Source organism: Burkholderia sp. BCC1999 (assembly GCF_905339975.1).
In the GTDB taxonomy this organism is placed as follows: Bacteria; Pseudomonadota; Gammaproteobacteria; order Burkholderiales; family Burkholderiaceae; genus Burkholderia.
Genome location: NZ_CAJPHP010000005.1, coordinates 281,964 through 339,275, shown reverse-complemented (window position 1 = coordinate 339,275; position 57,312 = coordinate 281,964). Strand labels below are relative to the sequence as shown.

Below are 57,312 nucleotides of genomic sequence, written 5' to 3'. Positions count from 1 at the left end.
AAGCCGGCATTCAAGTTGTTGACGTGAACGACCAGATTGCAAGGCGGCTGTATGCTGAGCGAATCAGGTCGGATTTTCTGTCGACGCTCGGCGGCACGCCTGCGTTTCAGCAACAACTGGGGGTGGGCGACACGATCGAAGTATCGATCTGGGAGGCGCCGCCTGCCACGTTGTTTGGCGCTACCGCTCCGTCGGACGGGCGCAGCGCCGGACCGACCAATGCGCGCGTGACAGTCTTGCCGGATCAAACGATCGACGGCAGTGGCATGATTAACGTGCCGTTCGCGGGGGCGGTCCGGGCGGCGAATCGTACAACCACGCAGTTGCAGCAGGATATCGCCGCGCGGCTCAAGAATATTGCTCACGATCCGCAGGTGCTGGTCAAGTTGTCGCGGAACGCGACATCATATGTGACGATCGTCGGGGATGTCGCAAGCAGCAATCGGATGCAGCTTTCTGCCCGCGGCGAACGGCTTCTCGATGCGCTTGCAAGTGCGGGCGGTGTCCGTCAGGCCGTGGATAAAGTCACCATTCAAATAACACGTGGCGGCGCGGTTGTTCAGATGCCTCTCGAGACGGTTATTCGCGATCCGCGCCAGAATGTCCCGTTGCGGGCAGGAGATGTCGTCACCGCGCTGTATCAGCCGTATAGCTTCACTGCTCTGGGCGCTACGGGCAAGAACGAAGAGATCAACTTCGAGGCTCAGGGTATCACGCTGGCCCAAGCGCTTGCGCGTGCTGGAGGGCTTCAGGACTCTCGATCCGATGCTCAGGGAGTTTTCATTTTCCGCTTGGAAGATGCAAAAACGCTTCAGTGGCCGACTCAGCCCGTCCGAACGACCGTCGATGGCAAGGTTCCCGTTATCTACCGTATCAATCTGCGCGATCCGAACTCGTTCTTCGTAGCGCAAAGCTTCATGATGGATAACAAAGACCTGCTGTACGTATCGAACGCGCCCATCACGGAGCTCCAGAAGTTTCTGAATGTCGTGTTCTCGGTGGCGTACCCAGTCGTAACCGGCGTTCAAACATTCAGATAAAGCAGCGGGCACACGCCAGCATCGTTCGGTCTTCGGCGACCGATGCTGGCGTAGCGAGGGCAAGCGTAGTATCGACGGTCGAGACGGTGATTGCAGATGCGATACCCAGCAGTGGCGCGATTACTTTGTCGATCATACGCTAAATATCCAAAAAGATAATAGTCAATCATGGGCAAGCGCACGCAATTCGATCGTAATAGGAAAATATTCGGTACCGATGCCATAAGAGAGAAGGCGTCGATTTCGAAGGGGAATCAGACGGTCGATAACTCAACCATTAACGAATCGACTCCACTAATGGTGTCAAATGAGCCGCGCGCGAAGGGCGAGCTTCGCGAACGGGCGTCGCGTCCTGAAATCGATGTTGCGTCATCGATGGAAATGCTGAGGCTGGTGATCTGCAAGCGACAGCCAAGAGATGGCGCGACCGGAGATATGGGTGCGCTCATCGGCCATGCTTCGAGTCGTCACCTTGACGACTTTCTCGACGTTGCGAACGATGAGTTCATCGAGGCTGCGTTTGCCGCTGTTTTGCGGCGAGACGTTGATAATCGAGCCTTTTACTACTACATGCGCCAACTGGATGGCGGGCGATCACGTCTCGATGTGCTGAGCGAATTGCTGTCGTCTGGGGAGGCCGCGGAGAAGGCGTCCGACAACAATGCGCGGGCCGTCGAGCGGCAGCACGACTCGCTTCGCATCCAGATCGAAGAGCGACGGGCAATGCCGCGGCGGTCGGTCGAAGTGATAGGGGGGGGGGGGGCGTGATACGTCCTCGCCGCAGGTTTCCACGCGCGGCGCCGGAGATGGGGCGTCACCGAGTGTGCCGGCCAGCGAATATCAAGGGCCGTCTTCCGTTCACGCGGAAATCGATATCGTAGGAGCACTGATGTCGATCCGGGAGCGGCTGTCTACCTATCCCGCAACACCGGCACTTCCTGGATTGAGCCGTCGAGCGCCTCAGATCGAGGTTGCTGGCAGGGCGTTGAGGCCGGCTGAGATGCCCCAAGTGCACTTTCCTGGCGGCGGGAGAGCGCTAGACGCACAGCCGGTGTACAGGGTTGAAGAGTTGCTGTGTGGCTCCGAAAAGGAGTTTCTCGAGCGTACTTACACGGTATTGCTGGGCCGTAAGCCGGACCAAGGCGGCGAAGAATATTATCTTCGCATGCTGTCGAGCGGCACTGCCAGAATCGAAGTGATCGCCTCGATTCTGGCCTCGGACGAAGCCATGCACAGGCGTGTCAAAGTGATGGGCATAACATGGCGCCGATGGGTCGGGCGTCTAGGCAAGTGGCCAGTGATCGGTCACGCTTGCAGGCGGTTCGCGGACAGGTCGCCGGCGGACTTCGTTCATGTTCAGTCGCTGCAGTCGTTTCACGACGAAGATTTCGTCAATCGTGCCTACCGCTCGATTCTTGGTCGCGCGCCCGACCCGAGTGGTGCCGAACGTTATCTGCGCGCACTTCGCAAAGGCGAAAGCAAGATTCGCTTGATCCGGGATATTCGACGGTCCAAAGAAGGCCAGCGGCGAGGTGTTCGCGTTGGTGGCTTGGGAATGGCCCATTTGTGGGAGGCGGCCGTCGACACGCCGGTGCTGGGAGGGTTGCTCGTCTTCGGCGCGGCGCTTGTCAAGACGCCGGACTGGAGGCGTGAAGCGCGTCACCGTGAGGCACGAACCGAGCATATCTTTGCTGCACTAAATCGCAATACGGTTGTGATGCAACAAACCGTCAATAGCGGCTTTGATGTGCTGAAGAGCGTGATTGACGATATTGCTGATCAAGTGGATCTGTTGTCAGAGGCGCATCGTGCCGACGATCTGCGGACCGAACTCGATATTCTGAGTCAGAAGATTGCTACGATCGAAGCTCAGTCGAACATCTTGCGAGACAGTCTGATCGATCTCGCGAAGCACGCCGAAGTCGATCGCGAATGAGGTTCGTGTTGTGCCGCGTCGGTGGCCGGCACGACAGCGAGTGAACAATGTGGTCAGTGAGTTGATATGAAATCCGAAATATATCTCGTTACGCCATGGTTTGGTACGTTTGCTGGTGGTGGGGAGGCGACGTTCCGGGCATTGTCGAAGAAATTTAAAGCGTGTGGTATCGACGTAACCGTCCTGACTACAACTAGCAAGTCGCCATATTTGGATTGGCACAAGGACGCGCATCCTGCTGGTGAAAGCGTTGTCGACGGAACTCGCACGATTCGGTTCGAGGTTGATCAGCGCAACCAGGACGATTTTCATTTGGCGGTGAGAAAGCGCCTTGATGGTCTGCCCGTCGAGCGCCACCTGCAGGATGCATTCTTTACGCTAGGGATGAATTCCCAGAAGCTGATCGATTTCGCTTCGAAGTTGCCCAAACACGTTCCGATTCTGGCAGGGCACTACTATCAAGCCCTCGCGCCGTCACTGATCAATGCGTTACCCGGTCGCATTTCGTTCATGCCGGCTTTCCACGATGAACCCGAATTTTATTGGTCGCCGATCGAGGCGAGTGTTAAGCGGGCTCGTCACTTGCTTTATCTGTCGCAAGAAGAGAAACGGTTGACGATCGCCGCACATGGGCGTGCCGGTGGCCGGAAAGTAGTGGAAGCTCCGGTAGTCGGGCTTGGAGTCGAGTTACCGGTATCGCTTGAGAGCCGCGAGAAAATAAAGGCAATGCGATTGTCGGTCGCCGAGAAATTTAAGCTGCCGGGTCGCTATTTCACCTACGTTGGCCGCATTGAGGAGGGCAAGGGGTTGTCGTATCTGCTGCCTTGGTATGAGGAGTGGAGCGCGCAGCGTGAGGCAGCCGGATTGCCGACGATCCCGTTGGTCCTCGTCGGCGCCGGGAATATGGAAATCGTTCCCAAGTCGAAGCATTTCATTTCCACGGGCTATGTCTCGCTCGAGGAGAAGTTTGCGATTGTGTCCGGTGCCGTCGCGCTGATCAATCCTTCTGTAATGGAAAGCTTCTCTTATGTCGTAATGGAGTCCTGGCTTGTGGGGCGTCCGGTGGTCGTGCCACGACAATGTTCAGTGACGAGTGGACATTGCGATCGCTCGGGTGGCGGGGAGGTGTTTGCCGATCAGGCGCAGTTCGAGGCCGTGTTGAATAAGTTCACGCAATCAGATGTCGCTGATGGCCTTGGCGAAGCAGGCCGTAAATTCGTCAATCAAGAATATGGTTGGCCGGTTGTGATGAACCGTCTGCTGCACGCAATGGAGTTGGCATGAAAGTATTGATTGACGGGCAAACCCTTGGAACTCCCGAGATGTCGCGCGGTATCGGCCAAGTGTTTCTGCGCATTGTGGAAGGTATGGTGACGCATGAGATCGGCATCAAATGGTTCATTGCGATTCGCGATATTAGTTGGCTGAATCATTTCTCGCCGCAAGTTCGCGATGCACTTCGTCCGATCGTTTTGCCTCCGCTCGAGGCGAGCGGGCCTCAGGTTGAATGGTGCCGCGCCTACGGCGGCCAGCTTCAGAGTTTGCATGCGCAGCACAATTTTGACGTCTACTGGAACGTTAATCCGTTGATGATCAATGTGCACTATCCGTTTGGTCTTCGGGGTGTTCGTATCGTCTGCACGTTGCATGACTTGATTCCGGCGGTATTTCCCGAGAAATACTACGGCGAGTGGCGTGACGAGCTCGTCGACGACTACAAACTGCGCTTGGAGGAAATCGCGGCGCACGCGCACACGGTCATGTGTGTTTCGTCGCACAGCGCAAAAGATTTTCGACGGCTTTTGCCCGCGGCGAAAGCGAGGGCAGTGGTCGGAACGCTGGCGAGCGATTTCACTCGGATGTGGCCATCGACCGTGGGGCCGAGGATGTCAAATCCGCCGTATGTTTTGTACGTGGGCGGATTCGATCCTCGCAAGAACATGGCCGGTGCCGTACGCACGTTTGCAAAATTCTATGCGGGCCTGCCGCGAGACTCGCAGCGTCCGATCTTGCGTCTGGTGTGTGCACACACCGACGAGCAACGTGCGCAGATCATTGCAGAGGCGCGTGAGCTTGGGGTCGCGGACGCCATTGATCTGACCGGGTACGTCAGCGACGATTATCTTGGGCAGCTGTTTCGCGGAGCCAGCCTGTTCTTCTTTCCGACACTGTACGAAGGATTTGGCCTTCCGGTGCTCGATGCGCTTGCCTGTGGTATCCCGGTGGTGGCTAGCAATAACTCGTCGATTCCCGAGGTCTGCTCGGGCTACGGCTATCTCTTTGACGTCGACGATGACGACGATGTGGTCGACAAGCTGTCGACCGCCTGGCGCGATCGCGTCTCCCGTCCCGGGCCATGGATGGAGAACGCCGAGCACGCACGTGAATTCCATTGGACGAAAACGTGTAATGCTTATCTCGCGTTGTTTCACAGCATGCGAGAGGAGGTGATATCGTCGGGCACGGCGCATCGAATCAAAATTGCGTATTTGTCGCCTTGGCCGCCGCAGAAGAATGGCATTGCCGACTACAGTTTTGCGCTGGTCCAGGAACTGGCGAAGCTCGCCGATGTGACCGTCTTTACGCCGGCAGAAAATCCACTGCCGCTTGCCGGCGTATCAGTTCAGCCGATCGATACATACCGTAATCGCTCGGGTGAGTACGACCGCGCGATTTACCATATCGGCAATGGTCTCGACCATTGTGAAATTTATCGTTGCGCGTGGGATATTCCAGGCGTTGTCGTCATTCACGACTACAACGTGCATCCGTTTACGCAGCACGGATATTTGTTCAAGGGGGAGCGTGCGTTCTACCGAACGATCCTCACTTGGTATGGAGAGCGCGGGGAGGCGGCTTGGGCGGAAGTCGAAGGTGGCGGATATGCGGACATCTGGGAGTTCCCGATGACGGAGCCCCTAGTTGCGCGGAGTACGGCGGCGGTCGTGCATTCGCGATGGGTCGCCGATCGCCTCGCGAATGAGGCAACACCGGTGCTGGCGTCGCATCACGGTACGCATCCGAAGCCGATGGTAGTGGAGGAAGACAGGGCGGCGGCATTGAAGCAGCTGAAGCTCGCGCAGTCGGAGTTTTACGTCGGTGTATTTGGCTTTGTCAACAAGAACAAGCGAGTCGACGTAACGATGCGAGCAGTCGCACAGTTGCGCAGTGAAGGATACCCGGTATCGATGTTGCTCGTCGGCGAGGCGAACGATTCGGAGATCGATTTGCGCGGGTGGGCTCGAGAGTTCGAGTTGCCGGATGCTGCTTGGCACCACACTTCGTTCGTGTCGCAAGAAGACTTCTTGAGGTACATGTGTGCGTCCGATGTCATCGTGAATCTCCGCTATCCGACGATGGGCGAGTCGTCCGGATCGCTATTCAACTCGTTCGCGCTTGGCAAAGCATGTATCGTCTCGAATCTTGCGCAGTTCGCGGAACTGCCGCATTCGGTCGCTTGGAAGTGCGATCTGGACGAGTTTGAGGTGCCGCAGTTGGTGGAATACCTGCGGTTCATGTTCGAAAATCCCGATGCACGCAACCAACTGGCCCTCAATGCGTATCGCTTCGCGAGAGACTTCGCCAGCTTCGAGGAATCTGCACGAAGGTACGTCGAAGCGGCCTCGCTGAGGTAGTATCCCGTCGTAGCAATACGAACGATGCTACGTGGCCGATGGAACAAGCGCGAGGTGGGTACGAACATCGTATGCCAGCCTGGACTGGCACGACATAGGCGTGCCACATACTGAAATCAAGATACGGATGTATGAATTCTGTCAATCAAGATAGCGATCTTATAAAAATTCTGTATCGACAGTTGGTTGGCCGTGAGGCGGATCCGGCGGGATTGATTTATCACGAGGAGCTTCTTCGCGGCCAACCCGACATTAGGGTTCGTGAAGAACTTGTTCGCGGCATGATGCAGAGTGACGAGGCGTCGAATCATTTGGTTCGACACCTTTATCTCCGTGCGTCCCCGGATCCGTTTTTGAAATCTCAGGAGATCGTCAGCCTTGGCACACACTGTTTCACAAGCTATTTGTTGAAAAGCTTTGGGCTGAAAGCATATTCAGGGCCGTTCGATTGGCTTTTTTCGTCGCCCGCAATGATTGAACATTGCTTGATCGACAACTTTGGAATGTTTCTCGATCAATCATATTATGAGCCTGTTCCATTGGAGCGTCGCCGCGATGGCGCTAATGTGAATAAGGTGGATCATCGTTTCTACCGTAACGAGTTTGGTGTCAATTACGTGTTTAATCATCATGATGTGCACATGGCGGCGGATTACGGATATGTGACTCGGTGCGTCAACCGGTTTCGCGCGTCGGCGGCAAGTGATCGACAGAAAATTTACCTTCTTGTTCGAAAGGAATCGGTCGAAACGAGCGACCATTTCGATCAGGTTGCCGCGGCAGTAGATCGAACGATACGCAATGGCGTGCTTGTGTACGTCAGCGTTGGCGATCGAAAGGCGGATCTTCCGGAAGTAACGGTTCGTGGTAGCAGAGGGCGTCATCGCCTGTTGTCGCTAAAACCGATATCGAAATGGAATGCGCTTACGTTTGAAGACGTTTTGGACGAAGTGACAATCCTGAAATCCATTGGGTCTGTTCTGAAAGAATCCCGCTGATGTGGTTTGTGTTGATGAATATTTGAGTGACGGGGAAACGTTTGCCAACTGCGATTATTACTGGAATTACCGGGCAGGACGGCGCTTATTTGGCGCAATGGCTTCTTGAGCAAGGATATACCGTTTACGGTACTTATCGTCGTTCGAGTTCGCCAAATTTTTGGCGAATGTCGGAACTGTTCTCAATCGATGTTCCCGAGCTGAAGCTGGTCGAATTCGATTTGACGGATCTCGGAACCGCAATTCGCCTTCTGGAGCGTACAGGCGCAACAGAAGTCTACAACTTGGCTGCGCAAAGCTTCGTTGGGGTTTCGTTCGAGCAGCCACTTACGACCACGCAGATTACCGGTGTCGGCCCGTTGCATCTGCTGGAAGCTATCCGCATGGTAAATCCGACTGTCCGGTTTTATCAGGCGAGTACTTCCGAAATGTTCGGGAAGGTTCAGGAGATTCCGCAAACGGAGTTCACGCCATTTTATCCTCGTAATCCGTACGGCGTGGCAAAGTTGTTTGCACACTGGATGACGATCAACTATCGCGAAAGCTACGATTTATTCGCATGTAGTGGAATTCTCTTCAATCACGAGTCACCGTTGCGAGGACGGGAGTTTGTTACCAGAAAAATCACGGACGGTATCGCGAAGATCAAACTCGGAAAACTGGACGTGCTTGAGCTCGGTAATCTAGATGCCAAGCGAGATTGGGGGTATGCGCGAGAATATGTGCAAGGCATGTGGAGGATGTTAAAGGCGGATTCACCGGGGACCTATGTGCTTGCGACAGGCCGGACCGAAACCGTTCGCACGTTTGCGACGATTGCGGCACAGGTGGCCGGGATCGACTTGCTGTGGCAGGGTAGTGGTATTGATGAAGTAGGTGTCGACCGTCACAGCGGCCGAACGATAATTCGCGTTAATCCGACGTTCCATCGTCCGGCCGAAGTAGACCTGCTCGTGGGAGATGCGTCGCGCGCGCGGGCGGAGCTTCAGTGGGAGCCTACAGTGACGCTCGAATCCCTTTGCCAGATGATGGTCGAGAGCGATATTCGACGCTGCGAGAAAGATTTTCCGTTCTGACCTTTGAGTAAAATATTCATCAGCGGGATCGGTGGGTTTACCGGCACATATCTAGCGCGCAAGCTGCATAACGCGGGTTACGATGTGTGTGGCCTGTCCAGGGGGCATACGTCCGTGCCGTGGAAGGTTCACGTCGGAACAATGCTGGATCGTGAGGGACTCGGCCGAGTGTTGGCGGCGGAGCGACCAGATGTGATCATCCATCTTGCCGCCATTTCTTCCGTGGGCCATTCGAATCCCGCCGACACGTATGCGGCGAATGTAATCGGTACACGCCATTTGCTCGAAGCGACCGCAGGTCTCGGATCAACAGTCCGTTCGGTGTTGCTCGCTAGTAGTGCATCGGTATATGGCGGTGCCATCGAGGGCGCCGTTCTCGAGTCTACGCCGTTTTTTCCGCAGAGTGACTATGCTGTAAGCAAGGTATCGATGGAGTACCTTGCGTCCCTTTGGCGTGCGCATCTACCTATCACCATTGTGAGGCCGTTCAACTACACGGGAATTGGGCAGCAAATAACCTTTGTATTGGCCAAGATCGTCGATCATTTTCGTAACCACACGCCGCAGATCGAGCTTGGCAATCTCGATGTTGTGCGAGACTTTTCCGATGTTCGAGACGTGGTTCACATCTATAGCTTACTCGCGGATGGAAGGCAGGCAGGGCAGGTGCTAAATATTTGCTCGGGCGTCGGTTATAAGCTACGCGATATCGTAGGAACCATGTGCGAACTGTCGGGCTTTGAGCCGAAAGTGATGCATGTTGATGCGCTGATACGTAAAGGTGAGGCGGCACGATTGATTGGTGACCGCGCGAGATTAAATGAAGCGGTTGGCGATATTCCTCGCATTCCACTGCGCGAGACGCTTCGCTGGATGTTGGCGGGCGACGCGTGAGGCTGATACTTTCTGTCGATGCTATCGCTCCGCCGTTGACAGGTATTGGACGATATACATGGGAGCTTGCGCATCGGTATGCGGAAATGGCCGCGGAATTCGAATCGCTGCGTTTCTACTGCGGTAAGCGGTGGATCGTCGATCTACCCGGGTTATTGACGGACCCGGCGAGCGTACGACGCGGGCTAGACTGGCCGCGGCTGGCTCCCAGGGCTGCGCGCAACTGGGCGCTTCGGCGAAAGATGCGTACCCACGTGTTCCATTCGCCCAACTATTTTCTTCCGGATTTGGCCGAGAGCGGGGTTGTGACCATTCACGACCTCTCTGTGTTTCGCTATGCCGAGACGCACCCGCTCGAGCGAGTGCGTCAGTTCGAGCGATCGTTTGCGTCGACGCTTGCGCGTGCGTCCCATCTCATTACCGACTCCGACGCGATCCGCGATGAAGTGTGCCAATACTTCGGATGGAGCGACCGGCGCATCTCGACCGTTGGATTGGGGGTCTCTCGCGAGTACCGCCCCCGCGACGCCGTTGACCTCATTGAGCCACTGCGGTCCTGGGGAATCGTTCCGGGCGGGTACGCGCTTTGCGTTTCGACGCTGGAGCCCAGAAAGCGCGTTGATCATTTGATTGACGCGTATGGAGCCTTGCCTGAACGGTTGCGCGAACTCTATCCACTCGTGCTCGCGGGAGGGCGTGGGTGGTTGAGTGACACGCTCCGGGAACAGATTGCGGTTGCGGAGCGGGCCGGCTGGTTGAAATACGTCGGATTCGTGAGCGAAAGCGAGTTGCCGTTGTTATATGCGGGCGCCCGGGCGTTTTTCTTCCCATCGCTGTATGAAGGCTTTGGCTTGCCAGTACTCGAGGCCATGAGTTCCGGCGTGCCGGTGCTTACGTCGAACTGCTCGTCATTGCCCGAGGTGACCGATGGCGCGGCGAGGCTTGTCGAGGTTTCGGACCGCGTGCACTTTATTGACGCGATTCAGCAAACGCTGCTGGACGACGGATGGCGTACCGAGGCAGTCAAGCGGGGATTGATCGTTGCTTCCCGCTATGATTGGCGCACTTGTGCGAACCGGACACTCGAGGTTTGCCGGCAGCATGGTTGAAACCCGGGGCTTGGGTCCGAAGCAGAATTGCCGCACTATTAGCGAACGTTCCCGCCTCGGTCGTGCATCATGTACCGGGGCAAGGCTCAAGTAAAAAGGACACGGTGCCGATATTCATTCGATGAACCAAATGACGATTTGGACGCAGGCGAGGCTGCAGACATGCCCGCCGAGGCAGTTTTTGGGCCGCGGAGGCACGCCTGATCGCGGTGCTCTCGTTGTAGTGAGCCCGACTTGCAGGCCCGTGGCTGCGGACCGGCTGTACGCGGCTGCGCCGAGTGAATCTTGGGTGGTATCGACGAGGTACCTGATCGTGAAAATTGGCTGGTAATCAAAGAATTTGACATCTATTGTATATATTCACCTATGAATGTAAATCAAGATCAATCCAGCGTTGTCGATACAGTCACATTTGTGCACGCTGTGTTCAATGCTTTTCTCGGTCGTCCTCCCTCGCAGGCGGATGTTGAATGGCATATCGCTGAGATCGACAAATTCAATAATGTCGAGGCGATACTGAAGATGTTCCTGAACATGCCCGAATTCAAGGGCAAGTATCGTGAGCGTCTCAATTCAGAGTCGATACCGTCTCTGCCGAGCCTGCTGGGCAAGGCTGACGAAAGATTGAATTTGCTGGTTCTCGGAACATGCCAGATTGCGCCTATCGTCGATGCGGCTACCCGGCTCGGGCATAGGGCTAACCACATGCTCTTCGAGTCGTTTCAGCGCTCGGAAATCCCGCAAATCGAAATCAGCCCGGCGGACGCGGCAGTTATTGGTTTTACTTTGCGACACGTGCTGACCGACGCGGCCAGTGAACCTTCGCTATGGTCGACGGATATGCAGTTTGCGCGAATGGTGAGTGATGCTGAAGCGCAGTTATTATTGGATCGGTGCGAGGGGCTTCTCCGCGAAAAACTCGCGGCACTGCATGAAAAATTCAAAGGTATTCCTACATTCTTTGTTGCATTTCTCGAGCCAAGCTTCAATTATCTCGGAAATCTGGTCGGTCGATTTCAATTGTCTTCGCCGAAGATATTCGTTCGAAGGTTGAATGAAATTTATGTAAAAATAATCGCAGAATTTTCCAATTTTCACTTTCTCGATTCAAATGAATTTGCAGATTATGTGGGGAGGATGTATTTGCAGGACGACGTGATGTTCAGCGGGACTCATGCGTCGTTCATCGGCTCTTTTGATGTTGATCAGGATCGCAATCGTCTGATTGCACCCGCTCCGATCATTGCGCGCGACGATGCGGTTCGGGCTGTTTCGATGTACGGCGAGATTGCTCTAAAGACAGTCGTCGACAATCTCAAGGTGTTGCGCCAACAAGATGCGGTCAAACTCGTTATCGTGGATCTCGACGACACCCTTTGGCGGGGCGTAGCGGCAGAGGAAAGTATTGTAGGCCCGGAGCGCGTGGAGGGCTGGCCGCTCGGCCTGGTCGAAGCGCTGTTGTTCTTCAAGAGGCGAGGCGGCTTGCTTGCGATATGCAGCAAGAACGACTACGAACCAACCGTGAAACGATTAGGAGAGATCTTTCAAGGTGCGGTTAATGTTGCTGATTTTGCATCTGTCAAGATTAACTGGCAACCGAAAAGTCAAAATATCACGGAAATTCTTGCCGAGACGAATCTGCTCGCACAAAATGCGGTCTTTATTGACGACAACCCGCGTGAAATTGACGAGGTTAAGGCTCACCATCCAACTATTCGTTGTCTAGGCGGCAATCATTATGACTGGCGTCGCCTCATTCTGCGCGCTCCCCAGACCCAGGTGCCATCCATCACTGCGGAATCCGCGAAACGAACGGAACTCGTCCGGGCGCGCGTCGAACGCGAGGTGTTGTCCCAATCGATACCGCGTGAGGAGTGGCTGAAATCTCTAAATATTGAGCAGCGATTTTATATTGTCGACAGCGATTTGAATGAGCGATTTGCGCGAGCGTTTGAGTTGATTAACAAAACAAATCAATTCAATACGACTGGAAAACGATGGCAGCTCGCAGAAATGCAGGAGTTCTTCAATGAGGGTGGTGTTTGTTTGTTAACATCCTTGAAAGACAAGACCGTTGACAATGGCATTATCGGCGCGATATTGATCCGTGCGGGTGAAATTGTGCAGGCGGTGTTGTCGTGTCGCGTATTCAGCCTCGGCGCTGAAACCGGCATGGGCAGCGTTGCAACTACTATTGCGCTCAAGCAGGCTGCAAAGGCGACTGGAAGAATCGTAGATACCGGGAAAAATTTTTCCTGCCATGCCTACTTCACGAATCTTGGATTTGAGAAGGTCGACGACCACTTCGAAGCCGTGGCCGCCTGTGAGATGCCATCGTGGATCACAGTGACGGAGTCGATCCAGGCGGTCGATGGCTGAAGTCCGTTCAGCCTGACAGGCGAAGATTGTCACTCGGGCGGGCGTGCGATCGAAGGCCGGAGGAGGCCGCATTGAGCAGCGGCGGCCTCTGGCCGCCGTTTGCATGTATAAACGTTACTCTGCGCCTTCGACTCGATTTCCGGTGTCTCGCACCAGCAGGAGTCCGAGCAGTAGCATGATCGAATCGGCAGCTATCATATACGTCACGTCGTATTTGGCTGTGACCAGCGAGCCGAAGTAGCCTGCACGAAGCATTTCGGTGCCGTGTACCATTGGCAGCCACAAGATCAGCTCCTGGGCCTTGGGCGGCAGCCAAGAAACCATGAAGCCGGCACCAGACAGGGGAAACAGCAAGTAGGCGAATGTGTGCCATAGGCGTTCAATCATTTCACTTCGCTCGCTGATCGATCCGACGATCAAACCAATCGACGCTCCGAGGACGCACATGTAAATCCATGCCGCGATCATCAGGCTGACATCTTCCGGCATCCGCATCAGTCCCACAAATATGAACAGAGCGGAAATACAGACCATCGAGACTGTCGCACCAGCGATTTCGAGAACGATGCGCGCCCAGAACAGGTCAAGTACTCTCACGTTGCGGTGAAAAAGCAGCGACTTGTTTGGCGTGATCGCTAGCGCGCACCGCGATCCGCAGTTGCGCCACACGAGGACTGTCGAGTAGCCAGTTACTGCAAACTCGGTAATCGGAAGATTCGACCCGTGTGACAGGTGGGCTGCATTCCAAAGGGCAGTGACACCCAACGTAAACATCATGGGTTCAAAGAATACCCACAGGAAGCCTACATTGTGGCGCCCATATCGAGTCAAAATCTCGCGCATCAGCAAAGCGCCAATCACTCGAAATTGGATTCGAAAGGATTGAATCAGAGTGGTATCTTGCATCGATATTCGTAACGCAGAATCCGGGTGCGGAGGGAGGCACCTCCGTCCGGACGGAATTGTTGTACGTGACGACATGTCCGTTTCGCGAGACTGCTGGAGAGTGTGTGCGAAATGCTGGGGGACATACCGTCAGATGTCGTGCCGGTTTCGGATACAGCGTCAACCAAGCGTAAAGGCGCTGGCATTGTATAACGACCGGCCGGGATGATCATCAGCTTGTTCGAGATGGCCGAAACAGTGTGGTGTGAATCGGAGGCCGCGAGTTGTTGGGGCTGGATCATACTCGTGACAGCAACGTCTTCAAGCGTTCGGTGGCGGCATGCCAGCTCATGACCGGAAGTTGTCTGCTGTCGGGCGCCGTTCCGCTTTTTATCGCGACAAGCCATGTGGCAAGCTGGGATGCAATATCTGAACTTTCGCGATCGTCGAAGTAACTGGCATGTGTACCGGCGATTTCACGAAATACCGGCAGATCGCGTGCAAGTATCGGCATTCCGTACTGAGCGGCTTCGATAAGTGGCAGACCGAAGCCCTCTGCCTCGGACGCTTGGAGTAGTCCGCTCATGTTCCGATACAGCCAGGCGAGATGTCCGTCGTGTGCATTTTCGAGCCATATCAATCGTCGTCCGCTTTCCGGGTGGGATCTCAGGCGCGCGATTAATTCACTCATATGCCAGCCCGCGCGACCTGCAACAACCAATACTGCATCATGCCCGTGTTGCCAGAGGCGTTCGAAAGCGTTCAGAACTTGGGCATGCCCTTTCCTTGGCTCGATGGTTCCGACCATTAACACGGTGCTTCGCGTGCTCTGTATGTATTGTTCGAGGAGCGGTGTCGGGCAGACGACTTCATGGCATGGGGACGGGGCGTCGGCGCCCAAATGGAACCACTCAAATGATGGTTTGGGTGCCGAGAGTCCATACTGCTTTTCGAGCCATGCTTTCGTATCGTTTGCGACAGCATTCGAAATGCAAAGCAACGAATCGGCCTGAATAGAGATCAGCCGCAGCCATCGTTCGAAATCACGCTGCGCCCGACGGGTGAACCAGTGGGGGGTGCTGGCCGGAAGCAGATCGTAGACGACGAAGGCGAGGCGTACGCCTGCCGCCCGCCACGTGAGGAACTCGCGCTGGCGGCTGGGTGCGACGCGGCTGCTGAGATCGAGGCCGAGAAACACGTCGCCTTCCCTAGCGTCAACGAATTTGTCCAGTTCCGGAGAAGGGGCGGCGCCGAGCGTAGACGCATACGCATGGGCATACCGGTACGGTTTCGCGCGAGTGGCCATGACCGGGCGCACCACAAATCCTGATGGCGGGGCATGGATGAGCTCTGCGAGTATGGACCGTACGACTCGTTGAATACCGGTGCCGCCGTCGTGTGTCGCGATAATCGAGACGTCGACGAGCAGTTGGCGGGGCGTTGTGTTATCGAGGCCTGCGTCGTTCGAGCGGACCTGACCAACGGCTCTTCGGGCCTGCGCAACCCAGCGCGACGAGCCAGAGATTGCGGCCGCCTGCAGCAACGCCGCAATCACGTGTGGGATTTTCACGCGACGCTTTCGTGATAGAAGGAGTAAGCGTCATCGACGTGCTCGAAAGTGTGCAATTTGCCTTGGACGAGGACGGCAGCGCGGTCGCAGTGCTCGCGGACAAAACCGGCGTCATGGCTGACGACAATCAGTGATCGATCGCGACGTCGCTCGAACAGTTCATGGTGACATTTCGCGTGAAAGCGATCGTCACCCACGGCAATGATTTCATCGATGAGAAAACAGTCGAATTCGACTGCCATCGAGATGGCAAACGCCAGGCGTGCCCGCATCCCCGCAGAGTATGTTTTAACGGGCTCGCGCAAGTAGTACCCGAGTTCGGAAAACTCTTGGACAAACGGCTCGGCAGCAGCTGCATCTGCTCCGTACACGCGACAGATGAAGCGCAGATTATCCATCCCCGTCAGGCTTCCCTGAAATGCACCGCCAAAGGCGAGTGGCCAGGAAACACTCATGGCGCGGCGAATGTTTCCTGACGTGGGGAGCTCGGCGCCGCTGATGATCCGGATCATCGTCGATTTGCCGGCGCCATTTCGCCCAAGTATGCCGATCTTTTCGCCGGGCCGCACTTGCAGGTTGATTTGACTAAGTACGCGACGGCGGCCTTGCCGCGTATGGTAGTCCTTGCAGACGTCCTTGAGATCGATCATTGCGTTGTTGGGCAAACGGAAGTTGCCGAGCTTGTTGCGGGAGGAGGATCTCAGTCGTGATGCTCACGTACACCGGCGAGCAGGAGACTGAGGATACCCCACATGATCAACCCGAGGCCGAAGACCTCGAAAATGCACTTCAACCGCTTCGGCTCGATGGCGACGTCAGGTGTGTTCGGCTCAACCAGGCGCTCGAGATACAGCTGCTTTCGCTGTGCTTCTGCGCGAGCGGTTTCCAGGGCAGCCATCGCTGACGCTAACTGACGATCTGCGAATTGCGAATCGAGTTGTAGTCGCGCATAGCCGGTGGCCTTGTCGGACAGCGAGTTCTTGCCTCCGGTGACGCCCCCGGTGGCTTCCTTGATTTGCTTCTCGATCGCCGAGATGCTGTTTTTGAGCACTGGGATTTGCGGGTTCTGCGGTGAAATTGCCTGCAGTTGAACCAGTTGGGTCTGCGACGAGAACAGCTGTGACTGCAAGGTCGCGACTTGTTGCAGTTGAAGTGCGGACTGCTTGTCGGGATCGAACACGGTGTGAGCATTGCGGAATGCCGCCAGAGCTGCAGCTGCGTCCTTCGCTTTGGTTGCTGCCAGTTCTACCTGCTTCTGTGCGAATGATTGCGTGTCAGCTGCGGCGCGTGCATTCATCCGATTAATGAGGCGCTCGCTGATTTCCAGCAGTGTCTCGTTGATTCTACTGGCGTCCTGTGCCGTGTACGCGTTTATCTTGAGCGTCGTAATAGCGGAGGTCGTGTCGTAATCTACGGTGACGATCTTTTTAGTGTAGTAGCGCCACAACGCTTCGAAGCTGCCGTCGAGCCATGCATGAAAACGGCTGACAAAGTCACCGTGCTGAGAAAAGGCATCGAAGATGTAGTGGCCGCGGTTCAGCTCGTTCAGTGCGTCTCGGGACTGAATGTAGTCGATGACCGGATATGCGTCGTCCTGAGCATGTCCGATGCCGGTGCTTTGAAGCAACGCACCGACAACGCCTGGTTGACTCTGTTGTTGCGCACTGCGAACGACAAACCGGGATTCCGAAACGTAGACGTCCGACGCAACCAGTCCAAAGTAGACCGTCGCGATCGCCGTTGGTACGAGTACGGTCCAAGCAAAGATCCGGTTGACGCCCTTTACCCGCTCGAGCAAACCCTTCTTCGATTTCTGCGGTGTCACCGCTGTGTTGCCAGATACGTTTTCCAACTTCTTTTCATCCAGGCTGATTGGCTCGGCCGACCGTTGCAAAATTTACCGATGCGACCATTGGCGAGCGATTGCCGATCACGTGCTGCTACGGCGCTTGCCGTGGCAGCATCGTTCGAGAGTGGGACTCTATCCCTGCGGCGTTGTTTCTCGCGCTCGTTACTTCGATGGCGGCAAATTATATCTGTCGCATGGGATTCGCGCCATCTTGGTCAAACGGAGCCATACAGGTGTCATACTGGACGAGATTTTTGGGCTGCTCTGTGCACTTTTTCATCCGGATGCTATATTCGCCGCGTTCCAGGAGCAGTGCAGGTATCGGCTGCCTGCTCAATTTCAACTCATATACTGGTACTCATCCGGCGCGGTAGCGGCAACGGCGCTCGGTGGGGGGTGCTCGTCCGTTGGTACGTTGGTATCTTGATGCCTCGCTCATTTCTTGTGCTGCAAGGCACTGCGTCGTCGTTCTTTAGCCAATTGGGTCAGGCTCTGACACGAAATGGACATGCAGTTCTGCGTGTCAATTTTTGCGGTGGCGATCTGCTATATGGTAGGACGGGTGTAACAGTCAGTTATCGAGGCGCACTGGGAGACCTGCCAGATTGGTATCGGCAGATCGTCCAGAAACAGGGGGTCACTGATGTCCTCATGTTTGGTGACTGTCGAGAAGTGCATCGGCATATGCATCCGGTTGCGCAGGCGTTCGGGTTGCGTACCTATGTTTTTGAAGAAGGGTATATCCGGCCACATTGGTTGACGCTCGAGCCGCATGGTGTCAATGGGAGGTCGTTGTTGCCTAGGGATCCCGCATGGTATCTCCGGCAGCGATCCGTCGTCCCACGGAGCATGCCAGGTGTTCCGACCGGATATAACCTGTATGAACGGGCCTTTCACGATATCTCGTATCGATGTGCCAATGCATTGTTTGCGGTACGCTTCCCCAATTACCGAAGTCATCGTCCGAGAAACGGTCTGGCCGAATATACCGGGCTTGCGGCTATGGCTCTTCGGCAGGGGGGGCGGGAGCGTGAAGCAAAAGAGGTTACGAATGTACTGCTTGCGGAGCAGAAAAAATACTTTCTTTTCCCTCTGCAATTGAATTCGGATGCACAGATCGTTGTCCATTCTCCCTTTGATGGAATTCGCGAAGCTTTATCGCATGTCCTGCTTTCGTTCGCCAGCGCAGCACCTGAAGATGCCGTGCTAGTCGTAAAGAATCATCCTCTCGATACGGGTCTGATCGATTATCGACGTTATGCGTTTCGCCTTGCTAACGAGCTTGGGATTCAGCATAGGCTGCTGTTCATTGATTCCGGTCATTTGCCGACCTTGCTTGAACACGCGCGAGGAGTCGTGGTTGTCAACAGTACCGTGGGGTTGTCGGCGTTGCATCACAAGCGCCCGTTGGCCGCTTTAGGGGCAGCTGTGTACGACATGGAGGGGTTGACGTGGCAAGGGTCGCTGGACGATTTTTGGAAAAATTCAGAGTCACCTGATATGGATCTCTATCACGCGTTCCTTGACTACGTGATGCACCATACGCAGATCAACGGTGACTTCTACACGCGAACGGGGATCGCAATGGCTGTTGCCGGCTCCGTCGAGCGTCTTGAGGCGGCCATATGAAGCGCATCGCACCGCGTAATATCGTCATAACCGGGGCGAGCGCGGGACTGGGGCACGCACTCGCACGTGCATATGCGGGGCCTGACGTAGTGCTTGGCATTGTCGGGCGAGATTCCGCGCGGCTCGAACGATGTGCTGCTCAGTGTAAATCTGCCGGCGCCAGGCAAGTGATCGCCGGAGCAATAGACGTCCGGAATGCGGCTCACATGCGTTCTTGGCTTTCGGAATTCGATAATGCACATCCAATTGATTTGCTGATTGCCAATGCCGGAATTGCAAGCACAATCGCCAATGCTTCCGACTGGGAGGACCTAGAGCGAACTGCAGCGGTTGTCGACACGAACTTCTATGGAGCGATGCACGCTGTATTGCCTGTCATTGAGCAAATGCGTGCACGACGAAAAGGGCATATAGCGATGGTTAGCTCAATTGCTGCATTACGCGGCATGGCGATTTCGCCGGCATATTGTGCGAGCAAGGCTGCGGTCAAGGCATATGGGGATTCAGTTCGGCCGCTCCTCAAGCGAGATGGCGTGACGTTATCGGTAATTTTGCCTGGGTTCGTGAAAACGGAAATGAGCGAGGCCTTTCCTGGCGATAAGCCTTCGATGTGGTCTGCGGAAAAGGCGGCCGATCATATCCGCCGGAGATTGCTGGCTGGGCAGGCGGAGATCGCTTTTCCGGGACACCTCGCGCTTGGGACCCGCATTCTCGCATTGATGCCGGCGACCCTCGCAGACGCCATTCTTGAGCGATTGTCGTATTTGCCTGGGGAGGGGCGTTAGCGTGGTGGCGTTGCAATTTTCGACTCTGCTTGCATGCGCGATCGCATTGTCGGTCGTGCTGGATGTATTTGCACTGCCAAGGACATCGTTGCGTCGATATGGTGTGGCGGTCGTGTTGCACGGTACGACGGTGTTGTTCTTGATCTGTATAGCATTTCTCGCAACGAGACGCCCTTTTTTTTCTACGGTTGTTGCCGTGGGCATTGTCGGGCTGATCGTTGCGGTCAGCAATGCCAAATATGAATCTCTGAGAGAGCCATTTGTATTTTCTGATTTGAGCCTGTTCAGTCAGCTTTTCTCGCATCCCAGGCTTTATCTGCCATTTCTTAGTATCGGTAAGGCTCTATTGATTGCGGTCGGCGTGTCGTTGCTCGTTGCGGGTTACTGGATCGAGGAGCCGTTGGCGTCGGCGTATGGATTGGCAACAGGTTTCATGGCAGTGGCATGCGTGATTCTTTGTCGATGGTTGGCCGGAAGAATGGTGTTAACGTTGGTGCCGGAGGTTGACCAGCGGAAATATGGTTTTTTCTCCGTGTTTGTAGCATATTTACTCAATGGTATGCGATTGCAAACGCTGCGCTCTTTTGAGGGGGCGGTAGCGGCCGGCCCATATTGCGATGGTGAGCCTCCCGTCGCGCGCCCGGATGTGATCATGATTCAGAGCGAGTCTTTTTTTGATGTAAGGCAGATCTCGTCGGCCATTTCATCGGCGGTGCTTGCGAATTTTGACCGTGTGCGTGAGGAATCGGTATATCACGGGGAGCTCGAAGTCCCTGCTTGGGGTGCGAATACGATGCGTACGGAATTCGCCGTATTGACCGGAGTACCGTCTGCGGAGCTTGGGTATGCACGATTTTATCCGTACGCGTTTGTGCGTCGGAAGTGTGGTTCGCTTGCCAGTTGGTTTGGGCGCGGCGACTACGACACGATAGGAGTACACCCCTACTATGGGAGTTTCTTTGGTCGGCGGCGTGTATTTCCGTTAATGGGAATCGGGCGCTTGATCGATATTGCGGATTTCGGTGGTGCACCACTTGCGGGGCCATACATCTCTGACGAGGCCGTTGCGGAGAAAATCATTTCTGCACTCGATGCGCCGCGATCGTCTCCCCTTTTCATCTTTGCGATGACAATGGAGAATCATGGTCCACTCCATCTGGAGTCGGTAGAGCCCGGGGAGTCGAGCAGGTATCATGAGTTCGGCGAGGGTAAGGAATGGCAGGATCTCACCGCCTATCTTCGCCATGTCGCAAACGCAGATGCGATGCTCGGGCGATTGATTGAATTTTTACGGGCGCGCCAACGGGAGACGGTTGTCTGTTTCTATGGCGACCACGTTCCTGCGCTGCCGCGTGTGTTCGATAGAATCGGAAGGACACCGGAACGTAGTCACTATCTCATCTGGAGAAACTCGGGGCGGGTTGGGGCTTCTCGTCGAGACGTGCGCGCGGAATCTCTTGGGGCAATGGTGTTGGACGCTGTACAAGGCGGTGAGTTTTCGGCGACGACGCTGAGCGAAGCCGCCCGGTAGGAGTCCGAGTTTGCAATTGCGAAACCGGCTTCCTACAGTGCGCTGCACCCGAAGCGTATGTCGAATCGAACGACAAGAAACACTCCAAACCTCGGCAATCATTGCCGCGGTCTTGAGGTGGCCGCGCATCTCTGCGATTCGTGCTGCCTTTCAGAATTAGGAAAGCTCCGTTTTTAGGCGGAGCTTCCGTGTTATTCCGAACTCAAGACTTGTGGCGACGCAGCGACTCTTGTGTATGTTGCTTGTGCTTCTTCGAAGAGAATGGAGTCAAGCTGTGTCATGGCAAGCACTGGCGGCGTGTATTCTGCCTTCAGGCTATCCGACGCCGTATTATCCTTGATGAGCGGATCGATTTGCGTTAATAGCTGAATGGTATGGTCGTGCCGGACATTGAGTTGGCCGCAGCTTAAGCTATAAGAAAGTAGGCGGCATGATCGTTCAAAATCATGCTGCATGCCGATGAATGTAAAGCGCTCCAGATGCTCACGGATTTCTATCCGGAATTCTTCAAGCATCTTGTCCGTGTCTTCATCGTTTAAAGTAACGTCGTCGCAAAGCCGATGCGCCCAGCGCCACCAGGCTCGATTTCCGAGGATAACCCATGTCATGTGATTCCATGTGTCGGAATGGGGCGCCCGGCGTTGCTCTATGAGGAAGTCCTCGAATTCGAGCCGATTCGCGGCTTCCATGCCACTATGGAAAGAGGGGTGCGAAGGGGCGTGTGCGCGCCAGAACCGATAAAGAGATGCCAATCGATCGGCAGGATCGCGCAGGAACGAAATCAGTTTTAGGTTGCGCTTGGGAATATATGCCAGCGAATCATAGTTGAAATGCCCCATGAATGTGTTGAATTGAGACAGTTCAGCTGGAGATCGAAGGTGTAGGGTGTCGGCATATTCCAGATACATCTGTTGACCAGCGAATGCGTCGATAAACATGTTCTTCAGCGACGTCCCGCCCGTTTTCTGGACATGCAGAAATACCGTTGCAGGTTCGTCGAAAGTCAGTTCGGGGTGCGGTAATTCCGGCAGGGTGCGAGAAAACCGTTGACGAAACTCGCCAGATTCCACAACGGAGATCAGGGTGTCGCGGACGCCGTTTGGCCGTGCGATGATCTCCGAGTAATGCCCGAGTGCCTCCTCTTCAGGATCGCGACCGAGTAGTGCCGAAAATATATCCCTCACGATCTGTAGTGCAAACGTGGAGGGAATGGCACCGCTCGATGTGTTCGAGTTGGCAACGGCGTCCAGATACCAAGCTTCCACAGCGTCGGCGAGTAATTTTTGCTGCTGTGGGTCCTTGAACACGGTGTCTACCGATTGAATAAGTGTCTCTGCTGGTCTCATGGAGTGAGTCTTGTAATTTTGAACGCTGCGAACGTAACCGTGGGCGATGTTGCGGGAGTCAAGTCAACCGGAGACGAGAGTATGTCGGGGGGATGTAAGCCTGTCTAGGGGGGGATGTAGATACCGGGTGATGCGGTGCTCAGTTATTGGTCAACGTGGCCAGCTGGGCGTGTGGAGGTTGATTCGGCCACCGTCGAGAGCGCGATGTTATGCGATTTCAGGGCCAGAGTGGCGATCGACATACTGGTCGGGGGAGGGGGGCGTTGGTGGTGACCTGCTTCAATGGGCTAGGGTTGCATCCATGCGGGCACGCCCACCAAGGCTCTTGGCGTGTTGGGGGAGGGTAACGGCCAAATTGCTTTGACCAGGTGCACGGTTATTTGATGGAAAGGTTGTCGTTCGCGGAAGAGTGCGATTGGGCTGAAAAGTATTTCCATGAAATGAGGCGATGGTGTTTATTGGTGATGCAATTAATTAAATTTGGCCGTGGTGTTTTTTTGAAAAATCATGAACAAAATTAATGAATTGTAAGTTGATGAAGGAAGTGCTTGCTCTGGGCGAGGTGAGTGATTGGTGTGTGGATCATATTGGAGTCATTTTGAGCGGCGTGGTGTATTTTTCCTAAATGAGTACTTGATTGAGATCCATCGGGTAATAGATCGAGGTGCAGGCGTCGGGTGGCACGCTTATACTGTTTTTGTCAGGTGTTGTATGATATTCGATCGGCGAAGTCCGGTTGCGTTGCTTACGCTAGCCTAGCGTTAGCGAATTGAATGTCGAGAGAAGGATGGCGGGGCGGTTTTGCGGTCTCACAAGCGTCGGTTGGCGTCCGTGGAAAACAGAGGGGGCAATGCCGTAGCCTATTCCTGAGGATCAGGAACTTCAGAAGTGCGATGTCCGTGTGCGGAGCGGCGACCGCGGGATGAGCGGTTTGCGGATGCTATCATCTTGCGCTCACGGGGACAGACGCGGCTGTCACGACCTCGACGCTGAAGCTCTACGGCAGCGAGCGGGTCGGCCGGGCGCGTGCTGGGTGTGCTGCGATCAGATAACCAATCGAACGTTGGCGTTTCGGCGTCAGATATCGAGTGAGCAATGACGCGTAGAGTGCGCCGTCGAAACGCGAGTGAGCTGATTGGCCATTGATCGGTCATCTCACTATGACATCATGGGGGATGCATCAATATGGTGCATCTTGAGAGGGCGGATTGCGCGTCGTCAATAACCTGTTCGTGCTGCAGCGGCTATACACAGTTTTTCATATCACAAAATTTGAATTTTTCCACGATCACCGGGCGTGATAGTCTCGGTCGGCGATAACGTTTGCAACAATGCAGAAAGAGCTTGCGAGCATAGGGTCAGAAAACGTGTTTCGGCCGGCGGCAGCATGATGATGAAAAAAAAAGTTGCAATTATTGGGATGGCGTGCCGTTTCCCTGGGCGTGTCGAGAACCCTGACGATTTCTGGCATTTGCTTGAGGACGAACGCGACGCAGTGACCGAAATCCCCGCCGACCGCTTCGGCACCGATTTCTACCAGCACCCGTCCAAGCGCGAACCGGGCAAGAGCTACACGTTCTCGGCCGGCGTGCTCGACAACGTCGCCGGCTTCGACGCCGCGTTCTTCGGCATTTCCCCGCGCGAAGCGGCCCAGATGGATCCGCAACAGCGCCTGCTGCTCGAACTCGCATGGGAGGCGTTCGAGGACGCAGGCGTGCGCCCGGCCGACATGCGCGGCAGCAACTGCGGCGTCTTCGTCGGCGCCGCCAGCATGGACTACGGCAACCGCAACATGGACGATCTGAACGTGATCGATCCGTATTCGGCGACCGGCAACACACTGAGCATAGCGTCGAACCGCGTGTCCTACCTGTTCGACCTGCGCGGCCCGAGCATGTCCGTCGACACGGCGTGCTCGTCGTCGCTCGTCGCACTCCACCAGGCCGTCAAGGCGCTGCAATCCGGCGAAGCCGACATGGCGCTCGCGGGCGGCGTCAACCTGCTGCTGCACCCGTTCGGTTTCGTCAGCTTCTCCAAGGCGTCGATGTTGTCGCCGCGCGGCCGTTGCCGCGCGTTCGATGCGACCGGCGACGGCTATGTCCGCTCCGAAGGCGGCGCATTCGTGCTGCTCAAGCCGCTCGATCGCGCACTCGCCGACGGCGACACGATCCATGCGGTGATCGCCGGCTCCGGCGTGAACTCCGTGGGCCACTCGCCGGGCGGCATCAGCGTGCCGGGCGCGGCAGCGCAAGCGTCGCTGCTGCGCAGCGTGTACGCACGCGCAGGCATCGATCCGCAGTCGCTCGCATACCTCGAGGCGCACGGCACCGGTACGGCGGTCGGCGACCCGATCGAGGCGCGTGCGCTGATCGACGTCGTGTCGGGCGAGCGCCCGGCGGACCGTCCGCTGCTCATCGGTTCGGTAAAGACCAACATCGGTCACCTTGAAACGGCCTCCGGCATGGCCGGCCTGCTGAAGGCCGTGCTGTGCCTGAAGCATCGCGCGGTGCCGCGCTCGCTGCATTTCGTCACGCCCAATCCCGGCATCGATTTCGACGGCGGGCGCCTGCGCGTCGTCGATCGCTACATGCCGCTCGAAACGGGTACCGCGCCGCTGACGGTCGGTGTCAACTCGTTCGGTTTCGGCGGCACGAACGCACACGTCGTCCTGACGGAAGCGCCGGCTGCAAGCGATGCGTCGACGACTACGCCGGAACCGGCCGATGTGCCGTCTCCGCTCGTGCTGACCGCGCGTAGCGCGGCGGCGCTCGGCGCACTCGCGGGCCGCTATCTGGCGATGCTCGACAACGGTGGTGACTGGCAGGCGCTTGCCGCTGCGGCCGCGCGTCGCCGCCAATGGCTCGAACATCGCGCGATCGTCGCGCCGGCCGACGTGGCGGAAGGCCGCGCGGCGCTTGCAGCACTGGCCCAGCCGGCGCAGGAAGGCCTGCCAGCCTGCGTGGCAACCGGCCAGGCGCCCGCCGACACGCTGCGCACCGCGCTCGTGTTCTCGGGCAACGGTTGCCAGTGGGTCGGAATGGGCAACGAACTCTATGCGGAGAACGCCGTGTTCCGTGCGGCGCTCGACGAAGTCGACGCACTGTGGTGTGCCGACGGCAGCCCGTCGCTGGTCGACGTGATGCGCGGCGGCCCGAGCGCGGAATGGCTGGCCGGCGGGGGCGCCGAGTGGCTCGCCGCGACGGAGAACGCGCAGCCGCTGCTGTTCGCGATCCAGGTCGGCATGATCCGCGTGATCGATGCGCGCGGGATGCGTTACGACGCGGCGATCGGCCATAGCGTCGGCGAAATTGCTGCAGCGTGGGTGACGGGCGCGCTGTCGCTCGGCGACGCGGTGCGCGTGATCAAGATCCGCAGCCGCGCGCAGGCGATGACGCGCGGCAGCGGCCGGATGGCGGCCGTCGGCATCGGCGACGCGGCGGCACGCGAACTGATCGCGCGCCACGGGCTCGCGCGCCGTGTCGAGATCGCCGGCATCAACAGTCCCGATGCAGTCACGCTCGCAGGCGAACTGCAGGGCTTGCAGGCACTGGAGGCGGCGCTGCGCGGCAGCGGCAAGTTCTTCCAGATGCTCGATCTCGACTACGCGTTCCACAGCAGCCACATGGATCGCATCGAGCCGGTCGTGCTGGCCGAACTGGCCAGCCTGCAACCGCAACCGGGCAACGGCGCGTTCGTGTCGACCGTGACCGGCGGCGCGCTCTCCGGCACCGAGCTCGACGCGCGCTACTGGTGGCGCAATATCCGCGAGCCCGTGCGCTTCGGCGCTGGCATCGCGCACCTGATCGAGCAGGGCGTCCGGCTGTTCGTCGAAGTGTCGCCGCATTCGATCCTGCGCACGTACGTGAAGCAGGCGTTCACGGCTGCCGGCGCGACCGGCACGGTGCTGCCGACGCTCAAGCGCGATCACGGCAGCGCGGCGACGCTGCAGCAGGCGATTCTCGCGGCGATCGCGCACGGCGCGAGCGTCGATCCCGACCGCTTTGCACCGGGCACGTCGCGTGCGGCATTGCCGTCCTATCCGTGGCAGCGCGACCGTTTCTGGCTGACGCCGACCGTCGAAGGCTACGGCCTCGTCAATCGTCGCCGCGAGCATCCGCTGCTCGGCTATCGGCTGCACGAACACGCGTTCGGTTGGGAAAACCAGCTCGATCCGGCGAAGCTGCCGATGCTGGCCGATCACGTCGTCGATGGCGGTGTGGCGTTCCCGGGCGCCGGATACGTGGAAATGGCGCTCGCCGCGGCGCGTACGTTCTTCGATACGCCGGATGCGGCACTCGAAAACGTCGAGATCCGCACGCCGGTCGTGTTCCAGCCGCAGCAGGCGAAGCTGTTCCGACTCGTGATCGAGCCGCGTACCGCGACCTTCACGATCGAGACGCGCGACCGGATGTCCGGCGGCGCATGGACGCTGAACGTGACGGGGCGGATGCTGGAAAGCGGCAGCGCGCTCGGCGCGGCGCGCGTCGTGCCGTCCGGCACGCTTGAGCGCCTGCTCGCGCTGCCGGCCGCCGACGGCGACACGCTGTATGCGAACACCGCAGCCATCGGCCTCGCGTACGGGCCGGCGTTCCGCTGGGTACGCACCGTGCGGGTCGCCGCAGGCGACGATGCGGCGCTGGCCGACGTCTCGGCGCCCGCCGCATGCGGCGATGCACGGGCGCTGTCGGCCTATCTGCTGCATCCGGCGCTGATGGACAGCGGGTTTCATCCGCTGTTCGCGCTGCTTGCCGCGCACGCGCGTGACGGCGAGCATCCGGCGTACGTGCCGGTGCAGATCGGCCGCGTCGACTATCTGCGCGGCGACACGGTCGCGCGCGTACTCGCGCGGATCGACCGGCGCAGCCCGCATTCGGTCGTCGCGCATTTCGAATTCCTCGATGCGCAGGGTGCGATCGTCGCGCGACTCGGCGCTTGCCGGTTCCGGCGCGTCGATCTCGTCGGCCGCCGGCAGAACCTGCCTGCGCGCTTCGTGTACCGCCTCGAAGAGGTGCCGCTGCCGGGTGACGTCGATGCAGCCGGTCTGCCGGCGCCCGACGCGCTGCTCACGCAAGCAGTCGCCCGACTCGATACGACCGAGGACGATGGGCGCCGCACGCAGCATCTGACCGAAATCCTGCCGTTGCTCGACGTACTCGCGAGCCTTTACGTGCTTCGCGCGTTCGATGCGCTCGGCGCATTCGCCGGCACATGGCAGCCGGCGCCCGGGTGTGCGGCGCTGGCTGCGCGTCTTGGCGACATGCTGGTCGAGGATGGTCTCGCTCATCGCGACGGCGCGCTGCTCGTGCGCGACGACGCGGCATGTGCGGCGTTGCCGCCGCTCGACGAGCTGTGGCGCGGGCTGCTGGCCGAATCGCCGGGGCACGTGGCCGAGCTGACGCTGCTTGCACATTGCGGCGCGGCGTTGGCCGACGTGCTGAGCGGCGCGAAGGATGGCGCACGCTGGCTGTCGCCGACCGGGCACAGCCTGGTCGAGCAACTTCTTGCCGCGTCGCCGACCTGGCAGCACGTGCACGCGCTGCTGACGGCCGGCGTCGAACAGGCGGTCGACGCATGGCAGCCGGCGCGCCGGCTGCGCGTGCTCGAACTGGGCGCGACGGACGGTGACGTGCTGCAGACGCTCGGCATGCATCTCGCGGCCGCGCGCTGCGATCACACGATCGCCGCGACGGCCGGCCAGCTGGCCGGGTTCGACACGGACGCGGAAGCGGCGGTGCGCACGGTGGCCCTGCAGTCGGGCGAGCGGCTGTCGCTGTCGGCCGATGATGCCGGTCCTTACGACCTGATCGTCGCGAATCGCGCGTTGAGTGGCCGTCGCGATGTGGCCGATGCGCTGAATGCGATGCGGTCATGGCTGGCGCCCGGCGGATTGCTGCTGCTGGCCGAGTCGCGCCGCGGCCGCTTCTCCGACATCGTGTTCGCCCCGCAGGTGGCGTCGACGGAAGCCGATGCACCCGTGCCGCTGGCGCCGGCGGATCTCGAGGCGGCGCTCGCGCGCGCGGGCTACGTCGACGTCGTGCGACACGTCGAGCAGTCGCTCGATCTGGACGGCACACCGACGTTCGTCGTCGCGCGCAACCCCGTGAGCACGGTTGCTGCACAACGTGGCGACGACGCGAGCGATCTCGATACGCTCGCACGCCACGAACACTGGCTGGTGATGCACGCGCCGGACGCGGTCGGCGGTTTCGGCGGGCAACTGGCCGATGCGCTGGCGCAGGCGGGCTATCCGGCCGATATCGTGGACATCACGCACGCGGCCGACGCGATTGCGTCGCTGCCGGCCGGGCAGCCGGCGCACGTCGTGTTCTGCGCACCGGAAACGCCGCTCGCCGAAGCGGCGACGGGTGACAGCCTGATGGCCGCGCAGCGTCACGGTGCGATTGCGCTGGCGGCACTCGTTCGCGCGCTCGGCGCGCAGCCGAATGCGGCCACGCGATTGACCGTCGTCACGCGCGGCGGTGCGCCGTTTGCCGGCGCCGCGAATGCGCATCCGGAACAGGCGACGCTGTGGGGCCTCGGTCGCGTACTCGCGAACGAGCATCCCGAACTCGCATGCCGCCTGATCGACGTCGATCGCGCGGCGCACGGGATTCCCGATGCGCTGATTCGCGAGCTGACGGGCTCGGCGGTCGAGGAAGAAGTCGTCCTGGGCGCACACGGACGGCTGGTGCCGCGCATGCTGACCGCCGTGCAGGCTGCGGCCCGCAACGATGGCGCGATCGCACGCGCATCGGTGCTCGCGTTCGACGCACCGGGCTCGTTGCGCAATCTCGAATGGTTTGCGTTGCCCGAAAGCGCGCTGGGCGAGGACGAGGTGGAGATCGAGCCGGTCGCCACCGGCCTGAATTTCCGCGACGTGATGTACGCGATGGGGCTCCTGTCCGATGAAGCGGTCGAGACCGGCTTCGCGGGCGCGACGATCGGCATGGAGCTGTCCGGGCGCGTGGTCCGGGTTGGCCCCGCCGTGACGGCATTTGCGCCGGGCGATGCGGTTCTTGGCTTCGCCCCGGCGTCGTTCGCGACACGCGTCAGGACGCGCGCACAGGCAATCGCGCTGAAGCCCGAACGCCTGTCGTTCGAGGAGGCGGCGACCGTGCCGACGACGTTTTTCACCGCCTATTACGCGCTCGTCGAACTCGCGCGGCTGCGCCGCGGCGAACGCGTGCTCGTGCACGGCGGCGCGGGCGGCGTCGGGATCGCCGCGATCCAGCTCGCGCGTCACTTCGGCGCGGAAGTGTTCGCGACGGCCGGCAGCGACGAGAAGCGCGAGTTCGTGCGCCTGCTCGGCGCCGACCACGTGCTCGATTCGCGCAGCCTCGCGTTCGCGGACGAGATCCGGGCCATGACGGGCGGGCAGGGCATCGACATCGTGCTGAATTCGCTGGCTGGCGAAGCGATGGTGCGCAGCATCGACACGCTGCGTCCGTTCGGTCGTTTCCTCGAACTCGGCAAGCGCGATTTCTACGAAAACAGCCATATCGGGCTGCGGCCGTTCCGCAACAACATCAGCTATTTCGGCATCGATGCCGACCAGTTGATGGGCGCGCTGCCGGAGCTGACCGAACGCCTGTTCGGCGAAGTGATGGCGCTGTTCGCGGCGGGCGTGCTGCATCCGCTGCCGTATCGCGCGTTCCCTGCCGAACGGGCCGAGGATGCGTTCCGCTACATGCAACAGGCGCGCCAGATCGGTAAGGTGCTCGTGACCTATCCTTCCGGCACGCCGGCGCCGACGCGCGGCGTCTCGGGCGCGGGTTCGCTCGCGCTCGATCCGCACGGCGCGTACCTGGTGGTCGGCGGCACGGGCGGGCTCGGCTTCGCGAGCGCGCGCTGGATGGTCGAGCGCGGCGCGCGCCGGCTGACGCTGGCGAGTCGCTCCGGTGAACTTGCCGCTGCGGCGCGCGACGAAGTCGCGGGCTGGCGCGACACGCTGGGCGTCACCGTCGACGTCGTGTCGTGCGATGTGACCGATGCCGCGGCGGTCGACGCGATGATTGCCGCGATCGTCCGGCGCGACGTTCCGCTGAAGGGCGTGCTGCATTCCGCGATGTCGATCGACGATGGCCTCGTGCGCAATCTCGACGATGCACGCATGGCCGCGGTGCTCGCCCCGAAGGTGGCCGGCGCGTGGAACCTGCATCGCGCGACCCGCGGGCTGCCGCTCGACCTGTTCGTCGTCTATTCGTCGGCGACGACCTATCTCGGCAATCCGGGGCAGTCGAACTACGTCGCGGCCAACACCTTCCTCGAAGCGCTCGTCGAACATCGTCGCGCGGCAGGGCTGCCCGGCACGTTCATGGCCTGGGGGCCGCTCGAGGACGTCGGTTTCCTCGCCCGCCATGCCGATACGCGCGAAGCGTTGCAATCGCGGATCGGCGGTGCGTCGATCACGTCCGACGAGGCGATGATCGCGCTCGAGCGCACGCTGGTCGCGGGGGCGGCCGGCGAAGCCGTGGTCCGGCTCGACTGGCATGCGGTGGCACGCGGGATGCCGGCCGCGAAGGCGCGTCGGTATTCGCTGCTGCAATCGCATGCGAGCGGCGGCGATGCGCGCGACGGCGGCACGCAGCTGCGCGAAGAGGTGCTCGCGTTGCCGCGTGACGAAGCGATCGCGCTGGTTGCGCGAACGCTGCAGGCACAGATCGCGCGGATTCTGCACATGACGCCCGATCGCATCGCGCTCGACAAGTCGGTGCTCGACATGGGCATGGATTCGCTGATGGGGATGGAGCTCGGACTTGCGGTCGAGGAAGCGTTCGAGGTCAAGCTGTCGGTGATGGCGATTGCCGAGGGCGCGTCGGTGACGACGCTGGCCGGACGCATCGTCGATTCGATCGGCGCGTCGGCCGATGCCGACGCCGGCTCGGCAACCGATGCCGCGCACGAGGCCGTCGCGGCGCTCGCCGCGAAGCATGCGATCGACGGCGAAGCGCGCGCGATGCTCGACACGCGGCCGGCGCCCGTCGCCGGTCATGCATCGCCCACGCTGGAGGTGGCGCGATGAGCGCGCCGGCCGGCTGGGCGACGCACCAGGGTACGCTGGCACAGCCGCTGACGATCGACGGGCACGGGCTGCACACGGGGCGCCGGGTGGGCGTGCGGATTCTGCCAGCACGCCCGGAAGACGGTGTGACGGGCATTGCGTTCCGTCGCATCGCGCACGGGCGCACGCTCGCGACGCTGCCGGTCGATCCCGCGCTGCGCCGCGCGCAGCCGCTCTGCACGATGCTGCGCAATGCCGATGGCGTCAGCGTGCGCACGATCGAGCATCTGCTCGCGTCGCTGCTCGCGTGCGAGATCGATCACGCGATTGTCGAGCTCGACGCGGAGGAAGTGCCGATTCTCGACGGCAGCGCCACACCGTGGGTCGATGCGATCCGCACGTGCGGCCGCGTCGCGCTCGATGCGCCGAAACGCTTCATCCGCGTGCTGCGGCCCGTCGTCGTCACGGACGGCGAGGGCGACCAGCGGCGCGAAATGCGGATCGAGCCGGCGCCGCGTTACGAACTGAGCGTGCGCAACGACCTGCGCGGCTTCGGCGACATGCACTGGGACGGTGCGCTGACACCGGCCGCGTTCGAAACCGAAATCGCGCCGTCGCGCTCGTACGGGCGCGTGAAGTGGGCCGTGCCGGCGATCGTCGCCGGCTATCTGCGCGGCGTGCCGATCCTGCGCGGCGCGCGACCGTCGTGCACCGCGTCCATCGTCGGCAATCGCGTGCTGGGCGGGATGCGGCTGCCGGAGGAGTTCGTCCGGCATCGCGTGCTCGACCTGGTCGGCGATCTCGCGCTGGCCGGTGCGCCGCTGCTGGCGCGCGTGAGCGCGTTGCGGCCGAGCCACGAGATGAATTTCCGGCTGGTCGATGCGCTGCTGGCGACGCCCGACGCGTGGCAGTGGGCCGACTTTTCCGAGACCTGAAACCACGCTTTTTCAATATACGCGGCGTAACATAGCGCCTTTTCGAGATAAAGCGAAGGAAGCAATGGCACTGGGAGAGCATCTTCGCCAGCAACTGGCGGCGAAAGCGCTGAAACGGCAACTGGAACGCGCGACCGATGCTGCCGCGGCGCCCGGCGTGCCGAGCACGCCGGCTGCGCAGACCGCGTCGGCGCGCAGCCGCTTCGAATCGATGCCGCAGTATCAGCAGGTCCGGATCATGCGCGAGATGGGCGAGAAGCTGCGCGTCGACTCGCCGTTTTTCCGTGTGCACGACGGCGTTGCCGGTGCGACGACGCAGATCGGCGGCCGCGAATACCTGAACTTCGCGAACTACAACTATCTCGGCCTGGCCGGCGACCCGGACGTGTCCGCGCGCGCGAAAGCCGCGATCGACCGGTACGGCACGTCGGCATCGGCGAGCCGGATGGTCGCGGGCGAACGCCCGGTGCAGCGCGATCTCGAACGCGCACTGGCCACGTTCTACGAGACCGACGACTGCGTCGCGTTCGTGAGCGGCCACGCGACGAACGTGACCGTGATCGGCGCGCTGTTCGGCCCGGGTGACCTGGTCGTCCACGACGCGCTCGCGCACAACAGCATCGTGCAGGGCGCGCAGCTGAGCGGCGCGAAGCGGTTGAGCTTCGCGCACAACGACTGGCAGGCGCTCGACGAATTGCTGTCGCGCGTGCGCCGCGAATACCGGCACGTGCTGATCGCGATCGAAGGGCTGTACAGCATGGACGGCGATTTCCCGGACCTGCAGCGCTTCGTCGACGTGAAGACGCGCCACGGCGCGTTCCTGCTGGTCGACGAGGCCCATTCGCTCGGCGTGCTGGGCGCGACCGGCAAGGGCATCCGCGAGCATTGCGGCGTCGCGCCCGACCAGGTCGACATGTGGATGGGCACGATGAGCAAGACGCTGGCTGGCTGCGGCGGTTTCATCGCCGGCTGCCAGCCGCTCGTCGACATGCTGCGTCATCTGGCGCCGGGTTTCCTGTACAGCGTCGGGCTCGCGCCGACGCTTGCCGAAGCGTCACTGGCTGCGCTCGAGCGCCTGCAGGCGGAGCCGGCGCGCGTCGCACAACTGCAGGCGCGGGGGAGGCAGTTCCTGACCGAGGCGCGCGCTGCCGGGCTGAATACGGGCACGAGTGCAGGCTACGCGGTCGTGCCGGTGATTACCGGGAGTTCGCTGAAGGCTGCGCAGTGGGCGAATGCGATGTTCGACGAAGGGATCAACGTGCAGCCGATCTTCTATCCGGCCGTCGAGGAAAAGGCGGCACGGCTGCGCTTTTTCATCTGCTCGACGCATGAGCCCGAGCAGATCAGCCGGACGGTTGGCGTGTTGTCGCGCCTCGCGGGACGTAGCGCATGACGCAGGCCGCCGCCTTTGCGCAAGCAGTCTCGCGCGCCGGCGAGGCCGTGCGGTTTCGCGCGGCCGATGCGGATGATGCGATGTTGTGCGGGCCGCTCGTGTTTGCGTCCGGCGTGGCGGAATTCGGTTTTTTTCTCGGTGAAAGCGATGCGCGCTGCATCGCGTTCCTGCAGCAGGCATTCCGGTCGCGTCATGGGCGCTTTTCGTGGCGCCGGCATCGCGTCGCGGTCGCCGACGATGGCACCGTGCTTGCCGTGTTGGCGATTCACGACGGGCAGCGGACGATGTTCGACGACGTGCATGTCGTGTGGGCACTGGCGCGCTTCTTCGGCGTGCGTCGCACGATCGGCCAGTTGCTGCGCGGGCTGGTCCTCGAAACGGAACTCCCGGCGCCGAAGCGTTCGCAGATCCTCGTCGCGCATTGCGCGACCGATGAACGGCAGCGCGGCACGGGCATCTTCAGCGCGTTGTTCCGCGATGCGCTGGATTCCGGTGCGCTGCCGGCCGACGGCAGCCGCGAGGTCGTGCTCGACGTGCTGACCCGCAACGTGCGTGCACGCGCGCTGTACGAGCGGCTCGGGTTCGCCGCGTTGCCGCGGCCCCGCGCGCGGTCGCGCCGGCTGCCGACCGAACTCGATTCGATCCGGATGCGGTTTGATAGTCGCGGTCAACGATGGCAGTTGGCCGGCATGATGTAAAGCAGACAGTTCTACCGTCGCTCGCCAAAATGGCGCGCCGGAAACGGTGAGGGTAGTAGACGAGCCGGTGGTCGTGCCGGTATCAGCCGTTCAATGGCAATTTCTGAATGATCGCGCGCACGCATTCCAGCGGGCTTGCTTTACCCGTGCGCACATGCACGTCGGGCGATATCGGTTTTTCATAGGTCGATTCGATGCCGGTGAACTGCCGAATGGCCCCTTGCCTTGCCAGTGCATACAGCCCCTTTGGGTCGCGTGCTTCCGCGATATCCAGCTCAACGTCGACAAAGACTTCGAAAAATTCTTCAGGCGCAAAGCGCGCGCGCGCCCTGGAACGTGCTTCCTGAAACGGCGAGATAAGGGCGACGATAACGACAAGCCCTGCGTCCACCATCAAGCGCGCGACCTCGGCCGTCCGACGAATATTCTCGTGGCGGTCCGCGTCACTGAATCCCAGATCCTGATTCAATCCTTCGCGGAGCTGGTCGCCATCCAGCAGAAAGGACCGAAGGCCTCGAGCATCGAGTTGTTCCTTCAGGAGATTCGATAGCGTCGATTTCCCGGCACCGGAAACACCGGTGAGCCATACCACGAAGGCATGATCTTGCTTCATGCTGGAAAGCACGGATTGATTATCTGTCAGCGTGACAGGGAAAGAGGTCTGGAGATCTTGAGTCATCTCGGATTCGATGTGCCGGAAACTGCGTCGCTACTTTATTGTGGTTCGGATTTGCCCGTAGGCGAATTGTAACGTGCCTTCTGAAATTTTGTAACTTGAATATTTTAATCAGGAATAAGGCTTTGTCCATATGTGGTGCGACGGCTTGCACACAGTATCTGCTCGGTAATGATTTCCGGTTCTTCGTAATGGATTGAAATAAACGCGCGTGGCCGAGAAGGTGTAAAGGCGCGTAAAATATTTGCCCCTTTCGCCTTCCAGTCGCGCTTGCAGCAAGTCCCGGTGAGGGCCAGTGCCAAGGGGGCGCCGGGAGAGCAAACGACTGGTGCCGTATTTGTTAGAAGAATAACGAAGATTTCCAGGAGAGGTGCCGCAGAATTCCTGCAAACATCCCGATCGTCAGCTGATTATGTCACTCGATTCCTGGTTGGCATGAAATTGCAAGAGTATTAATTTTTTATTCAGTGGAATCTGTAGCAGCGTCCTCGCGGGTTGCTTCCGTAGCACTACTCCGTCGCTGAGTTATTGAATTGGGGCATTATTGGCGGAGTCCTGCTCTATTATTTTTATCGGGCACGGGTGCGCATCCCTTCCGGTTACCGTCGAGGTAGCGAGTTCCGGCTCCTGAAAACGGGACGGTCGCGATTACTGTGTCGCGCTGACGTGCTCGATACCGGAATGCGCTCCATTTCTTCAGGACTGCAGTACGTCACTTCCGCCGCGGCGCGAACGGCTGCTGCTTCACATCGGCACCCTGCGCGACGATCGCCATTCCCTCCGGCACTTCCTCCCACGCACCGCGCAGGTCGACGAGCGGCTCGGACACGACCATGAACGCGTCGTCACCAGCTTCCGCGATGCGCGGGTTATGCGGATACAGCTCATGCAGGTGCTTGAACGACGTGCTGTGGAACAGCGAGCGCGATTGCCGTTCGCTCGAGTAGCGCACCGCGATGATCCGGTCGCCGTCGGTCGCGCAGATCGTCATGTTGAGCGGGTCGGCCACGCGATACCGCGCAGCGGTTTCCTCGACGACGCCGACCATTCGTTCGAGCGCCGGCAGCGGCGTCTGCTCGAGGCCATACGTCAGCGCGAGGCGGAACATCAGCTCGGAGTCGGTCGAGCCTTCGAGCGTCGGGAACAGCGCGGGATCGACCTTCATCGTCAGGTCGCGGCGCAGCTTGTGGAAGTCGCGGATCAACCCGTTGTGCGCGAACAGCCAGCGGCCGTGGCGGAACGGGTGGCAGTTGGTTTCCTGCACCGGCGTGTCGGTCGCCGCACGGATATGCGCGATAAACATCCGCGAGCGGATCGCGCGCGCGGCCTCGCGCAGGTTGCGGTCGTTCCATGCGGGATGCACGGAGCGATAACGGAACGGGAGCTCGTCGGGGCGCCCGTACCAGCCGATCCCGAAGCCGTCGCCATTGGTGGTCGTGGCGCCGAGCTCCGAATGCAGGCTCTGATCGATCAGCGAATGCTTCGCGCGAAACAGCACGGTTTCCAGATGGATCGGATTACCCGTATAGGCGAGCCAGCGGCACATGGAGCGCTCCTTCACGATGGATCGTTCGCGCATGGTAGCCGAGTTCGCGGCGTGTCCGCGTCTGCGCGTGGCGCGACGGTTGCCGGCGCGAGCACGCCGGCCAATCTTCATACATCGCGAGGCGGGCGGCCACCCGGCCGAACGGCCGGGCGCCATGCAGCAGGCGGCCCGCGCCGCGGTGACGGTCAGTCGCCGAGCGCGTCCATCACGCGCGCCGAATAGACGAGCGCCGCGCCTGCATTCAGCGCAATCGCGACGCCGAGCGCTTCCGCCACTTCCTCCTTGGTTGCGCCATGCTTCGCCGCTTCGGCGGTGTGAACGGCGATACAGCCGTCGCAGCGCGTCGTGACGGCCACCGCGAGCGCGATCAGCTCGCGTGTCTTCGCGTCCAGATGCCCGGTTTTGGCGCCGGCGCCGGACAGCGCCTTGTACCCGGCCAGCGTATCGGGCGACAGCTTGGCGATTTCGCCGATGCGCGTCGAGAGTTCCTTCCGGTATTCGTTCCAGTTCAGCATGATGCGTCCTTTTCGAGAAGTGGTGAGGAGGGCGGCGGGCGCCGCGATCTCGGGCGATGCAGACCTATTCTGATCGTTCGTGCTGAGGGTTTCGATACGCTAGAGTGTCAATTTTTAGCGCGATCGTCTCATGGATGCCTTGAGTCAACTGCTGTCGCTGGGGCGCAGCCACGTCGAGCTCGACGTGCGCTGCCTGCTCGACGGGCCGTTTGCGATGCCGCACGACCCGCTGCCGCCCGGCGAGGCGGCGTTCCACCTGGTGCTGACCGGCACGTGCCGGCTGCGTACAGCCGACGGGCGCACGCTGCAACTTGCCGAAGGCGACTTCGTGCTGCTGCCCGCGGGCGGCGCACATGATCTGTTCGACACCGGGGGCGGCTGGCGACGGTCGGCCCTGCCGCTGCGCGACGAAGGCGTCGGCGGCGGCGCGGTGCTGCCGGTCAAGTCGAATCTCGATCCGGCCGAACCGGGCGGCGCGAGCGTGGACCTGCTGTGCGGACGGTTCGTCTATGCGCGCGGCGCGGGCGAACTGCTGATGCGCACGCTGCCGCAGGTGCTGCACGTCGGATTGCGCGAAGCCTCGGGGTTCGAGCCGCTGCAATTGCTGACGAGCGTGCTGCGCACCGAGGCGTCGAACGTACAGCCGGGCGCCGGCGCGATCGTGAACGCGCTCGGCCAGGCGCTGCTCGCGTACGCGCTGCGTGCCTATGGCCGCGGCGCGCGCGTGCCGTCCGGCTGGCTGGCGCTCGCGGCCGATGCACGGCTGGGCCCTTCGGTCCAGGCCGTGCTGCAGGCGCCGGAGCAGCCGTGGACGGTCGAATCGCTCGGCGACGCGGCGGCGATGTCGCGCGCGACGTATGCGCGGCATTTCCGCGAGAAGGCCGGGATGAGCGTCGGCGCGTTCGTCGCGCAGATCCGGATGATGCATGCGTGCGCGTTGCTGCAGGACACGCAGCGCGGGCAGGCGGAGATCGGGCAGGCGGTCGGTTACCAGTCCGAGGCCGCCTTCGGCAAGGCGTTTCGCGCGGTGCTCGGCACGACGCCGGGGCGCTGGCGGCGCGCGCAGCGCGGCATGTAAGACTGCAAGCGCGGTTGTCGTGGCACGCATCAAAGCTGCTACCATGCGCAAAACGCAGTTCAACGAAAACGATTTCGAACAAGAAGAAAGAGAGGGCAAAGCAATGAACCAGACCACCATCCAGCAGCCGTCGTTCGCGTTCGTGGCCGCGTCGTGGGCCGCGCTGCTCGCCGGCTTCGCGGCCTTCCTGATCGGCCTCTGGAACGCCGGCATGCAGCTCAACGAAAAGGGCTATTACTTCACCGTGCTGGTGTTCGGCCTTTACGCGGCGATCTCGCTGCAGAAGAGCGTGCGCGACCGCGCGGAAGGCATCCCCGTCACGGGCATCTACTACGGCCTCAGCTGGATCGCGCTGCTGCTGTCGATCGCGCTGCTGGTCGTCGGCCTGTTCAACGCAACGCTGCAACTGAGCGAAAAGGGCTTCTACGCGATGTCGTTCGTGCTCGCGTTGTTCGGCTCGGTGGCCGTGCAGAAGAACACGCGCGACCTGCAGAACGCGAAGCCGCGCTTCACCGACGCAGAATCCGCGCCGTCGATCCAGGAGTGACGTCACGCAAGGCGGGTGGCTGACCAGGCTGCCCGCTGCGCGAGGTGGTCCGCAGAGGCCCGCTTTCGCCGGTGCGCTGCAACCACCGTCCTGCCGTTTCATCCATGCCGTCGCGCATGACGGTGGAGATATTCCGGATGCCAAACTTTAACGAAACCGCACCGCGTACGCGCGCGGCCGCACGTTCCGTGGCGGCGAAAGTCGCGCTTGTGCTGGAGACGAACAACCTGCGCGGCGGCGCGGGCCTCGCGCAGGCCGTCGACAGCCTGAAGCGCCTCGTGTCGGCGCTGTCGAAGCAGACCGTGCCGCCGGCGGCGCTTGCGCAATGGATCATCACGCACGACGGCCTGCCGGCCGATGCGTGCGCGGAAATCACCGCGCTGGCTGGCCGTCCGGTCGATTTCGTCGAGATCGGCGCGAGCACCGGCTACTACGACGCGAAGAACGACGGCTTCGATCGCGTCGACGCGGCGCGCTGCGACATCGTCGTGTTCGGCGATGCCGATTGCCGACCGGCCGACGACTGGCTCGAGCACCTGCTCGCGCCGTTCGCGCGGGATGCGGGCGACGCACCCGTCGCGGTGGCGGGGCGGACCAGCTATGCACCGAATGTGCTCGGCATCGCGCTGACGTCGATCGATTTCATGTATTTCCCGAGTCCGCTGCGCGACGGCGCGACGCGCAACTTCTACGCAAACAACGTCGCGTTCCGGCGCGACGTGTTCGCGCAATTCCGCTACGAGCCGCTCGACGGCGTCTATCGCGCGCATTGCCAGGTGATGGGGTTGCGGATGCAGGCAGCCGGCGTGGCCGTCGAGTTTGCGCCGGCCGCGCACACCGAGCATCGGCTGCCGGACAAGCGTCGCGAGTCGCTGAAGCTGCGCTGGATGCGCGGCGAGGACAGCGTCGGGCTGACGCCGTATCTCGTGAATGCGTACCTGCCGCGCCAGTGGCAATGGCTCGGCCGCAGCGGCCCGCTCGGCCCGTTCTGCGTGATGGCGATGCGGCTCGGCTACAGCCTGCGTGCGCTCAATCATCAGCAGTTGCCGCAACTGGGCGCGGTTCGCTATCTCGCGGCCGTCGGCATCACGATCGTCGCGTCCGCCGTCGATACGTTCGGCGCGCTCGCGCGCGGGTTCGGGCTCGCCGGGCGAGCGTCGGCCCGGCGCGATCTCGACGCGCTGTCCTATCACCGTCATTGAAGCGGCGGCGCCACGTTGCTTCGACATCCTGAACCCATCCCGACGACGACCATGACCTCATTCGCCACCCGTGTTGCCTGCCTCGCCCTGTTTGCCGCCAGCACCGGCGCCCATGCCGCGCCGGTCGATCACACGGGGCGCGGGATCTATCACTTCGCATCGCAAAGCGGCTGTCCGTTCGCGAGCGCGGCCGCGACGGACTGCAATCGCATCGCGCTCGATGCGCCTGACGTTCACGCGAGCGTCGATACCGATGCGCACGCGATCGTCTTCTCGAGCGATGCGAATCGCCGCACGAAGGACGTGCTCGGCGACGTGCTGCTGCAGGGCACGGGCGTCGACGGCGACGGTCGGCGCGTGCCGCTGAGCGTGCACGTTCTGCTGCGCCGCGACGGTGCGAAATGGGATCGCGACGTGTACGTCCATGCGCCCGTGCGCGGCAAGTTCACCGACGTACGGATCGATCCGTACCGTGTGCGCGTGAAGGAGGGCGACGGCGAGCGCGATGTGCTGACGCCGGACGAAACGCTTGCGCTGTTCGCGCATCCGTCGCTGGCGTCCCGGCTTGCGCGGCATCTCGTGAAAGTGAGCGCGACCGATCCGAAGCAGCCGTCCGCGGACGACATCACGATCGCACTCGGCGTCGGTGGCCTGACGAAGTCGGTCGCGCGCGCGAGCTTTACGTCGAACGCGCCGCACGATGCGGACGTCGATCGCGCGCTGGCGTCGGGCACGTGGTCGATCCGTTTCGATGCATTGAGCAATCACATTCCGGTGTGGGTCGCGCAGCGCGAGTTGTTCCTGTTCGGTCTCGATAGCAGTGGGCTGCTGAAAGACGTGCGCGAGCGCGGCTTCCGGAAGAACGACCGGATCGAATTCGGCGCGCGTGACGGTAACGGCTATCTGCGCGTGAACGGCCATGAGGAAGCATTTGCGGGCGCCGCCGCGTCCGCGCATGCATTCATGCAGGAAAGCTTCGTCGGCCTGATCCTCGGCTGGCGTCGCGATCCGGCCGCCGCGGCGGCTCCCGCGACGAAGGCCGCGTCCGCGCGGGGTGTGCCGGCATGAGCGCGGCAGGCGAACTGCCGGCGTCGCCGCAGGCGGCGGACGGCGCGCGCTTCGACTGTCTCGATGCGCCCGTGCCGCAGGGTGCGGCGAGGGTGCGCGCGTATTTCGTCGATCGCATCAAGCGGGCGGCGCTCCGGCGGCTGCATCGCAGCATGCACGGCGAGCGCTGGATGCTGCGCATGTACCTGATCGGCGAAGAAGCGACCGAGTGCGCGTTGCATGAAGACTGGACCGGACAGCCGCCGGACTGGCTTGCGCCGCGGATCGAGCAGCATCTCGCGGACGAGCGTCGCCACGCAGCTGCATTTGTCGATGCACTGCGCCAGCGCGGCGTTGAGGCGTCGGCCGGGCCGCACGAACCCGACTGGTTGAGCCGGCGCAAGATCATGCGATGGCGCCGGCTCGCGCAGCGCCACGCGCCGCATTTCGCGCAAGGCGTGCTCGTGCCAGCCTATGCGACGGGCCTGTGCGCGGAACAGATGGCGATGCGTGTGCTTGCGCGCCACTGCGCGACGATCGGCGACACCCATCCGCTCCATCCGTTGCTCGCGCGCGTGCTCGCAGACGAGACGCGGCACGTGCGGCTCTGTTCGGACACGTTGCGCCGTCTCGTCGAGCCGTCCGAGGCCGCCCGTCTTGCGGCGTTGCTGCGCGAAATCCGCGCGATCGAAGCCGGGTTCGGCGTGACGGGGGCGCTGGCGATGTACGCGGCCGGCTGGGTCCAGTCGCTTCGTCCACGCGCATGATGCAGCGGATCGTCTATCTCGCGACAGCCGACGCGCGCGGCCACCTGATGCGAGCGCAATTGCTCGTGCACGCGTTGCGCGCAGCCGGCGCGCAGGTCGACGTGCTGACGACGTCCGATGCGGGGCAGGCGTTCCTGGCCGCATTCGGCATCGATGCGCCGGTGCTGTCCCGTCACTACGCAGTGCAGTTCGACGAGCGGCAGAACATGCTGCGCGACGCGACCGATCGCAACGTCGCGCACTACGTGTTCAGGCCGACGCGGATGCTGCGCGACATCGTGCGGCTGCGTGCGATCGTTCGCGATGCGGATCTCGTGATCAACGATTCGTTTCATCCCGCGCTGCTGTTCATGGGCGCGGTGCCGGGCTGGCGCCGCCGCGTCGTTCACGTGTATGGCGGCAGCCTGCGTCGTGCGTTGACCGCGAATTTCGATGCGCGGCTGCCGCGCATGCTGGCGCGGGCGTTCGCGCGGATCGTCGACTGGCAGATCGATTCGGCGCTGGGCTGCATCGAACACGATTTTGCGTACGACGTGGCCGGCGATGCGCAGCAATCGCGCGGGCATTGCCGGCTGCCGACGCCGTTACCGGTTGTCGCGGAACTGCCGGCTTGTGAACAGGTTGCCGCGGCTGTTTATCTGAATCCGCACTTCCGCGACGTCGCGCTCGCCGATGCACTGTCGGCCGGCATGCACGACGCGGGGCTTGCCGCGCATCGCGTAGGCGAGGGTTACGCAGGGCACGACGGCTGGACCGGCGTCGATGCCGGCTGGGTGACGCGCGCCGCGCATGCGCCGCTGATCGTATCGGCGCCCGGCATGGCCGCGCTGTCGATCGCACGCGTCTATCGCCGCCCAATCCTGCTCGTGCTGACCGATCAGCCCGAGCAGGCGAGCAACGCCGCGCGCGCGGCGCGGCTGCGACTCGTGCACCGCGTCGTCACGTGGCGCGGCGATGCGGCCGCGTTCCGGCGCTCGGTCGGGCAGGCCGCTGCCGACTTGATGCGCGATCCGGGCACGCCGGCGGGAACGCGCGCCGGACGCGAGCATGCGCGTGCGCGTGTCGACGCGTGGACGTCGCGCATCCTCGCACTGCGGTCGCATGCGCGGCCGGCTGACGCGGAAACCCGATGCGAGGCGACGGCACCGCGATGAATACGTTGATGCTGCGTGACGATCGCCGACCGAATCTCCGGCAGATGCTGGCCGCGACGTTCGGCATGGCAGCAGGCCTCGCGATCTTTTTCGTGCTCGAGCGCGGCGTCATGCCGCGCTACGTGCTGGCCACGGCAATCGATGCGCGGATTCCGTTCATCGCATGGTCGTGGTTCGTCTATGTCGCGTTCTTCCCGTTCGTGATTGCGCTGGCTGCGTATGCACGGCCGCCTGCGTTCGGCGCGTTCAAGGAGGCCGTGCTGATCGCGTTCGTGCTCGGCGTCGTCTGCTTCCTGCTGTTTCCGGAAGCCGTGCCGCGGCCCGATGTCGCGGAGATCGGTAACGCGTTCGTGCGCCATCGTCTCGCGCGCATGTGGCAACTCGATCTTGCGGCCAACGGATTTCCGAGCCTGCATGTCGCGGTGACGTGCCTTGCATGCCGGATGCTGGTAGAGCGGCGCCGGATCGCGGTAGCCGCGATCGGGCTGCTGATCTGCGTGTCGACGCTGACGCTCAAGCAGCATACGGTGGCCGACGTGCTCGGCGGCGTGGTGCTCGCAATGGTCAGTGCGCTGTGGGTCGAGCGGCGTTCGCTGCGCAGGAGGTTTGCGTGACGGCTGCCCATGTTCGTCAAGGCGGGCCGAACGCGGAGCTCGCGCGGTTCGTGCCCGATCCCGAATTGTTTCGCGTGAACGTGTGGCGCGTGCGGGCAGCACTGGCAGGCGATTGGCTGATGATTGCCGCGGCGTTCGCGGTTGCGATCGTGTGGCCGCATCCGATCGTGTACGCGTGTGCGGCAATCGTGATCGCGCGTACCCAGCTTGCGCTCGCGGTCATGATGCACGAAGGCGCGCATGGATTGCTGGCGCGGAACCGGCGCGTCAACGACGTGCTCGGTCAACTGCTCGCGGCCGGTCCGCTGTGGTTGTCGCTGCGCACGTATCGTGCGGGCCATCTGAAACACCATCGCGCGCCGATGCAACCGGACGATCCCGTCGCGCTGCTGTTCGGCGTGCACGACTATCCGGTGACGCGCGTCCGGTTGGCCGGCCGCTTGCTCGCGTATGCGTGCGGGATCGGCTACGTGACGAGCGTCGTGAAGCTCGCGCGCGGCAAGTTCGCCCATGCGTTGCCGAAGGTCGTGAAGTCGCGTGCGTATGCGGTGTGGGAAGTCATGTCGATGCTGGCCTGCAACGGTTTGATGTTCAGCGTGCTCGCGCTTGCCGGACATCCGCTGCTGTATGTCGCGTTGTGGATCGTGCCGTCCGTCACGCTGTTGCCGCTCGCCGGGCAGGTGCGCGCGATTTTCGAGCACGCCGGGTTGCCGGCCGGAGAGGATCAGAGCCGCAACGCGCGCACGATCGTCCTGCGTTCATGGCAGACGTTCCTGTTCGGCCCGCACGCGATTCATTTTCATATCGAGCATCACCTGTTCGCGCGGATGCCGTTCCATAGCCTGCCGGTCGTGCACCGGCAACTCGCGCAGCGGCAGTTGTTGCCTGACGGCAATCTGTACGCGGGATATGGTGCGGTGCTGCGGGATGTGAGTGGGCGTTGACCGGTCGGGATCAGCGGCCGTGCGTGACCGAGGGCGTGGCGAGTATTCGAGCCCGGACAGTCGCAAAAAAGCCTCCACTTGGGAGGCTTTAATTGCACTATCAAAGATAGTTGGTAGGGTGGGAGGGACTCGAACCCTCGACTCTCTGATTAAAAGTCAGATACTCTAACCAACTGAGTTACCACCCCACGTTCTTGAAACCTGTTGGTTCGTTGCTTCAACAACTTGGCAAGCGACCCAAAGAGCAAAAGATTATAGCGACGGATTGATGGACTGTCAACAACCCGCCGCGATAATTATTTGATCGTTTCGAGCTTGCCCTGCGCCGTCTGTGCCGCGTTCGACCCGGCGTACTGCGACACGACCTGCTCGAACGTCTTCTTCGCGGCCGCCTTCTGGCCTTGTTCGAGCTGGTTCGTCCCGATCGCCACCAGGGCATCGGCCGCGCGCGGGTGCTGCGGGAACTTGCTGACGATCCCTTGCCACGTCGCGGTCGAACCGCGGTAGTCGCGCAGTGCGTATTGCGCATTGCCGTACCAGTACTGCGCGGTCGGCTGGTAGGGGCTCTGCGGATACTTCGCGATGAACGCGCGGAACGAAGCCGCGGCCGCCTTGAAGTTGCCGTTGCGGAACTGCTGCTGCGCCGCGCTGAGCGCATCCGTTTCACCCGGCTGCACGGTGCCTTCGACACCATCGATCGTCGTCTGCTGCGGCTCGAACTTCTTGAGCCGCGCGTCGAGATCCTGGTAGTACTCCTTCTGCTGCCGCTCGAGCGTCGTCAGCCGGTTCGTCAGATCCTCGTTCTCGCCGCGCAGCGTCGCGACCTGCTGGTTCAGCTGGTCGAGACGGCCGGATTGATCGAGGATCGTACGCTGGGCGGCCGACAACTGGCTCGCCAGGTTGTCGGTTTTGCTGCGCAGATCGAGCACGGCGCGGCGCGCTTCGTTGTCGTCGAACACGCCGGCGTGCGCCGGCGCGGCCGACCACGCCGCGCCGGCGACGCAGAGAGCTGCGGCTGCACGCAGCCAGGTTACACGGTGCGTCATACGGCGATTCTTCCGTTACTTACTGTTGGTAGACGAGGTCGGCGCGACGGTTCTGCGCCCACGATGCTTCGTCGTGACCCGTTGCCTGCGGCTTTTCCTTGCCCAGGCTCACGGCTTCCATTTGCGAATCGTTCACGCCGAGCAGTGCCATCGCACGGCGGACGGCTTCCGCACGCTTCTGGCCCAGCGCGAGGTTGTACTCGCTCGTGCCGCGTTCGTCGGTGTTGCCCTGGATCAGCACGTGGCGCTGCGGGTGGCTCTTCAGGTACTGGGCGTGCTGCTGCATCAGCGGCTGGTACTCGTCCTTCACCGAATAGCTGTCGAAGTCGAAGTAGATGCTGCGCTTCGCGAGCGGGCTGTTCGGATCGTTCAGCGGATCGACGTTCACTTGCGCGACGTTGTCGGCGCTCGGTTGCGTGCTGACTGCACCCGCGTTGTTCGCCTTGTCGTCGAGCTTCACGCCCGACTTACATGCGGCGAGCGCGCTGATCATCATCACGGCCAGGGCCAGACGAGCTTTGTTCGACATCATGGTTACTCTCCTTGTGGTCATTGCATGAAGGGCCCCCACGACGGCTCGCGAACGGAGCCGCCCTGGACGGACAGGATTTGCGGCGGCGCGCTGCCGTCGGAGGGCACTGCAGCCAGAACATTGCGACCACCCGACTGGGTAGCGTACAGAAGATACTGGCCGTTTGCCGCGAAGCTCGGCGATTCGTCGCGATTGGTATTCGTGATGGCGTTCGCTGCGCCAGACTGCAGATCCTGAACGTACAGCTTGAAGCCCCCACCCGTGCGGGAGATGTAAGCGAGCAGCTTGCCGTCCGGGCTGATACGCGGACTCGTGTTGTAGCTGCCGGTGAAGGTCACGCGCTGCGCGGCACCGGCGCTTTCACCCTGTGCGGGCATCCGGTAAATCTGCGGCGCGCCGCCGCGATCGCTCGTGAAGTAGATCCAGCGGCCGTCCGGCGAGTAGAACGGCTCGGTGTCGATCGAGCTGCTCTGCGTGAGGCGGCGCAGGCCGCCGCCCGTCGAGTTGACCGTGTAGATTTGCGTGTTGCCCGTCAGCGACAGCGCGACGGCCAGCGTGTTGCTGTCCGGCGACCAGGCCGGTGCACTGTTGTTGCCCTTCTGGTCGGACACGATGTAGCGGCGGCCGGTCGGCAGATCGTGGATGTAGACGATCGGCTTCTTGCGCTCGAACGACACGTACGCGACCTTCGTGCCGCTCGGCGACCACGACGGCGAGATGATCGGCTCGGTGCTCGACAGCGCGATGCGCGCGTTCTGGCCGTCCGAATCGGAGATCTGCAACTGGTATCGGTTGCCGGTCTTGATCACGTACGACAGGCGCGTGGCGAACACGCCGCGCACGCCGAGCAGCTTCTGGTAGATGTAGTCGGCGATCTTGTGGCCGGCCGTGCGCAGCGTCGTGTCGGTGGCCGTCAGCGACAGGCCGCCGAGGCTTTGCTGCTTCACGGTGTCGTACAGGATGAAGTTGACCTTGTACTGGCCGTTCGCCTCGCGGTTCACGCTGCCGGCGACGAACGCATTGGCGCCCTTGGCCTTCCATGCGCCGAGGTCGACCGATGCGGTCTCGGGCACGGGCGTGCTGCCTGCGTCGATGTTGGTGAATTTACCGCTGCGGGCGAGGTCGGCACGGACGATCGACGTGACCTGCTGCGGCAGGTTCGCCTCGTTCGTGAAATTCGCCGTGGCAATGGGGAACTGGGTCGACCCGACACCGGTAATCAGCACGTTGACCTGGGCGTTAGCGGCGCTGCCCGCCGTAATCAGACACGAGGCCACGAGTGCCCTGAAACCTAGCTTTGTCATCAAACTCATGCTTCTTGCTTCCCGTATGGCTTGAATCGCTGCGCAACCGCAGAGACAGTAAAAATACCCGATTCGTTCCCGTCTGACAGCGACGCCCGGAGTGTAAGCGCATTTCCTTTCACTCCGCGGCCTTGAAGGTAATCGTAATGTCCGACGGGGTACGACCGTTAGAATCGGGCGGCAACGGGACCGATGCGTGGATCGCATTGACCACGGCTTGATCCCACCCCGAATTCCCGCTCGAGCGGGAAACCGATGCGCTCAATACGTCACCGGACGGCGTGCACCGAATCTTGACGACGGTGGTCAGGCCTGCTCGCTCGCCGCCCCAAACGATGTTCGGTTTGACACGGCGGCGTACCTTGTCGGCATAGCCGGGCGTCGCGGCATTGCCGCCGGAACCCGTGCCCGTGCCGCTTTTCGCGAGGCCTTCGCCGCCGCCTTCACCGGCGCCGGACAGGCCCTGCATCTGTGCAAGACGCGCGTTGCGCTCGCGGTCGAGCTTCGCGTTCGCCGCCGCGCTGGCCTTTGCCCGCGCCGTGGCTTCGGCCTTCGCCTTGGCCTGCGCTTCCGCCTTTGCCTTCGCGGCCGCGTCGGCCTTCGCCTTCGCCGCCTGCTGCGCTTCGAGCTGCGCCTGCTTCTGCTGCTGGAGTTTCTGCTGTTCGAGCTTCTGCTGCTCGGCGAGCTGCTGTTGCTTGAGCTTGTCGGCCTGCTTCTGCTTGTCGCGTTCAGCGGCCTTCTGCGCGGCCAGCGCGGCGGCCTGCTGCGCCGCGAGCTGCGCGCGCCGGGCTTCGTCTTCCTGCTGGGCCTTCAGTTGCTGCGCGCGGCGCTGCTGATCGAGCAGCGCTTCGCGCGCGGCCGCTTCCTGCTGCCGCTTCTTCTGCTGCAGCGCGATGTCGGCCTGCTCGTCGCGCACCGGGGGAGGGGGCGGCGCGACCTTCGCGGGCGGCGTCACGACGGGCCGCGGCGCGGCGACGTCGGGCACCTCGGTCCACAGCTCGGCTTCGGCGCCGGCCGGCGTGCTGTTCTGCCACTGCACGCCGTGATAGAGGAACAGCGCGAGCAGCACGTGCATCAGCGCGGCGAGCGCGAACGCGCGCCAGGTGCCGCGCTCGCGGGGAGGCTGAGGCGGGTAGGCGGAGCTGCGCGTGGATTGCTGCCGGTTCATTGCGATTTGACGAGGAGGCCGACGCGCTTGACGCCGCGCGCCTTCAGATCCGACATCACGGTCATGACGGCATCGTACTGCACGGTCTTGTCGGCTGCGATCACGACCGGCTGGTCAGGGTGATCGGCCTGCCGGGCCGAGATGAAGCTGTCGAGCTCTGCCTTCGTCATCGTGTCTTCCTGGGTCGAGCCCGAGTCGCCCTTGTACTTGACGCTCATCGTGCGGTCGGCCTTGATGTTGACGACGACGGGCGGCGTCTGCTCCTGCGGCGCGGCGTTGCCGACGGTCGGCAGGTTGATGATCGACGGGGCGACGAGCGGTGCGGTGACCATGAAGATCACGAGCAGCACCAGCATCACGTCGATGTACGGCACGACGTTGATGTCGGCCATTGCACGGCGCGAGCGGCCGCCGCGCATGCTGGATCGGATGGGACTTCCTGCCATGGCGCGCTCCTTACTGGGCCTGACGCTGCAGGATGTTCGAGAACTCTTCGATGAAGGTCTCGAAGCGAATCGCGAGGCGGTCGATGTCGTGCGCGTAGCGGTTGTACGCGACCACGGCCGGAATCGCGGCGAACAGACCGATCGCGGTGGCGACGAGCGCCTCGGCGATGCCCGGTGCGACGTTCGCGAGCGTGGCCTGCTGCACGTTCGCGAGGCCGCGGAACGAGTTCATGATCCCCCAGACCGTGCCGAACAGGCCGATGTACGGGCTGACCGAGCCGACCGACGCGAGGAATGCGAGGTTGGCTTCGAGCACGTCCATTTCACGCTGGAACGACGCGCGCATCGCGCGGCGCGCACCGTCGAGCACGAGGCCCGGATCGCTGATGCGTTTTTCCTTCGCCTTCAGGAATTCGCGCATCCCCGATTCGAAGATCCGTTCGAGCGCGCCGATCGTGTGGCGGTTGTTGGCCGCGCTCTGGTACAGCGCCTGCAGGTCGCCGCCCGACCAGAAATCCTTCTCGAAGCGCTCGGTCTGCGCGCGTGCGCGGCGGATCGCGAACCACTTGCGGAAGATGAAGGTCCACGACATCAGCGACAGCAACAGCAGCAGTCCCATCACGGCCTGGGCCAGCACGCTCGCGTTGAGGACGAGGGAAATGATCGACAGGTCTTGAGAAGTGTTCATAGAGGTTTGAGTAACGGCCCTTCGGGGCGCCCGGTATGCATGCGGCGCGGCGCGCCGGCCATGCCTGACGCCGAACCTTGCTTAGTATCGAATCAGAACGGCAAGTTCATAGGCTTTGTCTAAACGGCGCTCATGCGAGCTTCGTTGACAGTGGAGTGTGCCCGGCATCGATGACGGGCCCGCGTTGCAGCGCGTCGAGCACGGCCGGCGGGATGGCCGCGGGCCGGATACCGTTACGGTCGACGCAGCCGAGGCGAATGTTCCCGGCTACGAGCAGCGTGTTGCCACACCAGGCTTCCTGCGTGAATTCCACCGAGGCGCGGCCGATGCGTCCGGGCCGGCTCGTGATCGCCAGCGTATCGTCGAGTCGCGCCGGCGCGCGGTAGTCGAGCGACGTGCTGCGGACGATGAAGATCGCGCCGGTATCGTCGGCGAGCTGGCGCTGATCGATGCCGCACGCACGCAACCACTCGGTGCGGGCGCGCTCGAAGAACTTCAGGTAGTTGGCATAGAAGACGATGCCGCCTGCGTCGGTATCCTCGTAGTACACGCGCACCGGCCAGGTGAAGCCGGAAGGCGCTTCCGGGGAGCGGGTAGGCTGAGTCATGGCGCGCATTCTACCGGAAGGCAGGGAGCCGATTCGTAACCGATTCGTAACGGAATGTAGTATGCCGTAGCACACCGCGGGCCGGCCCGGGGCCGGGCCCGCGGGGCTTCAGCCGCGGTGGACGGTCGGGCCGCCGGGGGCTTGCGCGATCGGCATCAGCTCGATCGTGTTGACGTTGACGTGTGCCGGGCGCGTCGCGATCCAGTAGATCGTATCGGCGATGTCCTCGGGCATCAGCGGCTGGACATTGTTGTAGACGTTGGCCGCCTTCTCGTCGTCGCCGCGATAGCGGACGTTCGAGAACTCGGTACCGCCACACAGGCCCGGCTCAATGTCGGTCACGCGCAACGGCGTGCCGAGCAGATCGGCGCGCAGGTTCAGGCTGAATTGTCTGACAAAAGCCTTGGTTGCGCCGTAGACGTTGCCGCCTGCATAAGGGTACGAACCCGCGACCGAGCCGAGATTGAAGATATGGCCGCGGCCGCGCGCGATCATGCCGGGCAGCAACGCGTGCGTGACCGTGACGAGGCCCGTGCAATTCGTGTCGATCATTGTGTGCCATTCGTCGAGGCTGGCCTTCTGGGCCGGCTCGACGCCGAGCGCGAGGCCGGCGTTGTTGACGAGCACGTCGAGTGCCGCGAATTCGGCGGGCAGGGCGGCCGGCACGGCCTCGACGGCCGCGCGGTCGCGCACGTCGAGCTCGAACGGCAGAAGGGCGTCGCCGAGTTCGGCGGCGAGCGCATCGAGACGGTCCTTGCGGCGCGCGGTCGCGACGACGCGGTGGCCTCCCTTGACGAAGGCACGGGCGATGGCGGCGCCGAAGCCGGCGGACGCGCCTGTGACGAACACGATCATTGCTGCTCCTGGTCGATGACAAAATAGCGAGTGATATCCCGCAAGCCTACTGAGATTGCCGCACCGCGGCAAGGCGGCAAAGCGTTTCGGCACGGGCACGTAGAGTCTGGCCCCAATTGCTTCCGGCGCACTGCCGTGCGGTTGCCTATTCATGACGCATCCAATACACTAATGCGCTCATCACCCCTGCGTGACTGGCGATAGAACCCGTTCGGGTTCAAGGTGGAGCATCCCACCGTGAAGCGCGGGGCGCCGTTTTTGCCGTTCGCCTGGGCAGCCGTTGTGCGCCGTCGCGTGCATCGCCGGTGGCTGTCCTGCCTCGCGTCATACGGATTCTTCCGCCACGTCGAGCTGGTCCCGCCAGCAGCGCACCGTACTCGGCCGCTCCGGTCAACCTGTACACACTTAACGGAAACCGTATGTTTGACAGAGCCCAAAGCACCATCGCGAACGTCGATCCCGAAATCTTTGCCGCGATCGAGCAGGAAAACCGCCGCCAGGAAGATCACATCGAGCTGATCGCGTCGGAAAACTACACGAGCCCGGCCGTGATGGCCGCACAGGGCTCGCAGCTCACGAACAAGTACGCGGAAGGTTATCCGGGCAAGCGCTACTACGGCGGCTGCGAGTATGTCGACGTCGTCGAGCAACTCGCGATCGACCGCGTGAAGCAGCTGTTCGGTGCGGAAGCGGCGAACGTGCAGCCGAACTCGGGTTCGCAGGCGAACCAGGGCGTGTTCTTCGCGATGCTCAAGCCGGGCGACACGATCATGGGCATGAGCCTCGCGCATGGCGGCCACCTGACGCACGGCTCGCCGGTGAACATGTCGGGCAAGTGGTTCAACGTCGTGAGCTACGGCCTGAACGAAAACGAAGACATCGACTACGAAGCAGCCGAGAAGCTCGCGCAGGAACACAAGCCGAAGCTTATCGTCGCGGGCGCGTCGGCGTTCTCGCTGAAGATCGATTTCGAGCGTCTCGCGAAGATCGCGAAGTCGGTGGGCGCGTACCTGATGGTCGACATGGCGCACTATGCAGGCCTGATCGCGGCCGGCGTGTACCCGAACCCGGTGCCGCACGCGGACTTCGTGACGACGACGACGCACAAGAGCCTGCGCGGCCCGCGCGGCGGCGTGATCCTGATGAAGGCCGAGTACGAGAAGCCGATCAACTCGGCGATCTTCCCGGGGATCCAGGGCGGCCCGCTGATGCACGTGATCGCGGGCAAGGCAGTGGCGTTCAAGGAAGCGCTGTCGCCGGAGTTCAAGGCGTACCAGGAGAAGGTGGTCGAGAACGCACGCGTGCTGGCTGAAACGCTGGTGAAGCGCGGGCTGCGGATCGTGTCGGGCCGCACCGAAAGCCACGTGATGCTGGTGGACCTGCGCGCGAAGCACATCACGGGCAAGGCAGCGGAAGCGGCACTCGGCGCGGCGCACATCACGGTGAACAAGAACGCGATCCCGAACGATCCGGAAAAGCCGTTCGTGACGAGCGGCGTGCGCCTGGGTTCGCCGGCGATGACGACGCGCGGGTTCGGTCCGGCAGAAGCGGAACAGGTGGGTAACCTGATCGCGGACGTGCTGGACAACCCGGAAGATGCAGCGACGATCGAGCGCGTGCGCGCGCAGGTCGCCGAGCTGACCAAGCGTTTCCCGGTCTATCGCTGATCGACGATGCGCTGCCCGTTCTGCCGGCATGACGATACGCAGGTCGTAGACTCGCGCGTGTCCGAAGATGGCGCCGCGATTCGCCGGCGCCGTCGCTGCTCGGCTTGCGACAAGCGCTTCACGACGTACGAGCGGGTCGAGCTGTCCCTGCCGTTCGTCGTGAAGAAGGACGGCAGCCGCACGGAATTCGACCGTCGCAAGATCGTCGCCAGCATGCAACTCGCGCTGCGCAAGCGGCCGGTTGCTGCCGACGCGATCGACGCGGCGGTCGCCCGCATCGAGTATCAACTGCTCGCGACAGGCGAGCGCGAAGTGCGTAGCGAGAAGCTCGGCGAACTCGTGATGAACGAGTTGCGCGGCCTCGATACGATCGCTTATGTCCGCTTCGCATCGGTGTATCGCCGGTTCGAGGACGTGTCCGAATTTGCCGACGTGATTGAAGAGTTCCGTCGCGCCTCTCCCGCCAAGACCCCGCGTAAGCGCTGACGCGCTGCGTCCGTTCATCGTCTTCTCCGTTGGTTCAGTTCGCACCGATTGTGTCGGTCGCGATCGCATCCCGCCAGTCGGCCGTTCGGCAAATGGTGCAAGTCCGTACGCCTCGCTACAGTCGTCGCCTCACCCTGGTAGAGGACGACGGCGATGGGACAACACGCTCAACCCTTGAAAAATCCAATGCGACGCTCGGGCGGGTTCACGCTCGTCGAGCTGATGGTCGCGCTTTCGCTGGCGGCCGGGCTCGCGCTTTACGCGGCGCCCGCGTTCGACCAGTGGCGCATGCGTGAGCGCGTGGATGCACGCTCGCGTGCGTTGCTCGGCGCGCTGTCGTTCGCGCGTACCGAGGCGACGCGTCTCGGCACGCGTGTCACGCTGTGCCGCGCCAGGAACGACGGCACCTGCCTGCGTGCCGGCGAGCGGTGCGATGCGGCCGAATGGTCGTGCGACTGGATCGTCAGCGGGCAGGTCGACGGGCAGTCACGCGTCCTGCGACGCTATCCGCGCGATGCCGAAGTGGCCGTCGCGGGCGCCGCGCACGATCTGGCTTTTGCACCGCCGGCCGGTCAGGCCATCGGCGGAATCCGGCGTTTCGAATTGCGTCCGCGGCGCGGCGTGTCCGGCGCGGACGACGCACGCGCATCGCGTTGCGTGCGGATTGCGGCGGGCGGCCGGGCGCGGGTCGTCGCCGGCCGCTGCGGTTCGGCGTGATCGCGATGCGCAACGCGATGCGTGGCACGTCGCTGATCGAGGCGACGCTGGCGATCGCGCTGCTCGCGACCGTGATGCTGGCCGTGGCCGGCAGCCAGCTAGCGATGGCGCGCGCTCAGCGGGCGACGATCTGGCGCGAACGAGCGCTGTGGCTGGCCGATGCACGCATCGAGCGCTTGCACGCAGGTGCAGGGGCAGACGATGGCCTCGCGGCGCTGGCGGCCGTGTCGCTGCCCGGCGGCACGATGACGCTCGACTCCGGGCCGGGAGGCGTCCGCTACGCGGTCGTCGGCTGGCGCAGCGGCAAAGCGCCGGCGTCGCTGCGATGCGAAGCCGCAGGCGTGACGGCGCAGCCGCCCACGTGCGTCCGGATTCCGTTTCGGGAGGCTGATGCCGATGCACGCTGATCGCCGTATGCGCGCACACACGCTGCTCGAAGTGCTGATTGCGATGACCGTCGGTCTCCTCGTGCTCGCGGCGGCAGGCGCGCTCTATCACGCACAGCGCATTGCGCAACGGCGTGCGGAAGACGGATTCAGGATGCGCGATGCGGCAGGCACCGCGCTGATGCTGATCGGCCAGCAGATCCAGATGGCGGGGTTCCGGCCGCTCGATACGGACGGCGCGTCATCGTTGCCGCCCGTGTTCGGCTGTTCGATGGCGCGTGTGCGGGGCGAAGGTGCGCAGGTGCGGTGCGAGTCCGTGCGCACTGCGTCGGACGCGCTACTGGTCCGGTATGTTGGCGACACCGTGTCGACGTGGTCGACGGTGGGCGGCCAGGTGTCGGACTGTCTCGGGCAAGGTGTCGGCGCACCTGGCGAACGGCCGCAGGTGGAGAACCGCTTCGATGCGCATGTCAGTCCGTCGACGGGCGAGCCCGAGCTGTATTGCGAAGGGAGCGGCCGTCCGGGTACGCCGCAGCCTGTCGTGTCGGGCGTCGATCAATTGCGCGTGCGCTATTTGCGTCGCGGCGGCGCGCAGTTTGTCGACGCCGATGCGATGCGCGCCGATGACTGGCTCGATGTCGTGGCCGTGCATGTCTGCGTGCGGGCGCGCGGCGAGCTGATGCGCGAGCCGGCCAGCCACGTCGACTGCGACGGTCGTGCTGCCTTTGCCCGAGACGGCCGCGCACGTTTGACACTCGATCGCATCATCGCGTTGAGGAATGCTGCGCCCGGCTTCGACGCGACGTTGGCTGATGCAGTGCGCACGCGTGAGGCGTTGCGATGAGTGGAGCAGATCGGTACGCGTGGGCAATATCAATATCGCGATGCGTTGCAGCAGGCAACGCGCATGGGCCCGTCGCCGCAAGCGGCGACGAACCGCGGCAGGCTGCGTGCACGAGGGCCCTGGCGACGAACCCGCACGAATCGCGGATGCGCTTCCGGTCAGCGCGCCGAGCCTGGCGACGCGACGCGGGTCTCGCATTGCCGGCAGTCATCGCGGTCGGTGCGGCCATTGCAGCGCTGACAGGCGCGTGGTTCGAAGCCGCGCTGACGGAATCGCGTCGCACACGCGCGCTGTCCGATCGGCTGATCGCATTCCATGCAGCCGATGCCGCGCTGGCGGCGTGCACCGCGCGATTGCTCCGGGGCTCGGCACCCTATGTGAGCGAGCGCGAATCGCGCGTGGAGCCCGACACCTGGCGGCGCATGCCGCCGCTGGTGGCCGCCGAGGCATTCACACCGTTCGCCGGATGGCCGATGGCCACGCAGCCGCCGCGATGCCTGATCGAGGCGTGGCGCGGGGCAGCGCCGCCCGGTAGCCGCGCTTATCTCGTCACCGCGCGTGGCGTCGGTGCGCATGCATCGAGTGCGGTCTGGCTGCAGCACCAGGTTGCGATAGGCGACGAACGTGTCCTCGCGCTGCGCTGGCGTCGCGTTGCGGCAGCGCCTCAATGAACGGCCGTATCGCTGTATTCCGATCGACCGGATTCACGTTGATCGAGCTGATGATCGTGCTCGCGATCGTCGCGGTGCTGGCCGGATGGGGCATTCCGTCGTATCGCGAGCATGTCGCGCGTGTTCATCGCGCGTCGGCGGTTTCCGCGCTATATCGCGCGGCCCAGTATCTCGAAACGCAGGATGGTTCACCGCCTTCGGCATTGCCGGACGTGCTGGCTCAGGCACCGCCGGATGGGCGTGCCGTCTACCGCTTGACGTTGCGGCGGCCGGGTGGCGACGATTCGCCGGTGAGCTACGAACTGGATGCAAGCCCGCTCGACACGGGCCCGATGCACGACGATGCATGCGGTACCTTCACGCTGGATTCGGTCGGGACGAAAGGCAACGTGCGGCGCGATGGCGCCGACGAACCGGGCACGGCGTGCTGGGGTGTGCGTTGAGTACGCAGGAAAGGCGCGCAACGGCGCGGGGCCGTGCGCGCGGGATGTCGACGGTCAGTCGTCGTGCGAGTCGAGCCCGCGCTCGTTGCGGGACTGCTTCCAGATCCGGTAGACCTCCCACGCGGCGAAACCGAGCGTGCCCCACTTGAGCGCGGGGCCCGCGCTCGCGCGCAGCAGCGAGCGAACGGGTTTCGCCAGCACGAGCGACGCGAGCGAACTCAGCATCGGGTACTGGTTGACGAGATTGCCGAGGCTCGCGTTCAGGTTCCTGGCCGACTGGCCGAACTTGTTGGTGGAAAGGCCGGGGATGAAAACCTTGAGCCAGCTGAAGCGCGTGACGGCCTGGCGCATCTCGCCGGCGGCTTCCGCGAGTTCGAGCCGCTCGACTTCGGATCGCAGGATCAGCAATTCCTTGCGGAGCGCGCGATGCTGCGATGCGCTCCAGTTCGATCGCGACGAATGGGAGCGGGGTAAATTGCCCGTAACGTTCTGGCTCATGGCGCGTCGGCGAAGTAGGTGGGAGGCGTGAGCGCGATTGCGCTCACGGCTTGCCGCGGAACAGTTCGCGGTCTTTCTCGAGTTCGGCGAGCGTCGCCTCGAACACGGTCGGCGCATCGCGCAGGCCCGAACGTGCCTTCAACGCGCACACGATGCCGCCAGCGGCATACAGTGC

General features: G+C 62.1%; 51 protein-coding genes, 1 tRNA gene and 1 riboswitch (2 of these 53 running past the window's edge). Of the genes, 32 read left to right on the top strand and 20 right to left on the bottom strand.

The genetic code is table 11. The annotated features are described in order from the left end of the window. A protein-coding gene (locus U5809_RS09765) for a polysaccharide biosynthesis/export family protein (protein ID WP_322086315.1) crosses the window boundary here: on the top strand, positions 1-1,040 show its 3' portion. The gene continues 145 nt to the left of window position 1, outside the view; the window shows 1,040 of its 1,185 coding nt (coding positions 146-1,185); its start codon lies beyond the left edge, outside the window; its stop codon occupies positions 1,038-1,040. Here the strand turns inward: U5809_RS09765 and U5809_RS09760 are convergent. Next, positions 1,033-1,176, bottom strand: coding sequence for a hypothetical protein (locus U5809_RS09760; protein ID WP_322086314.1), 144 nt, complete (start codon positions 1,174-1,176; stop codon positions 1,033-1,035). The two genes, U5809_RS09765 and U5809_RS09760, sit on opposite strands and share 8 nt — an antisense overlap. A 32-nt stretch (positions 1,177-1,208) precedes the next feature. Between U5809_RS09760 and U5809_RS09755 the strand changes: the two genes are divergently transcribed. The 9 genes from U5809_RS09755 (at position 1,209) to U5809_RS09715 (ending at position 13,067) form a co-directional block, all read left to right on the top strand. Then, complete coding sequence (locus U5809_RS09755) at positions 1,209-1,808, top strand: DUF4214 domain-containing protein (protein WP_322086313.1); 600 nt, start codon at positions 1,209-1,211, stop codon at positions 1,806-1,808. A gap of 121 nt (positions 1,809-1,929) precedes the next feature. Next, a complete protein-coding gene (locus U5809_RS09750; protein WP_322086312.1) occupies positions 1,930-2,976 on the top strand; it encodes a DUF4214 domain-containing protein in 1,047 nt (348 codons plus the stop codon). A 66-nt stretch (positions 2,977-3,042) separates the two neighbouring features. Beyond that, the gene (locus tag U5809_RS09745) at positions 3,043-4,260 is read left to right on the top strand and encodes a glycosyltransferase family 4 protein (RefSeq protein ID WP_322086311.1); all 1,218 of its coding nucleotides are present in this window, start codon (positions 3,043-3,045) and stop codon (positions 4,258-4,260) included. Further along, a complete protein-coding gene (locus U5809_RS09740; RefSeq protein WP_322086310.1) occupies positions 4,257-6,611 on the top strand; it encodes a glycosyltransferase in 2,355 nt (784 codons plus the stop codon). Before U5809_RS09745 ends, U5809_RS09740 begins: the two co-directional genes overlap by 4 nt. 131 nt (positions 6,612-6,742) lie before the next feature. Further along, positions 6,743-7,609: a DUF1796 family putative cysteine peptidase gene (locus tag U5809_RS09735; protein ID WP_322086309.1), complete on the top strand. Its 867-nt coding sequence runs from the start codon at positions 6,743-6,745 to the stop codon at positions 7,607-7,609. Positions 7,610-7,650: 41 nt separating this feature from the next. Then, complete coding sequence (gmd, locus tag U5809_RS09730; protein ID WP_322086328.1) at positions 7,651-8,685, top strand: GDP-mannose 4,6-dehydratase; 1,035 nt, start codon at positions 7,651-7,653, stop codon at positions 8,683-8,685. A gap of 3 nt (positions 8,686-8,688) precedes the next feature. Then, positions 8,689-9,579 carry a GDP-mannose 4,6-dehydratase gene (locus U5809_RS09725; protein WP_322086308.1) on the top strand — a complete coding sequence of 297 codons (891 nt, stop codon included), beginning with the start codon at positions 8,689-8,691 and terminating at the stop codon, positions 9,577-9,579. Then, on the top strand, positions 9,576-10,688 hold the full coding sequence (locus U5809_RS09720) for a glycosyltransferase family 1 protein (RefSeq protein ID WP_322086307.1): 1,113 nt from the start codon (positions 9,576-9,578) through the stop codon (positions 10,686-10,688). The genes U5809_RS09725 and U5809_RS09720 overlap by 4 nt, the downstream gene beginning before the upstream one ends. 285 nt (positions 10,689-10,973) lie before the next feature. Continuing rightward, positions 10,974-13,067, top strand: coding sequence for an HAD-IIIC family phosphatase (locus tag U5809_RS09715; RefSeq protein WP_322086306.1), 2,094 nt, complete (start codon positions 10,974-10,976; stop codon positions 13,065-13,067). Between the two features lie 114 nt (positions 13,068-13,181). On the opposite strand, the gene U5809_RS09710 is transcribed toward U5809_RS09715, so the two are convergent. The 4 genes from U5809_RS09710 to U5809_RS09695 all read right to left on the bottom strand — a co-directional run bounded on the left by U5809_RS09710 (position 13,182) and on the right by U5809_RS09695 (position 17,374). Then, positions 13,182-13,973, bottom strand: coding sequence for an ABC transporter permease (locus tag U5809_RS09710; RefSeq protein WP_091921190.1), 792 nt, complete (start codon positions 13,971-13,973; stop codon positions 13,182-13,184). A gap of 277 nt (positions 13,974-14,250) precedes the next feature. Further along, positions 14,251-15,522, bottom strand: coding sequence for a glycosyltransferase family 1 protein (locus tag U5809_RS09705; RefSeq protein WP_322086305.1), 1,272 nt, complete (start codon positions 15,520-15,522; stop codon positions 14,251-14,253). After that, the gene (locus U5809_RS09700; protein ID WP_091921192.1) at positions 15,519-16,172 is read right to left on the bottom strand and encodes an ABC transporter ATP-binding protein; all 654 of its coding nucleotides are present in this window, start codon (positions 16,170-16,172) and stop codon (positions 15,519-15,521) included. The genes U5809_RS09705 and U5809_RS09700 overlap by 4 nt, the downstream gene beginning before the upstream one ends. Positions 16,173-16,222: 50 nt before the next feature. Beyond that, complete coding sequence (locus U5809_RS09695; protein ID WP_322086304.1) at positions 16,223-17,374, bottom strand: hypothetical protein; 1,152 nt, start codon at positions 17,372-17,374, stop codon at positions 16,223-16,225. Positions 17,375-17,797: 423 nt separating this feature from the next. On the opposite strand from U5809_RS09695, the gene U5809_RS09690 reads away from it, so the two are divergent. The 3 genes from U5809_RS09690 to U5809_RS09680 are packed head-to-tail and all read left to right on the top strand — an operon-like array spanning position 17,798 to position 21,316. After that, positions 17,798-19,000 carry a capsular biosynthesis protein gene (locus U5809_RS09690; protein ID WP_322086303.1) on the top strand — a complete coding sequence of 401 codons (1,203 nt, stop codon included), beginning with the start codon at positions 17,798-17,800 and terminating at the stop codon, positions 18,998-19,000. Next, positions 18,997-19,785: an SDR family NAD(P)-dependent oxidoreductase gene (locus U5809_RS09685; RefSeq protein WP_322086302.1), complete on the top strand. Its 789-nt coding sequence runs from the start codon at positions 18,997-18,999 to the stop codon at positions 19,783-19,785. The genes U5809_RS09690 and U5809_RS09685 overlap by 4 nt, the downstream gene beginning before the upstream one ends. Positions 19,786-19,789: 4 nt before the next feature. Then, the gene (locus tag U5809_RS09680) at positions 19,790-21,316 is read left to right on the top strand and encodes an LTA synthase family protein (RefSeq protein WP_415877938.1); all 1,527 of its coding nucleotides are present in this window, start codon (positions 19,790-19,792) and stop codon (positions 21,314-21,316) included. 191 nt (positions 21,317-21,507) lie between these two features. On the opposite strand, the gene U5809_RS09675 is transcribed toward U5809_RS09680, so the two are convergent. Then, entirely contained in the window at positions 21,508-22,662 is a 1,155-nt protein-coding gene (locus U5809_RS09675) for a sulfotransferase family 2 domain-containing protein (RefSeq protein ID WP_322086300.1), read from the bottom strand. A 1,390-nt stretch (positions 22,663-24,052) separates the two neighbouring features. Here U5809_RS09675 and U5809_RS09670 point away from each other — a divergent pair. The 4 genes from U5809_RS09670 (at position 24,053) to U5809_RS09655 (ending at position 34,689) form a co-directional block, all read left to right on the top strand. After that, complete coding sequence (locus U5809_RS09670; RefSeq protein ID WP_322086327.1) at positions 24,053-31,684, top strand: SDR family NAD(P)-dependent oxidoreductase; 7,632 nt, start codon at positions 24,053-24,055, stop codon at positions 31,682-31,684. Continuing rightward, complete coding sequence (locus tag U5809_RS09665) at positions 31,681-32,598, top strand: UDP-3-O-acyl N-acetylglycosamine deacetylase (protein WP_322086299.1); 918 nt, start codon at positions 31,681-31,683, stop codon at positions 32,596-32,598. Before U5809_RS09670 ends, U5809_RS09665 begins: the two co-directional genes overlap by 4 nt. Positions 32,599-32,662: 64 nt before the next feature. Next, positions 32,663-33,991, top strand: coding sequence for an aminotransferase class I/II-fold pyridoxal phosphate-dependent enzyme (locus U5809_RS09660; protein ID WP_322086298.1), 1,329 nt, complete (start codon positions 32,663-32,665; stop codon positions 33,989-33,991). After that, a complete protein-coding gene (locus U5809_RS09655; RefSeq protein WP_322086297.1) occupies positions 33,988-34,689 on the top strand; it encodes a GNAT family N-acetyltransferase in 702 nt (233 codons plus the stop codon). The genes U5809_RS09660 and U5809_RS09655 overlap by 4 nt, the downstream gene beginning before the upstream one ends. An 82-nt stretch (positions 34,690-34,771) precedes the next feature. On the opposite strand, the gene cysC is transcribed toward U5809_RS09655, so the two are convergent. The 3 genes from cysC to U5809_RS09640 form a co-directional block, all read right to left on the bottom strand. Next, complete coding sequence (cysC, locus tag U5809_RS09650; protein ID WP_322086326.1) at positions 34,772-35,302, bottom strand: adenylyl-sulfate kinase; 531 nt, start codon at positions 35,300-35,302, stop codon at positions 34,772-34,774. A gap of 775 nt (positions 35,303-36,077) precedes the next feature. Continuing rightward, entirely contained in the window at positions 36,078-36,911 is an 834-nt protein-coding gene (locus tag U5809_RS09645) for a class II glutamine amidotransferase (protein WP_322086296.1), read from the bottom strand. Between the two features lie 185 nt (positions 36,912-37,096). Continuing rightward, positions 37,097-37,426 (bottom strand): carboxymuconolactone decarboxylase family protein, encoded by a 330-nt coding sequence (locus tag U5809_RS09640; RefSeq protein ID WP_043189451.1) that lies wholly within the window; start codon positions 37,424-37,426, stop codon positions 37,097-37,099. A 130-nt stretch (positions 37,427-37,556) separates the two neighbouring features. On the opposite strand from U5809_RS09640, the gene U5809_RS09635 reads away from it, so the two are divergent. From U5809_RS09635 to U5809_RS09600, 8 genes are all read left to right on the top strand, one after another. Next, positions 37,557-38,504: an AraC family transcriptional regulator gene (locus U5809_RS09635; RefSeq protein WP_322086295.1), complete on the top strand. Its 948-nt coding sequence runs from the start codon at positions 37,557-37,559 to the stop codon at positions 38,502-38,504. A 103-nt stretch (positions 38,505-38,607) separates the two neighbouring features. After that, the gene (yiaA, locus tag U5809_RS09630; protein ID WP_322086294.1) at positions 38,608-39,051 is read left to right on the top strand and encodes an inner membrane protein YiaA; all 444 of its coding nucleotides are present in this window, start codon (positions 38,608-38,610) and stop codon (positions 39,049-39,051) included. 137 nt (positions 39,052-39,188) lie between these two features. Next, positions 39,189-40,253, top strand: a complete 1,065-nt coding sequence (locus tag U5809_RS09625; RefSeq protein WP_322086293.1) for a glycosyltransferase — start codon at positions 39,189-39,191, stop codon at positions 40,251-40,253. A gap of 51 nt (positions 40,254-40,304) precedes the next feature. Further along, entirely contained in the window at positions 40,305-41,321 is a 1,017-nt protein-coding gene (locus U5809_RS09620) for a hypothetical protein (protein WP_322086292.1), read from the top strand. Further along, positions 41,318-42,067 carry a hypothetical protein gene (locus tag U5809_RS09615; protein WP_322086291.1) on the top strand — a complete coding sequence of 250 codons (750 nt, stop codon included), beginning with the start codon at positions 41,318-41,320 and terminating at the stop codon, positions 42,065-42,067. The genes U5809_RS09620 and U5809_RS09615 overlap by 4 nt, the downstream gene beginning before the upstream one ends. After that, the gene (locus U5809_RS09610; RefSeq protein WP_322086290.1) at positions 42,064-43,221 is read left to right on the top strand and encodes a hypothetical protein; all 1,158 of its coding nucleotides are present in this window, start codon (positions 42,064-42,066) and stop codon (positions 43,219-43,221) included. The genes U5809_RS09615 and U5809_RS09610 overlap by 4 nt, the downstream gene beginning before the upstream one ends. Beyond that, complete coding sequence (locus U5809_RS09605) at positions 43,218-43,835, top strand: phosphatase PAP2 family protein (RefSeq protein WP_322086289.1); 618 nt, start codon at positions 43,218-43,220, stop codon at positions 43,833-43,835. Before U5809_RS09610 ends, U5809_RS09605 begins: the two co-directional genes overlap by 4 nt. Next, complete coding sequence (locus U5809_RS09600) at positions 43,832-44,779, top strand: fatty acid desaturase family protein (RefSeq protein WP_322086288.1); 948 nt, start codon at positions 43,832-43,834, stop codon at positions 44,777-44,779. The genes U5809_RS09605 and U5809_RS09600 overlap by 4 nt, the downstream gene beginning before the upstream one ends. 111 nt (positions 44,780-44,890) lie before the next feature. Here the strand turns inward: U5809_RS09600 and U5809_RS09595 are convergent. The 9 genes from U5809_RS09595 to U5809_RS09555 form a co-directional block, all read right to left on the bottom strand. Continuing rightward, positions 44,891-44,967, bottom strand: a tRNA-Lys gene (locus U5809_RS09595). A 108-nt stretch (positions 44,968-45,075) separates the two neighbouring features. Beyond that, positions 45,076-45,825 (bottom strand): tol-pal system protein YbgF, encoded by a 750-nt coding sequence (gene ybgF / locus U5809_RS09590; RefSeq protein WP_322086287.1) that lies wholly within the window; start codon positions 45,823-45,825, stop codon positions 45,076-45,078. Between the two features lie 19 nt (positions 45,826-45,844). Further along, positions 45,845-46,357, bottom strand: coding sequence for a peptidoglycan-associated lipoprotein Pal (pal, locus tag U5809_RS09585; protein ID WP_006484980.1), 513 nt, complete (start codon positions 46,355-46,357; stop codon positions 45,845-45,847). 17 nt (positions 46,358-46,374) lie between these two features. After that, positions 46,375-47,670, bottom strand: coding sequence for a Tol-Pal system beta propeller repeat protein TolB (tolB, locus tag U5809_RS09580; RefSeq protein WP_282506792.1), 1,296 nt, complete (start codon positions 47,668-47,670; stop codon positions 46,375-46,377). A 109-nt stretch (positions 47,671-47,779) separates the two neighbouring features. Then, on the bottom strand, positions 47,780-48,829 hold the full coding sequence (tolA, locus tag U5809_RS09575; protein WP_322086286.1) for a cell envelope integrity protein TolA: 1,050 nt from the start codon (positions 48,827-48,829) through the stop codon (positions 47,780-47,782). Further along, complete coding sequence (tolR, locus tag U5809_RS09570) at positions 48,826-49,275, bottom strand: protein TolR (protein WP_124449291.1); 450 nt, start codon at positions 49,273-49,275, stop codon at positions 48,826-48,828. The genes tolA and tolR overlap by 4 nt, the downstream gene beginning before the upstream one ends. A 10-nt stretch (positions 49,276-49,285) precedes the next feature. Beyond that, positions 49,286-49,963, bottom strand: coding sequence for a protein TolQ (gene tolQ / locus U5809_RS09565; RefSeq protein WP_021157170.1), 678 nt, complete (start codon positions 49,961-49,963; stop codon positions 49,286-49,288). Positions 49,964-50,093: 130 nt separating this feature from the next. Then, a complete protein-coding gene (ybgC, locus tag U5809_RS09560) occupies positions 50,094-50,579 on the bottom strand; it encodes a tol-pal system-associated acyl-CoA thioesterase (RefSeq protein ID WP_282506795.1) in 486 nt (161 codons plus the stop codon). 99 nt (positions 50,580-50,678) lie between these two features. Beyond that, positions 50,679-51,425 carry an SDR family NAD(P)-dependent oxidoreductase gene (locus tag U5809_RS09555; RefSeq protein ID WP_176050595.1) on the bottom strand — a complete coding sequence of 249 codons (747 nt, stop codon included), beginning with the start codon at positions 51,423-51,425 and terminating at the stop codon, positions 50,679-50,681. 180 nt (positions 51,426-51,605) lie between these two features. Continuing rightward, a riboswitch (ZMP/ZTP riboswitch) is annotated at positions 51,606-51,707 on the top strand. Between the two features lie 137 nt (positions 51,708-51,844). On the opposite strand from U5809_RS09555, the gene glyA reads away from it, so the two are divergent. From glyA to U5809_RS09520, 7 genes are all read left to right on the top strand, one after another. Continuing rightward, a complete protein-coding gene (gene glyA / locus U5809_RS09550) occupies positions 51,845-53,092 on the top strand; it encodes a serine hydroxymethyltransferase (protein ID WP_048026689.1) in 1,248 nt (415 codons plus the stop codon). 6 nt (positions 53,093-53,098) lie between these two features. Next, positions 53,099-53,578 (top strand): transcriptional regulator NrdR, encoded by a 480-nt coding sequence (gene nrdR, locus U5809_RS09545; RefSeq protein WP_006476792.1) that lies wholly within the window; start codon positions 53,099-53,101, stop codon positions 53,576-53,578. Between the two features lie 186 nt (positions 53,579-53,764). Beyond that, complete coding sequence (locus tag U5809_RS09540; protein WP_282506796.1) at positions 53,765-54,295, top strand: GspH/FimT family pseudopilin; 531 nt, start codon at positions 53,765-53,767, stop codon at positions 54,293-54,295. Between the two features lie 5 nt (positions 54,296-54,300). Then, on the top strand, positions 54,301-54,702 hold the full coding sequence (locus tag U5809_RS09535; protein ID WP_322086285.1) for a hypothetical protein: 402 nt from the start codon (positions 54,301-54,303) through the stop codon (positions 54,700-54,702). Then, complete coding sequence (locus U5809_RS09530) at positions 54,686-55,525, top strand: PilW family protein (RefSeq protein WP_322086284.1); 840 nt, start codon at positions 54,686-54,688, stop codon at positions 55,523-55,525. Before U5809_RS09535 ends, U5809_RS09530 begins: the two co-directional genes overlap by 17 nt. Positions 55,526-55,671: 146 nt before the next feature. Next, positions 55,672-56,196, top strand: coding sequence for a hypothetical protein (locus U5809_RS09525; RefSeq protein WP_322086283.1), 525 nt, complete (start codon positions 55,672-55,674; stop codon positions 56,194-56,196). Continuing rightward, on the top strand, positions 56,193-56,639 hold the full coding sequence (locus tag U5809_RS09520; protein ID WP_322086282.1) for a type IV pilin protein: 447 nt from the start codon (positions 56,193-56,195) through the stop codon (positions 56,637-56,639). Before U5809_RS09525 ends, U5809_RS09520 begins: the two co-directional genes overlap by 4 nt. 54 nt (positions 56,640-56,693) lie before the next feature. Here U5809_RS09520 and U5809_RS09515 read toward each other — a convergent pair whose 3' ends face one another. After that, positions 56,694-57,137, bottom strand: coding sequence for a DUF3318 domain-containing protein (locus tag U5809_RS09515; protein ID WP_322086281.1), 444 nt, complete (start codon positions 57,135-57,137; stop codon positions 56,694-56,696). 43 nt (positions 57,138-57,180) lie between these two features. Beyond that, on the bottom strand, positions 57,181-57,312 hold the final stretch of the coding sequence (locus U5809_RS09510; protein WP_166956982.1) for a phage holin family protein. The gene runs 258 nt beyond the window's last position; only the last 132 of its 390 coding nucleotides appear in the window; its start codon lies off the right edge, out of view; its stop codon occupies positions 57,181-57,183.

Coding starts and splice junctions, on each gene's coding strand:
- tolA (WP_322086286.1), bottom strand. CDS start 48,829: ATGAACCGGCAGCAATCCACGCGCAGCTCCGCCTACCCGCCTCAGCCT.
- U5809_RS09690 (WP_322086303.1), top strand. CDS start 17,798: ATGCCTCGCTCATTTCTTGTGCTGCAAGGCACTGCGTCGTCGTTCTTT.
- U5809_RS09670 (WP_322086327.1), top strand. CDS start 24,053: ATGATGAAAAAAAAAGTTGCAATTATTGGGATGGCGTGCCGTTTCCCT.
- tolR (WP_124449291.1), bottom strand. CDS start 49,275: ATGGCAGGAAGTCCCATCCGATCCAGCATGCGCGGCGGCCGCTCGCGC.
- U5809_RS09740 (WP_322086310.1), top strand. CDS start 4,257: ATGAAAGTATTGATTGACGGGCAAACCCTTGGAACTCCCGAGATGTCG.
- glyA (WP_048026689.1), top strand. CDS start 51,845: ATGTTTGACAGAGCCCAAAGCACCATCGCGAACGTCGATCCCGAAATC.
- U5809_RS09685 (WP_322086302.1), top strand. CDS start 18,997: ATGAAGCGCATCGCACCGCGTAATATCGTCATAACCGGGGCGAGCGCG.
- ybgF (WP_322086287.1), bottom strand. CDS start 45,825: ATGACGCACCGTGTAACCTGGCTGCGTGCAGCCGCAGCTCTCTGCGTC.
- U5809_RS09700 (WP_091921192.1), bottom strand. CDS start 16,172: ATGATCGATCTCAAGGACGTCTGCAAGGACTACCATACGCGGCAAGGC.
- U5809_RS09710 (WP_091921190.1), bottom strand. CDS start 13,973: ATGCAAGATACCACTCTGATTCAATCCTTTCGAATCCAATTTCGAGTG.
- U5809_RS09660 (WP_322086298.1), top strand. CDS start 32,663: ATGGCACTGGGAGAGCATCTTCGCCAGCAACTGGCGGCGAAAGCGCTG.
- U5809_RS09555 (WP_176050595.1), bottom strand. CDS start 51,425: ATGATCGTGTTCGTCACAGGCGCGTCCGCCGGCTTCGGCGCCGCCATC.
- U5809_RS09645 (WP_322086296.1), bottom strand. CDS start 36,911: ATGTGCCGCTGGCTCGCCTATACGGGTAATCCGATCCATCTGGAAACC.
- U5809_RS09755 (WP_322086313.1), top strand. CDS start 1,209: ATGGGCAAGCGCACGCAATTCGATCGTAATAGGAAAATATTCGGTACC.
- U5809_RS09605 (WP_322086289.1), top strand. CDS start 43,218: ATGAATACGTTGATGCTGCGTGACGATCGCCGACCGAATCTCCGGCAG.
- U5809_RS09750 (WP_322086312.1), top strand. CDS start 1,930: ATGTCGATCCGGGAGCGGCTGTCTACCTATCCCGCAACACCGGCACTT.
- nrdR (WP_006476792.1), top strand. CDS start 53,099: ATGCGCTGCCCGTTCTGCCGGCATGACGATACGCAGGTCGTAGACTCG.
- U5809_RS09520 (WP_322086282.1), top strand. CDS start 56,193: ATGAACGGCCGTATCGCTGTATTCCGATCGACCGGATTCACGTTGATC.
- U5809_RS09655 (WP_322086297.1), top strand. CDS start 33,988: ATGACGCAGGCCGCCGCCTTTGCGCAAGCAGTCTCGCGCGCCGGCGAG.
- tolQ (WP_021157170.1), bottom strand. CDS start 49,963: ATGAACACTTCTCAAGACCTGTCGATCATTTCCCTCGTCCTCAACGCG.
- U5809_RS09620 (WP_322086292.1), top strand. CDS start 40,305: ATGACCTCATTCGCCACCCGTGTTGCCTGCCTCGCCCTGTTTGCCGCC.
- U5809_RS09540 (WP_282506796.1), top strand. CDS start 53,765: ATGCGACGCTCGGGCGGGTTCACGCTCGTCGAGCTGATGGTCGCGCTT.
- yiaA (WP_322086294.1), top strand. CDS start 38,608: ATGAACCAGACCACCATCCAGCAGCCGTCGTTCGCGTTCGTGGCCGCG.
- U5809_RS09515 (WP_322086281.1), bottom strand. CDS start 57,137: ATGAGCCAGAACGTTACGGGCAATTTACCCCGCTCCCATTCGTCGCGA.
- U5809_RS09625 (WP_322086293.1), top strand. CDS start 39,189: ATGCCAAACTTTAACGAAACCGCACCGCGTACGCGCGCGGCCGCACGT.
- U5809_RS09525 (WP_322086283.1), top strand. CDS start 55,672: ATGCGCTTCCGGTCAGCGCGCCGAGCCTGGCGACGCGACGCGGGTCTC.
- U5809_RS09610 (WP_322086290.1), top strand. CDS start 42,064: ATGATGCAGCGGATCGTCTATCTCGCGACAGCCGACGCGCGCGGCCAC.
- U5809_RS09635 (WP_322086295.1), top strand. CDS start 37,557: ATGGATGCCTTGAGTCAACTGCTGTCGCTGGGGCGCAGCCACGTCGAG.
- U5809_RS09665 (WP_322086299.1), top strand. CDS start 31,681: ATGAGCGCGCCGGCCGGCTGGGCGACGCACCAGGGTACGCTGGCACAG.
- U5809_RS09530 (WP_322086284.1), top strand. CDS start 54,686: ATGCCGATGCACGCTGATCGCCGTATGCGCGCACACACGCTGCTCGAA.
- U5809_RS09735 (WP_322086309.1), top strand. CDS start 6,743: ATGAATTCTGTCAATCAAGATAGCGATCTTATAAAAATTCTGTATCGA.
- U5809_RS09615 (WP_322086291.1), top strand. CDS start 41,318: ATGAGCGCGGCAGGCGAACTGCCGGCGTCGCCGCAGGCGGCGGACGGC.
- U5809_RS09745 (WP_322086311.1), top strand. CDS start 3,043: ATGAAATCCGAAATATATCTCGTTACGCCATGGTTTGGTACGTTTGCT.
- ybgC (WP_282506795.1), bottom strand. CDS start 50,579: ATGCGCGCCATGACTCAGCCTACCCGCTCCCCGGAAGCGCCTTCCGGC.
- U5809_RS09760 (WP_322086314.1), bottom strand. CDS start 1,176: ATGATCGACAAAGTAATCGCGCCACTGCTGGGTATCGCATCTGCAATC.
- U5809_RS09640 (WP_043189451.1), bottom strand. CDS start 37,426: ATGCTGAACTGGAACGAATACCGGAAGGAACTCTCGACGCGCATCGGC.
- U5809_RS09535 (WP_322086285.1), top strand. CDS start 54,301: ATGCGCAACGCGATGCGTGGCACGTCGCTGATCGAGGCGACGCTGGCG.
- tolB (WP_282506792.1), bottom strand. CDS start 47,670: ATGAGTTTGATGACAAAGCTAGGTTTCAGGGCACTCGTGGCCTCGTGT.
- cysC (WP_322086326.1), bottom strand. CDS start 35,302: ATGAAGCAAGATCATGCCTTCGTGGTATGGCTCACCGGTGTTTCCGGT.
- U5809_RS09675 (WP_322086300.1), bottom strand. CDS start 22,662: ATGAGACCAGCAGAGACACTTATTCAATCGGTAGACACCGTGTTCAAG.
- pal (WP_006484980.1), bottom strand. CDS start 46,357: ATGATGTCGAACAAAGCTCGTCTGGCCCTGGCCGTGATGATGATCAGC.